Origin of the sequence: Pseudomonas sp. C 49-2, assembly GCF_003970195.1 — a bacterium.
Lineage (GTDB): Bacteria > Pseudomonadota > Gammaproteobacteria > Pseudomonadales > Pseudomonadaceae > Aquipseudomonas > Aquipseudomonas canadensis.
Map to the genome: position 1 here is coordinate 57,672 of NZ_RXYG01000009.1, position 57,671 is coordinate 115,342.

Below are 57,671 nucleotides of genomic sequence, written 5' to 3' on the forward strand. Positions count from 1 at the left end.
CTGGCGGCATCGGCCCGAATGATGAGGGCGGTGTGTATGCCGGTGCGGCCAAGCTGACCACCGACGAAGAAGCGCAGAAACACAAGATCGTGACCCAGGCCGTGCACGAAGCAGGCGGCAAGATCTGCATGCAGATCCTCCACGCCGGCCGGTATGCCTACAGCCCCAAGCAGGTAGCACCGAGTGCGATCCAGGCGCCGATCAACCCGTTCAAACCCAAGGAACTGGACGAAGAGGGCATCGAAAAGCAGATCCAGGATTTCGTCACCTGCTCGTTGCTGGCCCAGGTCGCCGAGTACGACGGCGTGGAAATCATGGGCTCCGAAGGTTATTTCATTAACCAATTCCTCGCCGCTCACACCAACCACCGTACCGACCGCTGGGGCGGCAGCTACGAAAACCGTATGCGCCTGGCCGTGGAAATCGTGCGCCGTGTGCGCGAGGCCGTGGGCCCGAACTTCATTATCATCTTCCGCCTGTCGATGCTGGACCTGGTGGAAGGCGGCAGCACCTGGGAAGAAATCGTGCAGTTGGCCAAGGCCATCGAAGGTGCTGGCGCGACGATCATCAACACCGGGATCGGCTGGCACGAAGCGCGCATCCCGACCATCGCCACCAAGGTGCCCCGTGGGGCGTTCAGCAAAGTCACCGCCAAGCTGCGCGGTGCGGTGCAGATTCCACTGATCACCACCAACCGTATCAACACCCCGGAAATCGCCGAGCAGATCCTCGCCGAAGGCGATGCCGACATGGTCTCCATGGCGCGGCCATTCCTGGCCGACCCGGACTTCGTCAACAAGGCTGCCGCCGGGCGTGCCGATGAGATCAACACCTGCATCGGCTGTAACCAGGCGTGCCTGGACCACACCTTCGGCGGCAAGTTGACCACCTGCCTGGTCAACCCGCGGGCGTGCTACGAGACTGAACTCAATTACCTGCCGGTCAAACAGATCAAGAAGATCGCCGTGGTGGGCGCCGGTCCTGCGGGCCTGGCGGCTGCCACGGTGGCGGCAGAGCGCGGGCATCAAGTGACCCTGTTCGATTCCGCCAGCGAAATCGGCGGCCAGTTCAACATCGCCAAGCGTGTGCCGGGCAAGGAAGAGTTTTTCGAAACCCTGCGCTACTTCAAGCGCAAATTGCAGACCACCCATGTCGAGCTGTGCCTCAACACCCGCGTCGATGTGGCGCAACTGACGGCAGGCGGTTACGACGAGATCATCCTCGCCACCGGCATTGCGCCGCGTACCCCGGCGATTCCAGGCGTCGACAACGCCAAGGTGCTGAGCTACCTGGACGTGATCCTCGAACGCAAGCCCGTGGGCAAGCGCGTTGCGGTGATCGGCGCGGGCGGTATCGGTTTTGACGTGTCGGAATTCCTCGTGCACCAGGGCGTGTCCACCAGCCTTGACCGCGAAGCGTTCTGGAAGGAGTGGGGCATCGACACCCAACTGCAAGCCCGTGGCGGTGTGGCTGGGATCAAGGCCCAGGTGCATGCCCCGGCGCGCGACGTGTTCCTGCTGCAGCGCAAGACCTCCAAGGTCGGCGATGGCCTGGGCAAGACCACCGGCTGGATCCACCGTACCGGCTTGAAGAACAAGCAGGTGCAGATGCTCAACAGCGTCGAATACCTGAAGATCGACGATGAAGGTCTGCATATCCGCATAGGTGCCGAGGGCGAACCGCAGGTGCTGGCGGTGGACAACATCGTCATTTGCGCCGGCCAGGACCCGCTGCGCGAATTGCAGGATGGCTTGGTCGCGGCCGGCCAGAACGTGCACCTGATCGGCGGTGCCGATGTGGCGGCCGAGCTGGACGCCAAGCGCGCCATCAACCAAGGCTCGCGCCTCGCCGCCGAGCTGTAAGACCCGGAACGGGGCGGTGTTAGACTACCGCCCCGTTTTTCACGCAGACTCCCTCCGATGGGCCCCTTCGATTGGCTTCCCCATGCACCGCTTGAACCTGTGCGCCTGGATTGGCTGAAAGGCGTCGAGCTGGCCGTGTTGCGCCTGGACCGCATCGACCCGCTGATCAGCGGCAACAAGTGGTTCAAGCTCACCGGGCACTTGGCGCAGACGCCAGATGCGTGCGGCATCATCAGCCTGGGCGGTGCCTACTCCAACCATCTGCATGCGCTGGCGGCGGCGGGGAAGCGTTTCGGTTTTCCCACGGTGGGCCTGCTGCGGGGGCATCCTCAAGACAACCCCACAATCCAAGACCTGAAAGCCTTCGGCATGCAGCTGCATTGGCTGGGCTATGGCGGCTATCGTGCGCGGCATGAGTCGGGTTTTTGGCAACCTTGGCGCGAGCGATACCCGCATCTTCATCCCGTGCCCGAAGGCGGTGGTGGACTCGCCGGTGCGATTGGCTGTGGTGTGCTGGTCAATCAGGCTCGCGCGCAGTTGCCCGCACTGGGCTGGGCGGATTACGACGCGTGGTGGTTGGCGGCGGGTACGGGGACCACCTTGGCGGGGTTGGTGTTGGCAGAGGCGGGCGCGCACCGGGTGTATGGCGCCATGGCGGTGCCGGACGACCACGGCGTGGCACAGAACGTCGATGCCCTCGTGCAGGGCGGCTATGAGCTGGTGAACGCCAGCCGAGGTGGCTTCGGCAAAGTCGACCCGGTGCTGCTCGACTTCATCGACGCCACGCAACAGGCTTGTGGCTTACCCCTGGAGCCGCTCTACACCGGTAAGGCGTTACTGGCCTTGAAGGCGCAGATCGAGGCCGGGCGCTTCACCCCCGGCACTCGCCTGATCTTCGTTCACACCGGCGGCCTTCAGGGCAACCGGGGCTTCACGGGTTAGCGCGCTTGCCCGGCATCATGCGCAACGCCGTGTTGTCCCGCAGGATGTAATGGTGGGCAATCCCCGCCAGCGCATGCAGCCCGATCAGCCAATAACCGACCTTGCCGAACCACACATGCCAGCCTTCGATCTCCTTGGCCAGTGCCTTGTTCTCACCGATCAACGGCGGCAATTCCATCCCGTAGAACATCACCGAATGCCCCTCGGCACTGACGATCAGCCAACCGGCAATCGGCATGCCGATCATCAACGCGTAGAGTGCGAAGTGCATCAGGGTCGCCAACAGGCTTTGCCATTGCGGCGGCGCCGGTACGATCTTCGGCGCCACTCCCAGGCTGCGTGCGAACAACCGCAGCCACACCAGCACAAACACGGTGAGGCCGAACATAAAGTGCATCTCGACGATCAACGTTCGTGCACCGCTGCCTTTGGGAAATTGGCCGCGTAACTCAATGCAGGCGTAGACCACCGCCAGCAGCACCACCATCAACCAGTGCAACGCGATTGACATGGTGCTGTAACGTGTATCGGAGTTTTTCCACGGCATCGCTGGGTTCCTCACTCATCAGGGCAAACCTCCATTCTTTGGTGATGGAGTCCTTTAACTGTATGCCGGTTTTGCGCGGTTTGCCTGGCGTAAGTGCCCTGGTTTTGACCTCGGTCAGTGGCTCTGCGGCATTTCCCCACGGGCCAGCCGTGCGTTGATGTCGGTGATGACCGCAGGCAGGTCATTGATCGTGTCGATCAGGTAGTGCGGGCGCGAGCCTTCGAACATCGCCTCGATCCGTTTGCGCTCGCTGGCCAGGGTCGCGGCATCCAAGCTGCGAAACTGCTCGTAGGTCAGGCCCAGCGCATTGCCGGAGCAGGTCAGGGCCACGGTCCACATGCCGGCGCGCCGTCCTTCGAGGATGCCCGGCACGGTGTCGTCGACCTTCACGCACGCCGCCACATCGTCAATGCCCAGGGCGATGACGTTGGCCAGAGCCTGGGCCGGCCATGGGCGACCGTTGGGCACTTCGTCGGTGGCGACCACATGGTCGGCGATATAGCCGTTGGTGGCGGCCAGGGCGACGACTTTATCCATGACTTGCTTGGGGTAGCCGGAGCAGGAACCGATCTTGATGCCTTGCACACGCAACCGGGCGATGGTGTCGAGGGCGCCAGGGATCAGCGCCGAGTGTTCGGCGATCTTCTCGATCTGCAAGGGCATGAAGCGCTGGTAGATAGCTGTCACGTCGTCATCGGTCGGCGTACGGCCAAAAGCCTTGCGGTAGCGCTCGGCGACCTGCGGCTGGTCGCAAAGGGTGCGGATGTGGTCCCACTTGCCCATGCCCATTGGGCCACGGGCTTCTTCGATGGAGACTTGCACGTCGAATTCGGCGAAGGCTTCGACAAAGATCTGCGTGGGGGCGAAGGAGCCGAAGTCGACCACGGTGCCGGCCCAGTCGAGGATCACCGCCTGAAGGGTGTTGGGGTTCTGATAGTTCATACACAAATCCTGTAGGAGCTGGCGTGCCAGCGATGAACGAAAATGAGGTTTTACAGAATGACCGCGTCGCCGGTGATTGCCGGCAAGCCGGCTCCCACAGGTTGGAGCACATTCATGTCCTGCAGTACTTGCCCGATCACGGCGACGGCTGCTTGCATGTCCGTCGCATCCACATGCCCGATGCAGCCCACACGGAAGGTTTCCACCTGGGTCAACTTGCCCGGATAAAGGATGAAACCCTTGGCCTTGACCCGTTCGTAGAAGTCCTTGAACTGGTAGCGCGGGTCCTGGGGGGCGTGGAAAGTGACGATGATCGGCGCCTGGATTTCAGTCGGTAGGAAGCTGCGCAGGCCCAGTTCGGCCATACCGTCGAGCAGTGCCTGGCAGTTGCGTGCATAGCGTTGATGGCGGGCGGGCAAGCCGCCTTCCTCGGCGTATTGCAGCAGCGCTTCGTGCAGGGCTGCGACTACATGGGTCGGCGGCGTGAAACGCCATTGGCCGGTCTTGGCCATGTAGGCGTTCTGGTCGAACAGGTCCAACGCCAGGGAGTGGCAATTGCCTTGGGCTGCGGCCAGTGCCTGTTTATCGGTGAAGACAAAACCCATTCCCGGCACGCCTTCCAGGCACTTGCCTGACGCGGCGATCAGCGCATCGAAGGGTACTTCGCGGGCATCGATCGGCAGCGCTCCAAACGAACTCATGGCGTCGATGATCAGGCGCTTGCCGTGGGTTTTCACGACCTGGGCGATCTCGGCCAGGGGGTTGAGAATGCCGGTGCTGGTTTCGCAGTGGATCAGTGCGACGTGGGTGATGGCCGGGTCGGCTTGCAGCAGACCGTCCACATCGGCGGCGGTGGTGGGGGCGTCCTCGGCGGTTTCAAAGGTGCTGAAGTCGCGGCCGAGCACTTCACAGATTTTTGCCAGGCGCTTGCCGTAGGCGCCGTTGATCAGCACCAGCACCTTGCCGTTACGCGGCACCAAGGTGCCGATGGCGGCTTCGACGGCGAAGGTGCCGCTGCCTTGCAACGGCACGCAAAGGTGGCTGGCCGCGCCGTCGATGATTGCCAGTAGTTGCTCGCAGACGCTGACGGTGAGGCGGTTGAAGCGGTCGTCCCATGAACCCCAGTCCACCATCATGGCCTGGCGGGTGCGGGCGGAGGTGGTCAGCGGGCCGGGCGTGAGCAGGATGGGCGTCGTCATTACAAGTCCTTGCGAAGCATCGGATGAATCTACGGCGCCTAAATTGCAGTTTGGCTTGTCATCAATCAAATTGTTTGTTGTTATGCGAGCTATCAGTGAGGCCGATAGCTATGAACCTGTTTCAACTGCGTGCATTTGATGCCGTGGCCCGCGAGGGCAGTTTTACCCGTGCGGCGGCGCGGTTGTTTATCAGCCAGCCGGCGGTGACCGGGCATATCAAGGCGCTGGAAGAGCACTATCAGATCCCGTTGTTGCGCCGCACCGCCAGACGCGTGGAATTGACGGAGGAGGGCGCGCGGTTGGCGGCTATCACCCGGGCCATCTTCGGCCTGGTGGACGAAGCGCAGACGATGCTCGAGGCCAACCGCCAATTGCTCATTGGGCACCTGGAAGTCGCGGCCGACGGCCCGCACCTGGTGATGCCGATGATCGCCAGTCTGCGTGCGCGCTACCCCGGCATCACCGTCAACCTGCGTTTGGGCAATGCCCAGGAAACCCTGGCTGCGTTGCTGTCTGAGCATGCGGATGTGGCGGTGCTGACGGAGGTGGAACCGCGCAACGGCCTGCATCTGCAGCCTTTGAGCGAATCACGGATTTGCGCGCTGGTGCCGGCCAGTCACCCGTGGGCCGCGCTGCCCAAGGGGATCCGCCTGGAGCAACTCAATGAGGTGATCATGGTGCTGCGCGAGCCGAGTTCCATCACCCGGCGTACGTTCGATGACGCTTGCCTGGCTGTCGGTGTACAGCCCAAGGTGCTGCTGGAACTGGACAGCCGCGAGGCGGTGACCGAAGCCGTTGCCGCTGAATTGGGCGTAGGCGTGGTGTCGTCGATGGAGGTCAGCCCGGACCCGCGCGTGCGCGCCGTGCCGATCCAGGGCAACGGGCTGGTTAACCGGCACATGCTCGGTTGCATGGAGCGGCGTCGGTCGTTGCGCTTGATTCAGGCGTTTTTCGAGTTGGCGCCCTGACGGTTTTTTGGTGGAACGTTGCGTTTTTGCGCTATAAACTCTGCCCCCAAAGCGCCGGCCAGTAGACGTTTGGGCGCGATGGACAGAAGAGAGTGAGTCATGGGCGCACAGTGGAAAGTCAAACATAAAGAAGCGGCAGCCAATGCCAAGGGCAAGATCTTCGGCAAGCTGGTGAAAGAAATCACCATCGCCGCCCGCAACGGCGCCGACACCTCCACCAACGCCCACCTGCGTCTGGTGGTGGAACAGGCCAAAAAGGCCTCGATGCCCAAGGAAACCCTGGACCGCGCCATCAAGAAAGGCGCCGGTCTGCTCGGCGAAACCGTGCAATACCACCGCGTCACCTACGAAGGCTTTGCGCCGCACCAGGTGCCGCTGATCGTCGAGTGCGTGACCGACAACATCAACCGCACGGTGGCGGAAATCCGCGTGGCCTTCCGCAAAGGCCAACTGGGCGCTTCCGGTTCCGTGGCCTGGGACTTCAACCACGTCGGCCTGATCGAAGCCTCGCCGGACAGCCCGGACGCCGATCCGGAAATGGCCGCCATTGAAGCTGGCGCCCAGGATTTCGAAGACGGCGAAGAAGAGGGCACCACCTTGTTCATCACCGAGACCACTGACCTCGACGCCGTACAGAAAGCCTTGCCCGAGCAGGGTTTCACCGTGCTGTCAGCCAAGCTGGGCTACCTCTCGAAGAACCCGGTGAGCGGTTTGAGCGATGAGCAGATGGCTGAGGTTGAAGCCTTCCTCGAGGGCTTGGACAACCATGATGACGTGCAGGATATGTTTGTCGGGTTGGCGGGCTGACGCTTACCTGCTGACTGACAATGCCTTGTAGGCGTCCGGCTTGCCGGCGATGGTGGTTTCAAGGACGCCATCGCCGGCAAGCCGGGCTCCTACAGGATTTGTGTTATTTCGTTGAAGCTCGGCCGTGCCAGCACATCGCGCTGACAGCATCTTTTCTGCAGCTCGACTAATTCGCTGCTCACCTGTCCTTCAACCCGCTCCAGCAGTTCCCCCAGCAAAATTCCGAACGCCCGCACTTCAATCCGCTGCAATGCCCTGGTTTCCACGCTATCCGCCGTGGCATGGAACGATGCCGCGCCAAAATCCCCCAGCAAGCAGTCGCCGGCTGCATTCCACAGAATATTGTGGCCATACAGGTCACCGTGGGTGATGCCGTGCCGGTGCAGGTGCGCGGCGACCGAAGCGATGCCCCGCGCCATGCGCAGCGCCACTTCCAGGCTGAAGCGAGTTCCCGATTCATAAATGTCGCGAGTGCACGACGCCAGGCTCGGCAGGGCCGCGAGGTTGCGGTAGCTCGGGTCGATCAGGTCCATGACCAGTGCGGCTTGGTCATCCGGGTGGCCGACCACGCGGCCCTCTACCTTGATCAGGTTGGGGTGCAGCCCGGCAGCGATGCAGGCCTGCATTTCGTGCAGCGGCGAGCCATCGCTGGTGATGGTGCCTTTGTAGAGTTTGACCGCGACGGGCTGGCCTGACGGTTTCCACAGGGCCTTGCGGATAATGCCGGAAGCGCCTTCGCCAAGGACTTCGGCCAGTTCCAGCTCTGGCCAGGGAATATTCGGCGTAGCGTCATCACCCGTTACGTCCACGGCCATTTCCACAGGGTTGCCGGCATAGGCCAGCCAAGTCAGGCTTGGCAGTGTCAGTAGCCATTCCGGCAGTTGGGTGAAGCGGTTGGAGGCGATGCGCAGCAATTCGAGGTTATGGCAGTTGGCCAGGCTTTCTGGCAAGTGCGCCAGTTGGTTGCCGGCCAGCATCAGCTTTTGCAGGAGCGGTCGCTTGCCCAGTTCATCGGGCAACTGGCTGATCCGGTTATCGGTCAGGATCAACCAGCGCAACAACGGCGGCAGCGCGGCGGCAGGCACGTGGCTGATCTGGTTGGCCTTGAAGCCGATCATGCTCAGTTTGGCGCATTGGCCCAAGCAAGCCGGCAGCTCGGTGAACAGGTTGTCCGAGCAGAACAGCACGCGCAGGTGGGGCAGCCGGTGCAGGTCGTCGGGCAGGCTGCTCAGGGCGTTATCGCTGAGGTTGAGGATCTCCAGGGAGTCGGCCAGTTCGAAGATTTCCCGGGGGAATTCGGTCAGCCCGCAGGACAGGTCCAGGCGGGTGATACCGGCCAGTTGGCCGGCCTTGAGTTGGGCGAGGGTATGCATGAACGGGGTGGTCACTCGGCAAAGGGGCATCAATGGCGCTCATGATACCGGGTCGGGTGCCGGTTGCGGGTCAGCCTGTTGCAATTGTCCCAAACGGCTGGCGGTGCGGGCGAGGTCGATGGCCTGGCCGCTCAGGGCGAGGTCTAGGGGCTGCGCGCCGATCAGGATCAGGTGCTTGTCCCGGTCATAGAGCACGTCCACCAGGTTGATAAAACGTTGCTGCACGGCGATTGGGCAGTCTGCCAGTTGAGGCAGGCCGTCGATGATCCAGTGATCGTAGTCCTGGCACAGCAGCAGGTAGTCCATTACTGCGGTCAACTGCTCGCAAAGATCGCTGAAGGTGAAGGCGATGGAGCGGCCTGCGCGGTGACGGCAGATCAACGTCCGATTGCCGACGGCCAGGGGCTGTGGTGGGCAGTCGGCAGCGGGAAGACCCAAGGCTTCGCGCTGGCGCGCAGTCCCCGGCCAAACGTACTGACCGCTGGTAAAGCGTTGTGTGCTTTGGGCCTGGGGCAGGCTGCGAAAATCCTGGGGCGAACTGACTTCCAATACCTCCATGCGCGCATCGATCAGGTCGATCACCGGCTTGAAACGCTCGTGGTACAGCGGGTTGGGCAGCAGCCCCTGTGGCGCATAATTGGACGTCACCAGCACCAGCACACCGCGTTGGAACAAGGCTTTGAACAGCCGCGTGATCAGCATCGCGTCGCCGATGTCGTGGACGTGAAACTCGTCGAAACACAACACCCGGCAGTCCGTCAGCAGTTCGTCGAGGGTCACGGCTAGCGCATCGTCTTGCTCACGATGCGTGAACATACCGCGATGCAGGCGCGCGAAAAAGTCATGGAAATGCACGCGCTGCTTCTCGGTAATCGGCAACGCTTGGAAAAAACCGTCCAGCAACCAGCTTTTGCCGCGCCCCACCGGCCCGTGCAGGTACAGGCTACGGGTGGGCCGGCCGGCGAGCAGATGCTGGGTTTCTCGGGCCAGGGCAGCAATGGCTCGGGTTTGTCCGGCACTGAGGGTATAACCCTGTTGCTCGGCTTTTTGCTGGAAGAACGCGGGGATAGGTGAGGCGTCGAGGGCGTCGGTTTTCTTGCCGAGCAGGCGACGGATCAGGGAAAGCGCGGCCAATGCGAGTCACTCTGTATTTCAGTGGTCGCTCACTTTAGGGCGACTGCTGCATTTTGACCAATAGAGAAGGGCGTTGCGTGCTATCTCGAAAAGGCATGTCACGCTTGCAAGCCTGCCCAGACTGGCAGTTTCTCGTTGAGTGACTAACCTTCTACACAGCAGTCACCCCTGTACAAGGATTTGGGGCAGTGAAGGGACGAGCAGTATTGGCAGTCATGGGCGCGATGCTCTGCAGCACGGCTTTCGGGGCGCAACTCCAGGTGGAGGTGCGTATCGACGTGCAGCGGGGCTGCCAGTTGGTGGGCACCACCCGCAGTGCTGGCATCGAGCAGCTTGGCGTATTGGATTTCGGCAGCGCCGCGCGTCTGGATGACCCGGCCGGGCCCCTGAGTGCGGCACTGATCAGTCAGCGCCAGCCACGGCTGGAATGTAACCCGGACACACCGTATCAGGTGCGTGTGGATGGTGGCCTGCATGGCGGCACCGGTGAAGTGCGTTACCTCAGCGCTGCCCCTTTGATCAAACCTATTCCCTATCGAATTTATGCCGACGCCGCGCGGCGCGTGCCGTTGCCGGTGGATGTGCCGATCAGTGGGCGCGTGCCGGACGCAGGCTTCGTCGACCTGCCGCTGTATGGGCGCATCGAGCCGCTCAAGGACATCCCCGCCGTCGGCCGCTACACCGACCTGCTCAAGGTCACTGTCACATGGTAAGCCGCTATCTGGCCGTGATGGCCATGGGAGGCCTGCTGGTGCTGGCGGATGACGCGCAGGCGGCTGTCGCCACCGGGTTTATCCAGGCGCGACTGGTGATCACCGCCAGTTGTGAAGTGAGCAAAGGCGTCGAACGCGCGCCGGTCAACCCCACGGGCGGTACGGCGATGCTCGACTTCGGCAGCCAGGGACCGACTTGGAACAACACGCTGGGCGCAGCGGTCTCCGACGGCGACAAGGCGCCGCTGGCGGTGTCGTGCAACCCCTCGGTCTCAAGCTTCACCGTGACTATCGACGGCGGCACCAACGGCGATGGCACTACGCGGCGCCTGAGCAATGGGCGTCAGATGATTCCGTATCGGCTGTCCGCCGATCCACAGGGCCGCAGCACCTACAGCATCGGCCAGCAACGCAATTTTGTCGTGGCCAAGGGCACCCAGATACCGATCCCGGTGTTTGGCTCCGTGGTGGCAAATACCAGTGCCTTACCGGCAGGGATCTACACCGACACGTTGACGGTGACACTGGACTGGTAACTCAAGAGGATGAACACCATGCATGTACTTGTTTCGCGATTAGGCGCTTGTGCGCTGGGGCTGGCAATGGCCTCCAACCTCAATGCGGCAACCACGGTCACCGGCCAGATCACATCGAGCCTGATATTGATCGCCAGTTGCCAGGTCAACGGTTCCGGTGCCGCGACCGGGCTGAACTTCGGTAGCTTGAACTTTGGCACTACCAACAGTCTGTTCACCAACGCCGATGCCCAGTTGCTTGGCGGCACTGGCACCGGCGGGGCGCTGTCGATCCTGTGTTCCAGCGGCACCACGCCAGCGGTCAAGGTGCGTGCCGGTGCCCATGACGGTGCGTCCCCGGGTGGCAGTCGTGCGTTGGCCGACGGTGCAGGCAACTTCGTGCCCTACGACTTCTACACCGACAGCGGCCACTCCGCGCTGTTGGCGATTGACGGCGTGATCACGCTCGCCACCAGTACCGGCGTGGCGCAAACCGTCAACCTCTACGGTCGGGCGGTGGGCAAGGCGGGGCTGCCAGCCGGCACCTACACCGACACCGTGGCCGTGGAACTGACGTTCTAGCGATGTGGCTCAGAGTGTTGCTGGCCTGTGGGCTGGCGGTGCCGCTGCCGTTGTCGGCGGTGACCAGCCAGAGCTTCCAGGTGAGCGCGACTATCACGCCGGGTTGTCTGATTGTGGGCGGGGGCTCCAATTACGGCGCGTTGACCTACGGCAGTTACTCGGCGCTGGCCACCAGTACGGTCACGGCGGCGCTGACCGGGGGTGTCACCTTGCAATGCACGCCGGGGGTGACATTGAGCATGAGCGTCGACGGCGGCCTGCACAGCAGCACCGGGCGCAATCTGCAGCTCAACAGCGGCAGCGCGCGGGTGGCTTACCAGTTGTTTCGGGATGCGGCGTTCAGCCAGAGCCTGGGGATCGGCCAGAGCGTCAATGTGGCGTACAGCGATGCGAACAACATCAGCCTGCCGATCTACGGGCGGGTGCAATTGCCGGGCAATCAGCCTGGGGGGACATACAGCGACACGCTGCAGGTGCAGCTGACGTGGTAAGGCAATCGGTATAAGGAGTGGGGTTATGCGTTCACCTTCCCGGCGGCTGTGGGCCGCGGGTATTGCCTTGAGTGCGGTGTGCACGGCGGGGTTCGTACAGGCGGCCAGCTCGGTGCTGATCTGGCCCATCGACCCGGTGCTGGAGGCCGATCAACAGGCCAGCGCACTGTGGTTGGAAAACCGTGGAAGCGAAACCGCGAGCCTGCAGATTCGTGTGTTCGCTTGGAGCCAGAGCGGCTTTGACGAGCAATACCAGAACCAGCGCGATGTGATCGGCAGCCCGCCGGTTGCGCGAATCGAGCCTGGGCAGAAACAACTGGTACGCCTGACCCGCACCCGCGAAGTCCCGCCGGGGCAAGAGTTGGCCTACCGCATCATCATCGATGAAATCCCTTCGCCCTTGCAGGTGCCGACACCGCCGGAGGGCAAGAACACTGCGGCGGCGATTCGCTTCCAGATGCGTTACTCGGTGCCGCTGTTTGCCTATGGCGCCGGCCTGTGGAGCAAGGAAGACAGCACACGCCAGCGCGACCCCAAGGGAGCAGGCAAGCCAGACTTGAGCTGGCACAAGGTTACGGTGGCGGGGCGCAACTACATCGAGGTGCGTAACCAGGGCGCCGTGCATGCGCGCCTCACCGATGCCTCATTCAAACAGGGCGGCCAGACCAAACCCCTGGTGGATGGCCTGTTGGGCTACGTGCTACCGGGCGCGACCATGCGTTGGCCAGTGCCGGATGCGCTGTCGGCTGATCAGCCCCTGCAAGTCAGGGTCAACGGTGCGCAACAGTTGGAGAACCTGGCGCCGAAGCGGTAACCGATTGTAGCGGGGCGGGACGCTCCGGGATTTAAACGGATGGAGATGTCCATTGAAGGACACAACGCCATGTGTGAGTCGTGGTCGGGCTCGTCGTCTATGGCCGTCGGTGGCAGTGGTAAGCGGGCTATGGGCCGCAATGGTTGCGCCCCAGGGCGTGGCTGGCGACCTGCCACCGCCGCCGAGCAGTATGGAGGCTGTCGCCGATGCACAGTTGTTTCTGGAGCTGGTGGTCAACCAGATGGACACCGGTCGCGTCATCGCGGTCGATCAACGTGCCGGGCAACTCTATGTCCCCGCCAGTGCGTTGCAGGATGTAGGCATGAAGCTACCCGGTGACCTGAGTGGCAGCGTGGCGTTGGACACCATCCCAGGCCTGCACAGTGACTACGACAGCAATGGTCAACGCCTGCTGCTGGATGTGCCGCCTGCCTGGCTGAAGGAACAGTTCATCGGCAACCGCAACACCTACCCGCGCACCCAGGCGATGAGCAGTTTCGGCGCCTTGCTCAACTATGACCTGTACTTCAACGATACCGACGAAGGCGGCAGCTACCTCGCCGCCTGGAACGAAGTGCGGCTGTTCGACAACTGGGGCACCTTGTCCAATACCGGGCAATACCGCCAGACCTTGGCCGATGGCGTCAGCAGCAGTACCTTCAACAACGGCTACCGGCGCTATGACACCACCTGGCGTTTCTCCGATGACGAACGACTGCTGACCTACGAGGCCGGTGACGTGATCAGCGGCGCCTTGCCCTGGAGCAGCTCGGTGCGTCTGGGTGGGGTGCAATTTTCACGGGACTTCGCCGTGCGCCCGGACCTGGTGACCTACCCCTTGCCGCAATTTGCCGGTGAGGCCGCGGTGCCGTCGTCGGTGGACCTGTTTATCAACGGCTACAAATCCGACAGCGCGTTGCTGCAACCAGGGCCTTACACCCTGACCAACGTGCCATTTATCAATGGTGCCGGTGAGGCGGTGGTGGTGACCACCGACGCGCTGGGTCGCCAGGTGTCGACCACGGTGCCGTTTTATGTGACGAGTTCGCTGCTGCAAAAAGGCCTGACGGATTTCTCGGTGGCCGCCGGTTCCTTGCGCCGGGAATACACCTTGAAGGATTTCGCCTACGGGCCTGGCGTTGCCAGCGGCACCTTTCGTTATGGTTATTCCGACAACCTGACTCTGGAAAGCCACGCCGAAGCCTCCAGTGACCTGACCCTCGGCGGCCTGGGTGGCAACCTGCGGCTGGGCAACTTCGGCGTGCTCAACACTGCCGTCAGCCAAAGCCAGTTCGAAGGGCGCAGCGGCCAGCAACTGAGCCTGGGGTATTCATACAACAGCACGCGCTACAGCCTGTCGTACCAGCGGGTCGAACGGCGCGACGAGTACGCCGACCTGACTCTGGTCGACACTCCCTATGCCAGCCTCAGCAAACGCAGCGAGCAAGTGACCTTGAGCCTCAACCTTGAGCGCTTCGGCAGCCTGGGCGTAGGTTACTTCGACGTGCAGGCAGCGGACGATTCGCGCACGCGCTTGCTCAACCTGAGCTGGAGCAAACCCCTGTGGCACAACACCAGTTTCTACCTGTCGGCCAACCGTGAGATCGGCGACAGTAACTGGGCGATGCAGGCGCAGTTGGTTATCCCGTTCGACCTCAACGGCAGCCTGGCCGTGAGTACCGAGCGCAGCAAGGATGGCGCCAGTCGCCAGCGCCTCAACTACAGCCACGCGGTGCCGAGCGAAGGCGGTGTGGGTTACAACCTCGGTTATGCCCAGGGCGACGGACCGGCGTACCGCCAGGCCGACCTGACCTGGCGCTTGCAGTCGGTGCAGTTGCAGGCCGGCGTGTACGGCAGCAGTGACGCCGAGACGCGTTGGGCGGATGCCAGTGGCTCGCTGGTGTGGATGGGCGGCGATATGTTTGCCGCCAACCGTATCAATGATGCGTTTGTGGTGGTGAGTACTCAGGGCTTCGCCGGGATCCCGGTGCGCTATGAAAACCAGCTGGTGGGTGAAACCGACCGTAATGGCCACTTGCTGGTGCCGTGGAGCAGCGCGTACTACCGCGGCAAGTACGAAATCGATCCGCTGAACCTCCCGCTCAACGTGCAAAGCCCGAATGTGGAGCAGCGTGTGTCGGTGCGCCGTGGCAGCGGCTACCTGCTGGAGTTTCCATTGCGTCGGGTGCTCGCAGCCAGTGTCACGCTGGTGGACACCCAACATCAGGAATTGCCCCTCGGCAGCCTGGTGGTGCATGAGCAAAGCAGCCAGCAGGCGGTGGTGGGCTGGGATGGCCTGGTGTACCTGGAAAACCTCTCGGCCCATAACACGTTGCAGGTCACGTTGGGTGAAGGGCGTACTTGCCAGGCGCGGTTCGAGATGGACGAGCAGCAACAGGGCGTGCCGTTGATTGGGCCGTTGGTGTGCCAATGAGAGGGCGCGGCATTGCGTTGATAGGCAGTTTGCTGCTCTGCGGTAGTGCGTCGGCCGCTTGCTCGGTGGTGGCGACCGCGCCGGTCAGTTTTGGCTCCGTCAGCTCAATGACGGTGAACACGACGGCGCAAGGCAGTTCCACTGCCAATGCTGGGCTGCGCTGCACGCCGACCCTGATCGCGCTGGTGCCGGGCAGCGATCACTTCATTGCCACAATTACCTCTGCCACGTCAGGTATGGTGGGACCGACCGGAGACGTGATCGGTTACACGATCTATGGCAATAACAGCGCCAGTTTCCCTATCAATCGCGGGGTGGCTTTCGATTTTGGTACCAATGGCATTGCCTCGTCCTTTGGCTTGGTCGCCGGGCCCGGTGCCAAAACCCTGCCGTTGTATGTCGGGAGCATTACCGGCAGCAACGTGGCAGCGGGGGTCTATACCGAGACCTTGAACATTGTCTGGAGTTGGGACTATTGCTCACTGCTGAGCCTGGGCAATGTGTGCCTCGCACGCGACAAGAGTTCCAACCCGCCGGTGGCGACCCTGACAGTGAGCATGACGGTCACCAACGACTGCCAGATCACCGCGCCCAATATCAGCTTTGGCAGCGCCCCGGTCATCAGCGGATTTACCGCCGTGACCGGGCAGACCATCAATATCGCCTGCACCAAGGGCAGTGCCTACAGCGTAGGGTTGAGCGACGGCCAGAACGCCGTCAGCGTGGGCGGTCGGCGGCGGATGATTTCGGGCAGTAACTACCTGGCCTATGACATCTTCAAAAGCGCTGGCACTACGCGCTGGGGTAGCGTCGGCGCTGCACGGCGCGCCAGCTCCACCGCCGAGATCAACCCCGGCAATGGCTTGGGCACCGGCAGCCAGGTGTTCAACTACAACGCCAGGATCTACACCGATCAGACCACGCCACCCGCCGGCACCTACCTGGACAATGTGGTGCTCGACGTCGGTTTCTAGAACTTCAGCAGCGGCGGGCCGGGCTGATCCACCGGGCTGACCACCGCATAGTTGTAGCCGGCACCCGACCAGTACTGCGCCTGCAAACCATCGGCACTGCGGCTGCCCCTTGGCAGGAAACCGTTTTCCGGTCCCGGTGGGCGGATATAGAAACTGATGCGCCGGCCTTGCGGGTCCTCATACAGCACCATGGCCGCGGCGCCTTGCTCGGTGGTCAGCAGGCGCCCGCTGACCGGTGTGAACCCGGAAGCACTCAGGTCCGGCAGGCGGTGTGCCTGGTTGAAGTAGCGGTCGAGCCAGGCCTGCATCGTGCCACTGCCCTGCACTTTGTAGTCGGCGGGCATGATGCCGTCCTGGGCGAATAAGCGGAACGCCTGCATCGCGTCGGCCATGGGCAGTTGGGCGGGTTGGGTGGCTTCACGGGCGTGCCAGCCACCGATACCGCCGAGGCTGATAGCGATCAGCAGCACGGCAGCCGTAGCAAAATGGCGCTGTGATTGACGCTTGATGCGCTGGCGGATCAGCGCCGGGTCCAGGTCCGGGTTGGCCGGCAGTTGCAGGGCACCGCCCAGCGCGGCACGCAGCAACTGCGCGTCGTGTTGCCAGGCGTGGACCTGGGCGGCGACATCCGGGTGGGCGGCCAAGTAGGTTTCAAGCACGCGGCGATCACTCTCCAGCAGTTGGTGATCGACGTAGGCATGCAAATCGCGTTCGCTGGGGGGCAGGCTGATCATTTGAGTATCCGCAGGGAAGGGCTGGCAATTTCGCCATCACTGAGTTGACGCAAGGCTTGGCGCGCCCGGGACAGGCGCGACATCACGGTGCCGATGGGCACCTCAAGAATCTCGGCGATTTCCTTGTAGCTCAGGCCTTCGACCGACACCCACAGCAGCAGCGCGCGCTGCTCGGTGTTGAGTTGATCGAAGGCTTGCAGGGTCGCTTGGGCGATCACCGTACGTTCCACCGACGGCTGCGCATCGTCGCGTCCGGTGAAGAATTCCAGCATGCGCGCGTAGCGCCGGGTGCGACGGTGGGCATCGAGGAACTGCCGGTAGAGGATCGAAAACAGCCAGGCGCGCAAGTCGCCTTCAACGCGTTTGTCGGCCCAGCTGATGATCGCCCGCTCCAGGGTCGACTGCACCAGGTCGTCGGCGCTGCTGGCGTTACGGGTCAGCGACACGGCAAAACGCCGCAGCCTGGGGATGAGTTCACGTAACTGTTCGTCGAGTTCATGCATGGGAATCTGGCTGGTCACTACGCTGGGACTAGAGAGACGTGCGGCGTGAACGGTTATTCCCGATCCTGGGAAATAAATCAAAGGCCAGGGAATAGAGCCGATCGGCGTTCGTCTTAATGCTCCGACCTTATGTTCACCTCTCCTTATGTTCACCCCTAAGGCCTTCGGCCCTGGAGTTCCTTCATGGTAGATCACTCATCACCGCCCCGTCCTCCGCTGAGCACTGCGAGCCTGATCGCGCGCCTGGCAGGTATCGGTGCCGTGGTTGCGGTTGTGGCGGGGGCTTTCGCCTACGTCAATGGCACCCTCGACCCACAGCGCCTGCGTCCTAAAACCCTGGTCAATGCCCTGGAAACCAACAACGGCGTGCACCCTGGCTTCCGGCGTAACCACGCCAAGGGTGTGTGCGTGGCCGGGTATTTCGAGAGCAGTGCCGAAGGCCGTGCCTATTCCAGCGCCCAGGTATTCAGCGAGGCCAGGACGCCGTTGATCGGTCGGTTCGCCTTGCCGAGCGGTAACCCCTACGCGCCGGACAGCAGTGTGCCGATCCGCAGTTTTGCCGTGCAATTCAGCCAGGCCAACGGCCAGCAGTGGCGCACCGGCATGAACAGCATGCCAGTGTTTCCGGTGGGCACGCCCGAGGCGTTCTACCAAATGCTCAAGGCCGGTGCGCCGCAGCCTGCCACCGGCAAGCCGGACCCGGCGAGCATGCCGGCATTTTTTGCCGCCCATCCCGAGACTGCGCCGTTCCTGGCGTGGGTCAAGACCGCCAAGCCTTCGGCCAGTTATGCGACCGAAACCTACAATGGGATCAACGCGTTCTTCCTGGTAGGGGCCGATGGCAAGCGCCAGGCCGTGCGTTGGGGCGTGGTGCCGCAGCGTCAGGATGCGGCGGGCGATCTCGCCGCCGCCGGCAGTGATTTCCTGGAAAAGGACTTGGTCCAGCGCCTGGCAATCGGGCCGTTGCGCTGGCAGTTGAACATGACCCTGGCCAACCCCGGCGACCCCGTGGACGATGCAAGCAAGGCCTGGACTGGCGAGCATAAAGTCATCAACGCCGGCACCTTGGTGCTGCAAAGCAGCCAGCCGCAGGCTGATGGCGATTGCCGTGATATCAATTTTGATCCACTGATTCTGCCCAGCGGCATCGAAGCCTCCAATGACCCGTTGCTGGCCGCTCGTTCGGCGGCGTACGCCAGTTCGTACCTGCGTCGTGCCGGTGAAGTCAGCCCGTTGCACAGCGCCCCTCAGGAGTCGAAACCATGAATGCTCAACCGCGGTTTTTCGCACCCCTGGCGCGCCTGCTGCACTGGCTGATGGCGCTGATGGTCATCGCCATGCTGTTTATCGGTGCGGGCCTGGCGGCTTCTGTTTCGGAGCGCCATGAATGGTTGATCCACCTGCACAAGCCGTTGGGGATCGCGATCCTGGCCTTGGTGATCGTGCGCTTGGTCGTGCGCTTCGCCACACGCCAACCGCCGTTGCCTGCCGACTTGCCGCTGTGGCAAGTACTGGCGGCCAAGGCGTCCCATCTGGTGTTGTATGCCCTGATGCTGGTGTTGCCGCTGCTGGGCTGGGCGATGATTTCGGCGGCCGGCGACCCGGTGATGCTCAGCAGTTCGGTGCAGTTGCCGGCGCTGGTGGGGGCGAATGCGCCGTTGTTCGCGGTGCTGCGCAGGGCCCATGGATTTCTGGCGTACCTGCTGTTCCTGACCGTGCTGTTGCACTTGGCGGCGGCGCTGTTCCATGGGTTCATCCGCCGCGATGGTGTGTTGCAAAGCATGACTGGGAGTAAACGCTGAGTGTGTAGGAGCCGGCATGCCGGCTCCTTGGGGTTAGCGTAGGGCTGTCACGATATCGGCGACCGTGCTCAATACGTCCTTGCCCAGTTGCTTGGAGCGTTCACCGGACCAACCGGTTGTAACGTTGGGGGCGTCGTCGTTGTCCTTGAAGGGCATCTCCAGGGTCAGTGACAGGCAGTCGTATTGCTGGCCTACCGCGTTGCACGCCAGGGTCATATTGGCCTCGCCGGGCAGGTCGCGGGTGTAGCCGTAGGTGGTCTGGAAGTCGCGGGTCAGGCCGCTCAAGTGGCTGCGGAAGTGTTTTTCCAGCGTCTCGATGCGTGGGGTGTAGCCGGGATTGCCTTCGCAGCCGGCGGTGAAGACGTAGGGGATTTCTTCGTCGCCATGGATATCGAGGAACAGGTCGACGCCGTATTTTTCCATCTGTTGTTGCACGAACAACACTTCCGGGCTGATCGCTTGGCTGGCGCTCTGCCATGCGCGGTTGAGGTCCTGGCCCATGGCGTTGGTGCGCAGATGGCCGTGGAACGCGCCGTCCGGGTTCATGTTGGGCACCAGGTACAGGTCGGCGACTTTCAGCAGGTTTTTCAACTCATCATCACCGTCCTGTTGCAGGCGTTCGATGATGCCTTCCATAAACCATTCGGCCATGTGTTCGCCAGGATGCTGTTGTGCGATGATCCAGACCTTGCGTCGACCGGCGCCGCCTTTGCCGCGACGCAGCAGTTGGATATCACGGCCTTCAACACTTTTACCGGTTGCCAGCAGTTGGGTACCGGCGCGGTTCAAGGCTTGCTCGATCAGCCAGTCGTGACGCTCACGGCTGTAGGGTTCGAAATAGGCGATCCAAGCGTGCTTCTCACGGGTCTCAAGGCTGATATGCAGGATTTCCCCATCAAAGCGCGAGGGCACCCGAAACCAGTTGATATGGTCGTATGACGCCACGGCGTTGTAGCCGCTCCACGCGTGTGGGTAGGAAGACTTACCCGCGTTACTCAGGCGAAAAGTGTGGGTGTGACCCACGTGCATGCCTTCGGCCTTGAAGTGGAACCATTGGAAATGTTGGCTACGGGTGTCGGGTTTGATCGCCAGCAACAACTGGTGGGAATCGTGGGCATCCAGTACCTGGATATTGCCACTGTCGAAGTCGGTGCTGATCTTAATGGAGGTCAAGGCCACGGTCATAGTCTGGTTGCCTGAATATGAGTGTTGTGGCGGCTATATTACACAGGAGTCAGGTAAAGACTGGACGCAAAATTATTGCACGGGGGAGGGGGGCGTCATCCTTGACGCCGCAGCAGCTTAGAATCTATGAGATTGATTCTCAAGCGCTATTTCGCAAAGGTTTGGACTAGAGCGTTCGACTGGCTTTCTTTTGACGATGGTCTTTTGCTACCATGCGCGCCATCGAGCAACACACAGTCTTCATTAGCCTGAAGCCATGCCAGGGAAACTGGCAAAAAAAAGACCCGGCCAAAGAGCCGGGTCAAAAACCGTGATTAGCCTGATGAGGAGATATTCCAAGAGTCCGACCTAAGGTCCCTTGGTCTATCGACTGATCTCGCGATCAGCTAGGCCCAATAATAATCATTATCATTTGCAAGTCAAATGTTTTTATCCGTGAGATAGAAATATTTTTCTTCTGCGCCTGTTATCCGTTCGCTCGAGCCGCTGGCGCCTGCAACGACCGCTCCACCATCGCCTTCGCCATATCAATCAAGTACACCACCGAAAACGCCAGGTCGCGATGGTTGCCCTGGTGGCTGCTCGCAGATTCATAGGCCGTAGCTGCGGCACTGCGCAACAGGTCCGAGGCGTGCACCAGGGCTTCCTCCTGGCTGATGCCTGGTTTGATGGCGAACAGGGTGTCGTCAGGGGCTGTCGTCGACATATCTTCTTTCAAGTAAAAGTCCAATGCGCGCCGGATGGCACCGCTGCTACGCAGGTCGTGGTCTTCAGGGGTTTCGGGTAGGGGATACGGGCTGGTCGTCATAAGGGGCGGTACTCTGTCGTGGGTGGCAAAAACCTTATGTCCGATGATAGTACGTATCGTATTCATGTCATTTTATGGATTACTACAAACTGTTTATTGCCCTGAAAACTGCGTGACGTATTGTCAGCGCCCATGGATAACTGGATAGCGTTGGTCAAGGCCAACATGGAAGACCGCAAGGTCACGCAGGGTGAATTGGCTGAGCGCTTGGGCATGTCTCAAGGCGGCGTGGGGCATTGGCTCAATAAACGCCGTGCGCCTAGCGTAGTGGATATGAATCGGGTGTTGGCGGCGTTGGGGTTGGGGTATCTGGAAGTCGCGCTGGACATTCGCGAGCGGGCCGAGGAAGTGCCTGTGCAGAAGCACTACACCCCGTATTTCCGCTACCCGGTCAGCGATTGGAGCGGGCTGTGCGAGGTCCGTGAAGAGCGTGCGGCCTATGGCGCTGCCCGCTTTGAACTTACCGATTACCATGCCCAGGGCGAAGCGTTCTGGCTGCCGGTCAGCGGCGACGCTATGACCGCGCCCAGCGGGCTGAGCGTCAGCGCGGGCATGCTGATCCTGGTCGACCCGGCCATTCAGGCCGAGCCTGGCAAGCTGGTGGTCGCCCAATGGGCCGCGAGCCCCCAGGCGACCTTCCGCCAGTTGCTGGAAGAAAGCGGCCAGCTCTACCTGGTGCCGCTCAATCCCACCTACCCAAAGCAGCCATTCACTGATGACTGCCACATCCTGGGCGTCGTTGTGCAAGCCACGGCAAAGTTCTAGCCGGCCGGTTCGAGTTCCACCAACGCGCAACCTTCTGCAACCATTTCACCTTCCTTGCAGAACAGCGCCTTGATCACCCCGGCTTGAGGCGCGCGGATGCTGTGTTCCATCTTCATGGCCTCCAGCACCACCAGTTGCGTGCCGGCCTCAACGTTTTGGCCGACTTCCACCAGCACCCGCACGATACTGCCGTTCATCGGCGCCGTCAGGCCGCCTTGATGGGACTGGTTGGCCTCAACCGCCGCAATCGGGTCGAACACTGTCACGCCCTGCATCTCGCCGTCCCAGCGCAAAAACACGCGGGTGCCGCTGCGAACTGCCAGATGGCTGCGACGCACGCCTTGTTGCTCGATCAGCAACTGTTCGCCTCGCAAGTTCGGCGCATCCGAGGCCAGCGTGACTAACCGATCCTGGCCATTGCAGCTCAAATGCAGCGAAACTTCGGCAGGCAACCCGGCACGAAACCCTCGCGTCTCCCCCCAAGGTCCATCACCCTTCGGCAAGCTCTGAATGAAGGCCGCGCCCGCCGCTTGCCAGAATTCATCACTCAATTCCCCAGGCGCCGGCAGCAACTGCTCCTGATAGCGCGGAATGAACCCGGTATCCAACTCGGCTGCCGCAAATGCCGAGTGTCCGATAATCCGCCGTAAGAAGCCCAGGTTGGTCTTGAGCCCGCCGATGGCAAACTCCTCCAGCATGGCCAACAATCGCAACCGCGCCTGTTCACGGTCTTCACCCCAGGCAATCAGCTTGCCGAGCATGGGATCGTAGAACGGCGACACGCTGTCGCCTTGCTCCACACCGCTGTCCACCCGGCGCCCAGGGCCCGGTGCGGATTCGCGGTACAGCGCCAGGTGACCGGTGGCGGGCAGGAAGTCATTGGCCGGGTCTTCGGCATACAGCCGCACTTCGATCGCATGGCCGACCAGCGGCACCTGCTCCTGGGTGATCGGCAACGCCTCTCCCTGGGCGACACGGATTTGCCAGGCCACCAAGTCCAGGCCGGTGATCGCCTCGGTCACCGGGTGCTCCACTTGCAGCCGAGTGTTCATCTCCATGAAGAAGAACTCACCGCGTGCGTCCAGCAAGAACTCCACGGTGCCTGCGCCGACATAGCCGATGGCCTGGGCGGCGCGCACGGCGGCTTCGCCCATGGCCTTGCGCTGTTCAACACTCAGTCCCGGTGCTGGCGCCTCTTCGACAACCTTCTGGTGACGACGCTGGATCGAGCAGTCACGTTCATTGAGGTACAGGCAATGTCCATGCTGATCGGCAAACACCTGGATCTCCACATGGCGTGGCTTGAGCAGGTACTTTTCCACCAACATCTGCCCATTGCCGAAGGACGACAGTGCCTCGCGCTGTGCCGAGGCCAGGGCTTCGGCCAACTGGCTGACATCCTCGACCACCTTCATGCCCTTGCCGCCGCCACCCGCCGTAGCCTTGAGCAGCACGGGATAGCCGATACGCTCGCAGGCTGCGCGGAAGGTCTCCAGGTCCTGGGCTTCGCCGTGGTAACCCGGTACCAAGGGGACCCCGGCGGTTTCCATCAAGGCCTTGGCGGCCGACTTGCTGCCCATGGCATCGATGGCCGAGGCGGGCGGGCCGAGAAAGATCAATCCGGCCGCTTCAATCGCGCGGGCAAAACCTGCGTTCTCCGACAAAAAACCGTAACCCGGATGGATCGCCTGGGCACCGCTGGCCTGGGCTGCAGCGATCAGTTTGTCGATTTGCAGGTAGCTGTCAGTGGCCTTGCTGCCGCCCAGGTCGACGCGGATATCCGCCTCACGGCTGTGGCGCGCATCGCGGTCAGTGGCGCTGTGCACCGCCACGGTGGTCAGGCCCATGGCCTTGGCGGTGCGCATCACTCGGCAAGCAATCTCGCCCCGGTTGGCCACCAGTAGGGTCGTCAACGTGCTCATGAACGCGGCTCCTGCGATTGCCAGCTGGGTGGACGTTTTTGCAGGAAGGCGCGCAGGCCTTCCTGGCCTTCGGCGCTGACACGAATGCGCGCAATGGCGTTTTCGCAATAGCGGCGCAGGGCCGGGGTGAGGGCGCCGTGGCCCACTTCGCGCAGCAAGTCCTTGCTGGCGCGCATGGCCGCCGGGCTGTTTTGCAGGAGGTTGGCAATCCACTGTTCGACCTGTTGATCCAACTCGCTGATCGGATAGCTTTCCGCCAACAAACCGATCTCCCGAGCCCGCTGGCCACCAAAGCGCTCAGCGGTCAACGCATAGCGCCGTGCTGCACGCTCGCCGATGGCTTGCACCACGAACGGACTGATCACCGCCGGCGCCAGGCCAATGCGCACTTCCGACAGACAGAACTGCGCATCGTCCGCACCAATCGCCATGTCACAGCAACTGATCAAGCCCAGCGCACCGCCGTAGGCCGCGCCTTGCACCACCGCCAGGGTCGGGATTTTCAACTTGGCCAGGTTGTACATCAACTCGGCCAACTCACGGGCATCGTCCAGATTGGTGTGGTAATCCAGCTCGGCCGATTGCTGCATCCAGGCCAGGTCGGCCCCGGCGCTGAAATGCTTGCCGCGCCCACGCAGCACCAGAAAACGCAGGGAAGGATCGCCCTGTACGTGGTCGAGGGCAATGATCAGTTCGCGGATCATTTCGGCGTTGAACGCGTTGTTCTTGGCTTCACGACTGAGCCACAGCGTGGCAAAGCCACGGCGGTCGGTGATCAGTTCGAGGGTGTTGAAGTCGCTCATGGGATACAGCTCCATTTACATGCGGAACACGCCGAAGCGGCTCGGCTCGATGGGGGCATTCAGCGAAGCGGACAAGGCCAGGGCCAGCACGTCACGGGTCTGCAACGGATCAATCACACCGTCGTCCCACAGGCGCGCGCTGGAGTAGTAGGGGTGGCCCTGGGTTTCGTACTGGTCGAGGATCGGCTGCTTGATGGCGGCCTCTTCTTCGGCGCTGAACCCCACGCCGGCGCGTTCGGCCTGCTCGCGCTTGACCTGCACCAGCACGCCGGCCGCCTGTTCGGCGCCCATCACGCCGATGCGTGCATTCGGCCACATCCACAGGAAGCGCGGGTCATAGGCGCGGCCACACATGCCATAGTTACCGGCGCCAAAGCTGCCGCCGATGATCACCGTGAACTTCGGTACCTTGGCGCAGGCCACGGCGGTGACCAGCTTGGCGCCGTGCTTGGCGATGCCACCGGCTTCGTATTTCTGGCCGACCATGAACCCGGTGATGTTCTGCAGGAACAGCAGCGGAATGCCACGCTGGCAGGCCAGTTCGATAAAGTGCGCGCCTTTTTGCGCGGCTTCTGCAAACAGGATGCCGTTGTTGGCCAGGATCGCAATCGGGTAGCCATGCAGGTGTGCAAAGCCGCATACCAGCGTGGTCCCGAACAGCGCCTTGAACTCATCGAACACTGAACCGTCCACCAGCCGTGCAATCACTTCGCGCACATCAAAGGGCTGCTTGGCATCGGCCGGGATCACGCCATACAACTCTTCGCTGCTGTACAACGGCGCCACGGGCGGGCGTTGCAGCAACTCGCCCTGTTTGCGCCAATTGAGGTTGGCCACACTGCGCCGGGCCAGGGCCAGGGCGTGTTCATCGCTGTCGGCATAGTGGTCGGCGACGCCAGAGATCTTGCAGTGCACATCGGCACCGCCGAGGTCTTCGGCGCTCACCACTTCACCCGTCGCGGCTTTCACCAGCGGCGGGCCGGCAAGGAAGATGGTGGCCTGGTTGCGCACCATGATCGCTTCGTCGGCCATGGCCGGCACATAGGCGCCACCGGCGGTGCACGAGCCCATTACCACCGCGATCTGCGGGATGCCTTGGGCGCTCATGTTGGCCTGGTTGAAGAAGATCCGCCCGAAGTGTTCGCGGTCGGGGAACACTTCATCCTGACGCGGCAGGTTGGCGCCGCCGGAGTCCACCAGGTAGATGCACGGCAGGCGGTTTTGCTCGGCGATCGTCTGGGCGCGCAGGTGCTTTTTCACGGTGAGCGGGTAGTAAGAGCCGCCTTTCACCGTCGCGTCGTTGGCGACGATCATGCATTCGACGCCTTCCACCCGGCCGATCCCGGCAATCACCCCGGCGGCAGGCACGTCTTCGCCATACACCTGATGGGCGGCCAGTTGGCTGAGTTCAAGGAACGGCGAGCCGGGGTCGAGCAAACGGTTGATGCGCTCGCGGGGCAACAGTTTGCCGCGTGAGGTGTGCCGCTCCTGGGCCTTGGCGCCGCCGCCTTGCTGCACGTGAGCGAGCAGGCTGTGCAGCGCGTCGACCTGTTGGCGCATCGCCGCGCTGTTGGCGGCAAACTCCGCCGAACGTGGGTTGAGTTGGGTATGCAAGGTGGCCATGGTGCGCTCCTTCAGCGGGTTTCGTTGAAGAGTTCGCGACCGATCAGCATGCGGCGGATCTCACTGGTGCCGGCGCCGATTTCATACAGCTTGGCGTCCCGCAGCAGCCGACCGGCAGGGAATTCATTGATATAGCCGTTACCGCCCAGGATCTGGATCGCGTCGAGTGCCATCTGCGTGGCGCGTTCGGCGCTGTAAAGGATCACCCCGGCCGCATCCTTGCGCGTGGTCTCGCCACGCTCGCAAGCCTGGGCCACCGCGTACAGATAGGCGCGACTGGCGTTGAGCTGGGTGTACATGTCGGCGACCTTGCCCTGGATCAGCTGGAATTCGCCAATGCTCTGGCCGAACTGCTTGCGGTCGTGGATATAGGGCACGATCAGGTCCATGCAGGCTTGCATGATCCCGGTGGGGCCGCCGGACAGCACCACGCGTTCGTAGTCCAGGCCGCTCATCAGCACTTTCACGCCGCCGTTGAGCACGCCGAGGATGTTTTCTTCGGGTACTTCAACGTCATCGAAAAACAGCTCGCAGGTGTTGGAGCCGCGCATGCCCAGCTTGTCGAATTTGTTGCTGCGGCTGAAGCCTTTCCAGTCACGCTCGACGATGAAGGCGGTGATGCCGTGAGGGCCTTTCTCCAGGTCGGTCTTGGCGTAGATCACGTAGGTGCTGGCGTCGGGGCCATTGGTGATCCAGGTCTTGCTGCCGTTGAGCACATAATGATCGCCGCGTTTGTCGGCGCGCAGTTTCATCGAGACCACATCGGAACCGGCATTCGGCTCGCTCATGGCCAGGGCGCCGACGTGTTCGCCGCTGATGAGTTTGGGAAGGTACTTGAGTTTCTGTGCGTGGTTACCGTTGCGGTTGATCTGGTTCACACATAGGTTGGAGTGTGCGCCGTAGGACAACGCCACCGAGGCCGAGCCACGGCTGATCTCTTCCATCGCCACCACGTGGGCCAGGTAACCCAGGCCGGCGCCGCCGTATTCTTCCGGAACGGTGATGCCCAACAGGCCCATGTCGCCGAATTTCTGCCACAGGTCGGCGGGGAACAGGTTGTCACTGTCGATCTGTGCTGCGCGCGGCGCGATTTCCTTGCTCACGAAGGACTGCACCTGGTCGCGCAGCATGTCGATGGTTTCACCGAGGGCGAAGTTCAGGGACGGGTAACTCATGGACAGGCACCTTAATGTGAGCGTTGTTTTTGTGTGGAGGGCGCGCCAGGGGAGGGCGCTCACCTTTACGTTAACGTAAGCTTGCGTTGCGATGCTGTCAATCGTAGTTTACGTTTACGTCAACCTACAAAAAAGACAACAGGGGTCGTTATGGATCAACCAAACCAGAGCTACAGCCGTGGCTCCCAGGACAAGACCTTGCTGGCCATGACCATTGGCCAAGCCTTTGACCGAACCGTCGCGCAATTCCCCGAGGGTGAGGCCTTGGTGGTGCGTCATCAGCAGCGCCGCTACACCTGGCGGCAATTGGCCGAAGCGGTCGATGTGCACGCCCGTGCGTTTCTCGCCCTGGGCATGCAGACCGGCGATCGTCTGGGCATCTGGGCACCCAATTGCGCCGAGTGGTGCATCAGCCAGATCGCCAGTGCCAAGCTCGGCGTGATCCTGGTGAATATCAACCCGGCCTACCGCAGCAGTGAATTGGACTACGTGCTCAAGCAATCCGGCTGTCAGTGGCTGGTGTGCGCCGGGTCGTTCAAGACGTCCGATTACCATGCGATGTTGCAGGAATTGAAACCCGACCTGCGCGGCATGATCAGCCTCGACCCCAGTCCTCCCCCAGGATTCATGCCTTGGTCGCAGCTATCGGCCCTCGGTGCAGGCGTCTCACCCGAAGAGTTACACAGCCGCCAGGCCAGCCTGCATTTCGACCAACCCGTGAATATCCAGTACACCTCCGGCACCACCGGCTTCCCCAAGGGCGCCACCCTCAGCCACCACAACATCCTCAATAACGGCTACATGGTCGGCGAAAGCCTGGGCTTGACCGCGCAGGACCGTCTGGTGATCCCGGTGCCGCTGTACCACTGCTTCGGCATGGTCATGGGCAACCTGGGTTGCATCACCCACGGCACCACCATGATCTATCCCAATGACGGTTTTGATCCGCTGTTGACCCTCAGCGCCGTCGCCGAAGAACGCGCCACCGGCCTGTACGGCGTGCCCACCATGTTCATCGCCATGCTCGATCACCCGCGCCTTGGCGAGTTCGACCTGTCTACCCTGCGCACCGGCATCATGGCCGGCGCCACATGCCCCATCGAAGTCATGCGCCGCGTGATCAGCGAAATGCATATGAGCGAAGTGCAAATTGCCTATGGCATGACGGAAACCAGCCCGGTGTCCTTGCAGACCGGCGCGGATGACGATCTGGAGCGCCGCGTGACCACGGTTGGCCGCACTCAGCCGCAACTTGAAAACAAGATCATCGACGCCGACGGCAACACCGTTGTGCGCGGCGAAATCGGCGAACTCTGCACCCGTGGCTACAGTGTGATGCTCGGCTACTGGAACAACCCCGACGCCACCCGCGAGGCCATCGACGCCGCCGGCTGGATGCACACCGGCGACCTGGCGAGCATGGACGCCCATGGCTACGTGTGCATCGCCGGGCGCAACAAGGACATGATCATTCGTGGCGGCGAGAACGTGTACCCGCGTGAGCTGGAAGAGTTTTTCTTCACCCATCCGGCGGTGGCGGATGTGCAGGTCATTGGCATTCCGGATGAGCGCTACGGTGAAGCGATCGTTGCGTGGATCAAGTTCCATCCGGGCCATCTGGCCAGTGAGCTGGAGCTCCAGACGTGGTGCAAGGGACGTATCGCGCACTTCAAGACGCCCAAGTACTTCAAGTTCGTGGATGAGTTTCCGATGACGGTGACGGGCAAGGTCCAGAAATTCCGCATGCGCGAGATCAGTATTGGCGATTATGGGCTTCATCGTTAATGATGGATTGCCAGTCCTGCCAGCTTATAAGGGGCAGGGCTGAAGGTGCTTATATACCTCTCTGTTGGCACTCGAATATCACATATTGACCGTTCATTCGGCCAATTAGAGTTCGCCACATGGCAGACCTTGAACAAAGTGGAAAAAATCCGGTAAACGATACGCGCAGTGTTCATGGCGTCGTTGTGCAGGCGCGCCTGTCATCGTGGTACAGCGCTGCAACAGTCAAGCGCAAACAAGCGTTACATGAGTGGGAGTTGAATATTCCGCACTGGTATAAAACGCTGTCCCCGGACAGACGGAAAGTCTTGGAGGCGGCCCATCAGAGAAGTATGGGTGCGCTTAATATGCTGGATGGGATTTTAAAGGATTTAAAAGGTGCTATCGAATTCGCCGAACCCTTGCTGCAGGCAGCGATACAACAGAAAACCGGGCGATTCATTGATGTAAAACGTGTTTTTTTTGCGCGTAAGGAATTCATGGCGGCTGATCGCTCAAAGGTCTTCGGCGTTGAAGCAACAGGATATTGCTACTACACAGGTCTCAGCTTGATAGAGGCGGCCCTGCAGAACTTTTCCGCGAATGAGGCCGTTGAATCAAATGACGACGATTCCAGCCTTATCACGCATTACGACTTTCATCGGCGGCCCGCACCAACGACGTTCAACGCAGGGGCAGTGCTGGCGCGTAGTGACCCTCTCAAGCCTCATGTGTTTGCCGGCTTATGTCGAGACCTGGATTTGGGCAAGCTGTATTTGGCGCATGTAACGTCAATTGTCAAACCGCCGGACAAGCCTGAGGGAGTTTCAGACAACGATGCCGCAAGGGTGCGTAGTCGAATCACGGCTTCAACGAGGCAACAGATATTATTCGCCGCTGAAGTAGCGCTGGAGCTCGGCAATATAAAACAAGACGCCTACACGCTATTAAAAGAGCTGGCTTTTTGGAAGGCTGATGTGACGTGGAGAGGCAAGAGTGTACATTTTTCAAACTTGAATATGCTGCATGTTGAGCTAAAGCAGATCATTGTTATCGGGCCCCTGACATTCGGGTATGTGCGGGGCGTCAAAGTGTTTTACAGGGAACCTTGTATTGTCTTTATTCCTGGAGATCCTATTTGTGAGTTGAAAGAGTACGCCGGTCTTGGCGGTCTACAGACTGATCTCGTCGAAAGATTGTGCTCGGGCGAGTATCGACGGTTTTTCAGCCAGTGTGTGCCATACGAGCAACAAACGAAATTTTTTAGTACCGTGAAACTTCACCTTGATCAACTCAATATGTATGCCGAAGACGAAGATTTCGACCCTGAAAAAACAAGCACCGGTACTTGGTCAACAGGTTATGGCATCAGCATGCCCAGGACGTGGGGTGATCATTCTCTGCAAAAAGTCGATTTAATATTGAGCAATGCACGGGCGATGGTGGTATCCACCGCCAGTGCCGATGACAACGCCCGTAACGCATGGTTGATGTCGTTGGCCAGTGTTGCGTTGACCGTGGTGAATGTTGCCTCATTCGTCGTCCCGCAACTGGCGCCGTTGATGCTGCTGATTGGCGCGGTGCAAATGCTCTATGAGATTGCTACGGGCGCAGAGGCTTGGGAAGAGGGCGACATGAAAGAGGCGTGGGCGCATGTTTCGGCCGTAGCCTTTAATGTGACGACGGCAGTTGTAGGCGCCAAGCTGTTGCCGATGATCAAGACCCCGTTTGTCCAGGCACTGGCACACGTCCGGTGTCCTGACGCCAATGTGCGTTTGTATGCGCCTGGGCTGAAACCTTACCTGCGACAGGTATCACTGCCCGAATCCTTGAAGGCCAATGCAAACGGGTTGTTTGAACACGACGATAATTTATACCTGGCGGAAAACGACGGGCATTACTTGGTGGAGCCGTCGGGCACCGGTAACACCTACCGGATTGTGCATCCGCAAAACCCTTCAGCCTACTCGCCGCAGGTTCGCCTTACGGAGGCTGGGGCTTGGATACATGAACATGAAAATCCGCTGACATGGACCACGCCGCAATTGATGCAGCGCCTGGGGCCAGTGGCGCAGAGACTTGGACAGCAACCCTTAAAGCTTGAGCGCATCTGCCAAATGGCTGCGGTGGATAGCAGCATGTTGCGCAAGATGCATGTAGACCAGGGGCGCGTCCCAGGTCTATTGGCAGACATTCTCAAGCGTTTTGACATCGACGAGACAATCGCGAGTGAAAAAAAACCGGGTGTCAGGGCGTCATTATTGGCGAAACACCAGGCCGATCTTTTTGCGCAACGTTATGCGGCAACCGAGAGCGAAAGCGGTGCAGCGGTCGGATTGCTCAAACGGTTGCTCGGATCGCTGCCCGATAGTGTGGCGCAAGAGCTGTTGAGCCACGCCAGCAAGGCTGAAGTGCAGATGATCGAGCAGCACCAACGCGTACCGTTGCGTTTGGCAGAGGAGGCCCGCTGCTATCAACAAGAAGTACGCTTGGCGCGGGCTTACGAAGGGCTCTATCGCAAGACCCTGGGCAATGACGATACGCAACGTATGGTTCTGCATAGCGTGAAGACGCTGCCTGGCTGGCCATCTGACCTGCGCATCGAGGTGCTGGAAAAGACCAGCGAAGGAGGTGAGCGCGTTGTCGACTCCATAGGGCCGGAGGGTGTGGCGGCGAAGCGACTTTTGATCAAGTTTGGCCCACAAAATCTTTATGAAGTACGGGATGACAAGTTCGGAGTATTGAACCAGCAGGCCGATATCTATGGAGCTATACAGGCGGCGGTTTCGCCAGAGGATTTGACGGTGATGAAGTTGACGGCCGGTGACCGTGGCGCGAGCCTGAAACAAGCGCTGCAGCAGAAGCCGCTGATGCCGCGTGATCAATTGCGCAAGTTACTGAAAATGCAGCCTGTGAAACCAGGGTATAAACCGCCAATGCGCCTCGCTGACGGACGTTTTGGTTATCCACTAAGCCCGTTGAGAGGCGCTGGCCGCCGGCCTTTTGTGTGTGAAATGAAAGCGGCAAAGCTCTATCCGTCAAAGTCCATCGAAGCGGTAGAAGAGATGCTGGGCCTCAGCGAGCTTGACGATGCTGGGATGTTGGCAAGACTGGAGCAGCTTGAGCAGGAGTTCAATCAACTTAATGCCGATTTGAATGACTGGGAGCAGAAGGCGGGCGCGGTTGGTTCTGCCAGGGACCGGCGCAGAGTCGCCAATACCCTGAAAGGAGTCTGGCGGCGGACCTCCCCGCAAGCGTTCGCCTCGGATCAAACGCCCATCGGTCACATTCTCGATTTGTCCGACGAGGTTGTCGGAGAGTTACCCCCGATCACCGCCAATATGGACCATGTGGGCAGTTTGGTTTTACCTCGAATGGCGCTGACAGACGCTTCCTTGCCCTTTCTGAGTTCATTCAGGCGCTTGCGCTGGCTGAATATGAGCGATAACCACCTCACCCGGCTGCCGGAGTTTGCTGACGGCGCGGTGACCAAGCTCGACTTGAGTAATAACGCTATCCGACTGACCGAACAGAGCCGTATGCGCCTGGAACGCATGCAGAGTTTGAAGATTCTCAGGCTCTCCGGTAACCGCCAATTGGGGTGGGTGGCCAATCTGCACGGGCTGCGCAATCTTATCCAGATTTACCTGGCGAACACTGGAACCACAACGTTTCCCGCTGGCGCTGAGCAGTTGACCAACCTGGCCATGATCGACCTGCATTCAAATCGAATCACCACTTTACCTGAGTACGCTTACCAGCATCTGGATCGAATCAACTTGCATGACAATCCGTTTTCGGCAGCGACCCGTGCACGTCTTCGACTTGACCCGTTGGATCCGGCTCAATGGGGCGATCACGTTACGCACGACGAAGCGCGAGAGCTTTGGCTGCACGACTCTCCCGTAACTGAGCGGGTCCGCCGGGGCATGACTTGGGATGAGGTCAAGCTCAACCCTCAGTCGGATGCGTTTTTCACCGTGCTGGCAGACACCACCCGTTGCGCCGAATACGCCTCTGGCGTGACCCGTCCTGCAATGGCGGAGCGGGTCTGGGAGATGCTTGAAGCCGCGAAGGAAAGCCAGGCCATTCGTGAGTCGTTATTCAAGGCCGCTGATGATCGAATCACTTGTGGTGACGGCAGTTCGGTTGAGTTCATGAACCTGGAAAGTGAGCTGTTGGCGGCCAAGGCGCTTGAGATGGCAGGAGAGGGAGATGCGGAAGGCAAGCTTATTGCCACTGCCGAACAGCTATTTCGCCTGAAGCTGGTAGACGTCATCGCTCAGCGGGATGTCGAAGCGCGAGGGCGTGGTTTTGCTGAGCAGGTCGAAGTCATTCTTGCCTATCGAACCAGGCTGGCGGACAGGCTTGGGTTACCGGTCAAGTCCCGCGGCATGCTGTTTCCTCGGCAAGCTAATGTGAGCCAGACGGCTATCGATGATGCCTATGCACAAGTGCTCGTGGATGAGCGTGTTATCAGCAACAAGGTTGATTTTTTTTTGGAGAGGGCGTTTTGGGAGAAACATCTTCGCAGCCACTACTCACGAGAATTCGCGTCGTTGATGGAGCTGGTTATTGAGGAAATAGACGAAAAAAGCGCGGCGTTGGATGAACTTTCAGCATTACAAGACGCTCAGGATAACGCTGCAGATCAAGCGACAAAAGATGCCTGGCAGGCAAAACATGATGAGGTGGTCGACCGACTGGCGAGCCTGTTGGGCAAGACCCGGGATGAGATACTGGTGGATGGCTCGATGCAAAGTGTTTTTTACAATGACGAAATGAAGCTGCTCGGTGCCGAGCGGGCGCGAGAGGAAAGGCTTAATCTACAAACCTTGACACGAAGCGTGCTTGAAAAAGTCGGCGCGACGCACGGCGCTCAGGTCTGAATTTGATGCGCCCACGAGGGGCGGGTCAACAAGCTTGAACGCATCGCCTGATAAGCATTCCGACAGACAGCACAAAGGGGACCCGAAGGTCCCCTTTAATTTGTCGTTGCGTGCTCTTTTTTTATTATTGAGGGGCGGTCTATTGTTGTTTTTGGCAACCGTTACCCTTTACCGCTGTTTTTGGCGACCCCCATCCGGGGTCAAGAGCAAACGTATTTTTTTGAGCGCTGATCTGCTTCTTCGTTAACGATCCAACCAGTGGGTAGCTACCTGAGGTAGTTTTATTTTTCTCTAACCGGTTGCGGGTTTCGGCACGCCGTACCCTGCGAAGCACATCTTCTCCAAAAAAATCTGTTAGCTGCGTCTCTGCCGTGTTGTTTTTGTTATGTCAGAGTCGTTTCGTCTTATTTTTATTAGGTTTGGCGCTTTTTATTCTTGTTATGCCATAGAGATAGCAGAAGCCGTGCCAACTTTTAAAAACCCTTTAAAATCAATGGTTTGATTTTTGTATAAGATTTCGCTTGCAGAAAATACGACAAAAAATGTTCCCGTGTTACTCGATGTGTAGGCGTGCGGTAACACATTGTCACGGCTAAGCTACTCAACCGGCGTTACGCGCCTTGGCCACGCGTGACCCTGTCGGCCGGCCCAGCACGTTGCTGATTTGCTGACCGGCGCCAATCAATGCCTGCAGGTCGATACCCGTCTCGATACCCAGGCCGTCAAGCAGGTACAGCACATCTTCGGTAGCGACGTTACCGCTGGCGCCCTTGGCGTACGGGCAGCCGCCGAGGCCCGCGATAGAGCTGTCGAACACCGTGATCCCTTCCAGCAAACTGGCGTAGATGTTTGCGATGGCCTGGCCATAGGTGTCATGGAAGTGGCCGGCCAATTTCTGCCGAGGCACCTGGGCCCCGACCACGTCGAACAGTCGCCGCGTGGCTCCCGCCGTGCCGGTGCCGATGGTGTCGCCCAGGGACACCTCATAGCAGCCCATGGCGTATAACTCGTGCGCCACCGCCGCGACCTGTTCCGGCGCGATCTGGCCTTCGTACGGGCAGCCCAGCACGCACGACACATAACCCCGCACGCTGACCCCATTCTGCTTGGCCGCCGCCATGATCGGCGCAAAGCGCTCCAGGCTTTCGCTGATGGAGCAGTTGATATTGCGCTGGGAAAACGCCTCGGATGCGGCCGCAAACACCGCCACTTCCTTCACGCCGGCGGCCAGCGCATCCTCGAAACCGCGCAGGTTCGGCGTCAGCGCGCCATAGGTCACGCCGGGTTTGCGCTGGATCTGCGCGAACACCTCGGCGGAACCGGCCATCTGCGGCACCCACTTGGGCGATACAAAACTGCCGACTTCGATATAGCTCAAGCCAGCAGTGCTGAGAGCGTCCACCAACCGAACCTTGTCCGCTACGCTGATGGGCTGGGCTTCATTCTGCAGGCCGTCGCGCGGGCCGACTTCCACCAGGCGCACATGTGAGGGGAGAGACATGGCAATTACCTTCTGATCAATGGCCGGCCTGGCGCAGGGTGTGGGCCAGGGCCTGGGTGCAGCGCTCTTCAGCGGTGTCCAGTTCCAGCTTCATTTGTTCGATATCCAGCAACTGCTGCTCAAGCTGCTCACGGCGCTCGGCGATTTTCGCCAGCATGCTGTTGAGTTGCACGTGGTTACCGCTGGTGGGGTCGTAGAGCTCGATGAGTTCGCGGCACTCGGCCAGGGAAAAACCGATACGCTTGCCCCGCAGGATCAGCTTGAGGCTGACCTTGTCCCGGGCCGAGTAGATGCGCTCCTGACCCCGACGTTCCGGGGCCAGCAGGCCTTGTTCTTCGTAGAAGCGAATGGCGCGGGTGGTGATGTCGAGCTCGCGGGCGAGGTCGGAGATGCTGTAGGTGGTACTCATGGGGGCGCTCAAGAAAGTCTTGGCATTAAGCTAATGGCAGGTTGACGTAAACGTCAAGCGAATCCCTGTAGGAGCCGGCTTGCCGGCGATGGTCGTCAACCATGACGCAGCAAGCCCGGACAAGTGCGGTGACTGTGCGTTTTTCGCCGGCAAGCCGGCTCCTACAGAGGGTGTGACAATCTCAGGATTGTTGTTTGTCGAGCTTCTTCTCGTGCGCCGTGACTTGCTGGCACAACTCGATCATCTGCTCGCGCATCCAGCGGTTCGCCGGGTCCTGGTCGGTGCTTTCGTGCCAGTACAGGTGGGTTTCCACCGGCGGCACGTCGTTGACCGGCAGGTTGAACCAATGCAATTCATGGCGGCGCGCGAAGCGCTCGGGCACGGTCATGACCATATCGGTCTGCTGCAACACCTGCGAGGCCATCAAGTAGTGCTGGGAGCGCAGGGCGATCTTGCGTTGCAGCCCCATCTTGCCCAGCGCCAGGTCCACATGGCCCAGGCCGTTGCGCCGGCTGGAGATATGGATGTGGGTCAGCCCCAGGTAATCATCCAGGCTCAGCTTGTCCTTGCCCGCCAGCGGATGGCCCTTGCGCATGGCGCACACGTAGCGGTCTTCCATCAGCTTGACGTGGCGTACCTGCGGGTCGGTGTTGAGCGGCGCGTCCACGGCAAAGTCCAGGCGCCCAGCGGCCAGTTCCTTGGTGGTTTCGCGGCGCTTGGACAGGAAACTCTCGATCACCACCGTGGGCGCCAGGCGGCGCAGGCGCTGGAACAACAGTGGCAGGATCACCGCCTCGGTGAGGTCGGTCATGCTGATGCGATAAGTCTTGGCCGCCTGTTGCGGGTTGAAGATGCGGCTCTCTTGCACCGACACCCGCAGCAATGACAGCGCATTGCGCACCGGCCCGATGATGTTTTGCGCCATCGGCGTGGGCACCATGCCCTGGGCGGTGCGCACGAACAACGGGTCGTTGAAGGTTTCCCGAAGACGTGCCAGAGCGTTGGACACCGCCGGTTGGGTGATGCCGACAATCTGTCCGGCGCGGGTCAGGTTGGCTTCGGTGTAGATAGCGTCAAAGACGATGAAGAGGTTGAGGTCGACCTTGCTCAGATTCATTTCGTTGCGCTCTTATTGTTAGGTGGCCATCGGTCAATCATATATCGGTGATGAATGTTAATACACGCCGAGAATAGGTTAGGTAAATTTTCGTAGCTCATCTAGCATCGACTTCATGACCTAAACAACCTCTCAGAGAAGGGAGCTGCTCATGGATTTCGCCTATTCGCCCAAGGTTCAGGAACTGCGTGAACGCGTCACTGCGTTCATGGACGCTTACGTTTACCCGGCCGAGCCGGTGTTCGAACGCCAGGTCAGCGAGGGCGACCGCTGGCAGCCCACCGCAATCATGGAAGAGCTGAAGGCCAAGGCTAAAGCCGAAGGTTTGTGGAACCTGTTCCTGCCGGAATCCGAGCTGGGCGCCGGCCTCACCAACCTTGAGTACGCGCCATTGGCCGAAATCATGGGCCGCTCGCTGTTGGGCCCCGAGCCGTTCAACTGTTCCGCCCCCGATACCGGCAACATGGAAGTGCTGGTGCGCTACGCCAACGAAGAACAGAAACAACGCTGGTTGCAGCCGCTGCTGCGCGGCGAGATTCGCTCCGCATTTGCCATGACCGAACCGGATGTGGCGTCTTCGGACGCTACCAACATGGCTGCCCGCGCCGAACGCCAGGGCGATGAGTGGGTAATCAACGGCAAGAAATGGTGGACCTCCGGCGCCTGCGACCCGCGCTGCAAGATCCTGATCTTCATGGGCCTGAGCAACCCGGACGCGCCGCGTCACCAGCAACACTCGATGATCCTGGTGCCGGTGGACACCCCCGGCGTGAAGATCGTGCGCCCGCTGCCGGTGTTCGGCTACGACGACGCACCCCACGGCCATGCCGAAGTGCTGTTCGACAATGTGCGCGTACCCTACGAAAACGTGTTGCTGGGTGAGGGCCGTGGCTTTGAAATCGCCCAGGGCCGCCTTGGCCCAGGCCGTATCCACCACTGCATGCGTTCCATCGGTATGGCCGAGCGCGCGCTGGAATTGATGTGCAAGCGTTCCGTCAGCCGAACTGCATTCGGTAAGCCATTGGCGCGCTTGGGCGGCAATATCGACAAGATCGCCGACTCGCGCATGGAAATCGACATGGCGCGCCTGCTGACCTTGAAAGCAGCCTACATGATGGACACCGTGGGTAACAAAGTCGCGAAAAGCGAAATCGCCCAGATCAAGGTGGTTGCACCGAATGTGGCCTTGAAGGTGATCGACCGTGCGATCCAGATCCATGGCGGTGCTGGTGTCTCCAACGACTTCCCGCTGGCCTACATGTACGCCATGCAACGTACCTTGCGCCTGGCCGATGGCCCGGATGAAGTGCACCGGGCGGCGATCGGCAAGTTTGAGATTGGCAAGTATGTGCCTAAAGAACTGATGCGCAGCGGGCAATAAACAGCAATAGGCGGGGAGGTTGGGTATTCAATACACCCAAACCTCCACCCGCCGATTTTTGATCCGCCCTTCATCCGCCGTATTCGCCGCCACCGGCATCTGCGCGCCAAACCCGCGGATATCGCGCAATACCACGCCGTTCTTGACCAATTCCCGGCGCACCGCCATTGCCCGCAACTTTGACAGCAACGCTGCCCGCTGCGGATCGTTCTTGGCATCGCCAAAGCCCACCAGCGTCACCTGCTTGTCCAGCTTGTTGTGGCTTTTGAGGTACGCCACCACCCGCTGTAAATCCTGGCGGGCCTTGCTGTCCAGGCTTGCGCTGCCTTCCTCGAAACGAAAATTCACCGTCAGGCGCTGGGCATCCCGCGCAATCGCTTGATAGTCAGCAGGCATCGAAGTACGCGGCTCCACGGCCATCGCCTGTACCTGCTGCGCGATAAAACCATTGGCTGCCACGATCGCCTGGCCCTTGCTGCTTTGGCTGAAGTCCACCAACGCCTTGGCCCATGGATTGCGACTCAACGGCGGCAAGTAAAAGAGCAGCCGACGTGACAGCGGATAATCCTCGGTCGCAATCAGGCTGTTCAACGGCAACATGGGTTGCGAGTCGCCATCCACTATCGCCACCGCTTTGGCCTGGCGGATGTAGGGCAGGCCGATAAAGCCAATGCCCTGGGGATCCTGGCTGACCGCGTCGGAGAGTTGCTCGCTGGATTCGAAACGCTTGGCGCCCGGCGCGAGCGGCTTGCCACGCAGACGCAGTACCAGGTCCTTGAACGTATCGTAGGTGCCGGATTGATCATCCCGCGCGTACAGATGAATCGGCCCTCCGATGCCACCGAGCGCCGCCCAGGTACTGACTTCGCCATTGAAGATCTGCGCCAGTTGCTCGGTATTCAGGGTGTTCAACGGGTTTTGCGGGTGGAGGATGATGGCCAGGCCATCGATGGCGATCACCTGTTCGGCTTCGGGGCTTTTCAGGTCGCCGAGGGGTTCGAGGTCTACCAGTTCGCTGTCTTTTATCGGGCGCGATGAAGCTGCCAGGTCGGCTGTGGCTTTCTTTAGCGCCGTGAAACCGGTACTTGAGCCGTGAGCGGCGACTTCGATGATCACCGTCTTGCCCTGGCGTGTCTTGCCGATCACGCGTTGTTCATTGGCACCTTCGGCCGGTTCACTGCGCACCGCCTGCAAGCCCTGCTGTTCCATCAAGCCCTTGACCAGTGCAGGACCCAGTGCCGCGCCAATAGTATTGGAACCCTGGATACGCAAAGCAGGGCCCTGATCAGGAACGGGAAGGGGAGCGGAAACAGCGAAGAGGGGGAAAAGCACCAGCAGGAACAGAACGCGCAGCCTCATGCCGGCACCTTCTCAAGCCAAAGGGAGTGCCGCGAGAATAAGTCAGGCAGGTTGCATAAATATGACGGGGCCGAGGGGGCGGCCCCGTCAGGGCGATCAGCTCAACTCAAGCCAGATCGGCGCATGGTCGGACGGCTTTTCCAATCCACGCAGCTCGTAGTCCACCCCGGCATCCTTGACCCGCGGCAGCAGGCCATTGGAGGCCAGGATCACGTCGATGCGCAGGCCGCGCTTGGGTTCGTCCTCAAAGCCACGGCTGCGGTAGTCGAACCAGCTGAAGCGGTCTGCAACCTCTGGGTTGAGGTGACGGAAGCTGTCCACCAGGCCCCAATTTTTCAGACGGGCCATCCACTCGCGTTCTTCCGGCAGGAAGCTGCACTTGCCAGTCTTGAGCCAGCGCTTGGCGTTGTCGGCGCCAATGCCGATGTCGATGTCTTCCGGGGAAATGTTGATGTCGCCCATCACCACCAGCGCCTGGTCATTGCTGAACTGGCTCTCCAGCAACTGTTGCAGGTCTTCATAGAAGCGCTGCTTGGCCGGGAACTTGGTAGGGTGGTCGCGGCTTTCGCCCTGGGGGAAGTAGCCGTTCATGATGGTGACCGGGTGGCCGTTCTCATCGGCAAAGGTGCCCCAGATAAACCGGCGTTGGGCGTCTTCTTCGTCGCTGGCGAAACCTTTGTGCAGGCTCAACGCCGGCTGGCGCGAGAGCAGGGCTACACCGTAGTGACCTTTTTGGCCGTGGTAGTACACGTGATAGCCAAGGGCCTGTACTTCGGCCAGTGGGAATTGGTCATCGTGGACCTTGGTTTCCTGCAGGCCAATCACGTCGGGCTGGTGCTTTTCAATCAGCGCCGCCAGCTGATGGGGGCGGGCGCGCAGCCCGTTGATATTGAAGGAGACGATTTTCATGGTCGGCAGTCCAGTCCTGGCAAAAGGGCGATGCTAGCGGACAAGTCGGACGGGGGCCAGCGTGGCGGTAGGGCACTTGCACTGCTAATGTCTGGGAACGACTGGTGCTGTGTAGGTTCGTACCCATAAGAACGCTGCCTTTTGAGCCGCGCCCAGGGAGATTGACGGTATGCCGGACACTTCAACTGCAACTGCTGAAATTCGCCTGCTCAACAGCGGCTATTCCCGCGAAGCCCGTTCCTTGCTGTACCAGGCTTATCGGCATGAGCCGACGTTCGCCTACATTTTCGAAGCCGAGCGCCCGGGTTATGAACAGCGGGTGCGCGCTACCGTGCGGGAGCTGGTCAAGCAGCACTTTTTTCAGAAACTGCCGGCCATTGGTCTGTTCGTCAACGATCGGCTGATCGGCATTGCCCTGATAGCACCACCGCAGCGGCGCCTGGGGATTACCGAAAGCTGGGCCTGGCAGTTGCGCATGTGGCTGAGCACGGGCGTGCGCGGGACGCGACGTTACCTCGACTACCATCACGCCGTGCTGGCGTGCCTGCCCAGTGAGTCGGTGCACGTGCTGCCGTTGTTGGGCATTCATCCGCAATTCCAGGGCAAACATTTCGGCGAGCAGTTGCTGGAGGCCGTGCACAACTGGTGCGCCGAAGACCCGCATTCGTCCGGTGTGGTACTGGACACGGGCAACTCACGCTATCTGGAGTTCTATAAGCGTCAGGGTTATGAGGAAATCGGCGAAGTCGCTGTAGGACCTGTCCTGGAGCACGTGTTTTTTCACCCCAATCCTCAGTCGTTACATGCTGCAACGGCTTAGTACAGAATTATTCAGACATTTCCGAGTTCAAAGAGGCTCCCCAGGTCGTGTAGCATCCGCGCCTATGAAGTTTCCAGGAAGATTTACCAGCGGCTTGATTCTGCTGTTCACAAGCTGCGGCGCCTTGGCGCAAAGCGAATTGGACGTGCGGATCAAACCCTCAAACGACGCGTTGAAAGCCAACATCGAAGGCTATATCGGCGGGGTGGGCGATCGTGATGAAGAAGCCTTGCTGCGGTTCAGCCGTGGCGCCGAGGAGCAGGCGCGTAAAGCTGCCCAGGCCCTGGGCTTCTATCAGCCACGGATAGAGAGTGACGTGAAGGGCGGCAAGAACCCGCGCCTGATCCTCACCATTGACCCCGGCGAACCGGTGCATCTGCGTAACGTGACCATTCGGGTCGACGGCCCTGCCGCCGACCTCAAGACGTTTCGCGTGCCCGTCAGCGACGACCTCAAATCCGGCGCCGTGCTCAACCACGGCCATTACGAAGACGCCAAGCGTCTGATCCAGAACCAGGCCTCGCGCTACGGCTTTTTCAGCGGGCGCTTCACAAGCCAGAAACTTGCGGTAGACCCCCAGGCCGGGGTCGCCGATATCGAACTCATCTACGACAGCGGCCCGCGCTACACCCTTGGCAAAGTCAGCTTTGCTGGCGATACGCCGTTTGACGAAGAATTGCTGCAACGCATGGTGCCGTTCAAAAGCGGCACGCCCTACGACTCCGAACTGATCGCCGAACTCAACCAGAACCTGCAAGGCAGTGGCTTCTTTGAAGGCGTGCGTGTGGACGCCGCACCGGCCGCCTCAACCAATGACATCATCCCGGTGGCCGTGCGCCTGGAAACCCGCAAGCCGCGCACCATGGGCCTGGGCTTGGGTTTTTCTACCGACGTCGGCCCGCGCGGCAAAGCCAACTGGACCCGCCACTGGGTCAACCCACAGGGCCACAGTTATGGCTGGGAGGCCGAGCTGTCGGCGCCCCGGCAAAACGTTGGCCTGTGGTACGACATCCCGCTCGATCCGCCACTGACCGACAAGCTGCGTTTTGCGGGCGGCTACCAGAACGAAGAAATCGCCAACACTGATACGGTCAGTAAATTGCTGACCCTCGGCCCTGAATGGCACAGCAAGTTGCCCAGCGGCTGGACCCGTGTGATTTCGCTCAAATACCAGCGTGAGGAGTATCGGCTGGGCAACGACTCCGGCCTGAGTAACCTGGTGATGCCGGGCGTCAGCTATTCCTACCTGCGCAGCGATAACCGCATCGACCCGCACAATGGCTACCGCCTGCAGTTCGACACCAAGGTCGCCAAAGAAGGGTTGGGTTCCGACACCAACCTGCTTTATGGCACGGCCATGGTCAAAGGCCTCACCACGTTGTGGGACAACCACCGCTTCCTCGCCCGCGCCCAAGTGGGCGGCAGTGCCACCAACGGCTACAAATCGGTGCCGCCGTCGCTGCGCTTCTTTGCCGGTGGTGACCAAAGCGTGCGCGGTTACGAGTACCAGACGTTATCACCCGAGAACGACCGGGGCGATCGCATCGGTGGTCGCTACATGGTGGCCCTGAGCGCTGAGTATCAATATTCCATTGCCGAGAAGTGGCGGATTGCAACCTTCATCGACCAGGGCAACTCCTTCAACAACCTGGACCTGCCCAGCCTGAAAACCGGTGTCGGCGTCGGTATCCGCTGGGTTTCGCCGGTCGGTCCGATCCGTCTCGACCTGGCCCATGCCCTCGAAGATCCGGGCGGCATTCGATTGCACTTTTCCATGGGGCCTGAGCTGTGATGCGTGGTGTAAAAATAGCGGGGCTGGCCGTGGTGGCCATCCTTGCCGTGCTGGTACTGGCCCTGTGGACGGTGCTTGGCACCCAGGCGGGCAGCCGCTGGGCGTTGGGCCGTGTTCCGGGTTTGACGGTAGAAAATTTCCAGGGGCATCTGGGCGGCCGGTGGAGCGCCGACCATGTGTTGTGGCAGCAGGACAACAGTCGCGTCGAACTCCAGGCGCCCCAGTTTGATTGGTCGCCAGCGTGCCTGTTGCGCATGACCCTGTGCATCAATCAACTGGACGTGGAGCAGGTCAGCCTGCAATTGCCGCCGAGTGCCGAGGAAAGCAGCGGGCCAATTCAACTGCCCGACTTGAAGCTGCCGCTAGCCATCCAATTGGGCGACGTTCGCGTTGGTAGCCTGCTGTTCAATGGCAGTGAAGAACTCAAGGGCCTGCAATTGGCAGCGCACTGGACGGCCGCCGGCCTGCAGATCGACTCGGTGCACCTGCAACGGGACGACCTGGTACTGGACCTCGCCGGCCTGCTGCAACCGACTGGCGACTGGCCGTTGAGTGCCACCGGTAACCTGAGCCTGCCCTACGCACCGGGCGGCGCACCGTGGAAGGTGGCGCTCAAGGTTGACGGCGACCTGCTCAAGACCCTCAAGCTCGACGCCGACAGCAGCGGCTATCTGCCCGCAAAACTGACCGGAGAACTGCAGCCCCTGGCGGAAAACCTTCCGGCCCAGGTGCACATCACCGCCGACGGCTTTAAACCCAGCGCCGATCTGCCAGATACCCTGCAACTCAATCAACTGGACCTCACCGCCAAAGGTGACTTGAGCCGCGGCTACCAACTGCTGGGCAAGGCCGTGTTGCCAGCAGAGAAAGGCCCGGTTGACTTGCTGCTGCAAGGCCGGGTCGACGCCAAGGGCGCGCAGATCGCAGGCCTGGACCTGAATGCTGGTGACCAACAAAGCCTCAAGTTGACGGCCCAACTGGATTGGCAGCAGGGTTTCAGCGCCGACGCCAAGATCGACTGGCTGGACTTCCCCTGGCATCGCCTCTACCCGGTGACCGACGAGCCGCAAGTCGCGCTGCGTACCTTCAATGGTGAGATTTCCTACAAGGACGGCAACTACCTGGGTAACCTCAAGGCCGACCTCGACGGCCCGGCGGGCAAGTTCAATGTGGTCACGCCGTTCAGTGGCGACCTCAAGCAGATCTTCCTGCCTGAGCTGAAACTCACCGCCGGCCAGGGCAAGGCCGAAGGCCACCTGAACCTTCAGTTTGCGGACGGCATTGCCTGGGATACCGCGCTGGACCTGTCCGCGTTGAACCCGGCGTACTGGGTCGCAGAACTGCCGGGCACCCTGGCCGGACCGCTGCGCAGCAAGGGTGAGTTCAAGAACGAGCAACTCAAGCTGAACGCCGACCTCGACCTCAAGGGCCGCCTGCGTGGGCAAACCGCCGTATTGGCGGCCAAGGCCGAAGGCGCGGGCGAGCAGTGGACCTTGGCCAACCTGGATATCCGCCTGGGTGACAACCGCATCAACGGCAGCGGCAGCCTGCAACAGCGGTTGGCTGGGCAGATCGATATCAAGCTGGCGCGTCTGGCCCAGCTCTGGCCGCAACTGCGTGGGCAGGTCAACGGTCGACTCGACGTGGCCGGCAGCCTCAACGCCCCCCAGGGCAAGCTCGCTCTCAAGGGCCAGCAACTGGCATTTGCCGACAACCGCCTGCAAAACCTCACCCTCGACGCCAACCTGGACAGTGCCCAGCGCGCCAAGATCGACCTGAAAGGCAGCGGCATTCAATCCGGCGACACCCAGGTCGGCACCCTGACCGCCAGCGCCCAGGGCGATATCAAGAACCAGAAAGTCCAGCTGGACCTGGCTGGTCCGCTGGTCAAGCTCGCCCTGGCGTTGGATGGCAACCTCGACAAAGGCAACTGGCGCGGGCGCCTGGCCAGCGGCGATGTCCAAGCCGGCGGCCAGGACTGGAAGCTGCAAGCCCCCGCGAAGATCGAACGCATGGCAGATGGCAAGCTGACATTTGCTGCGCACTGCTGGGTATCCGGTCCTGCCAGTTTATGCGGTGAAGACCAGCGGCTGATGCCTGAGCCGAAGCTGCGTTACCACCTCAAGCAATTCCCCATCGACAGTCTGGCGGCGTTCCTGCCCAAGGACTTTGCCTGGCTGGGCAAGCTCAACGCCGACCTGCAACTGGACCTGCCCGACAGCGGCCCCAAAGGCGTGATTGCGGTGGACGCCAGCGGCGGCACCCTGCGCGTCAAGGACAAGGACCAGTGGCTGGATTTCCCCTACGACACGCTCAAGCTGGAAACCACTCTCAACCCCAAGCGTATCGACACGCAGCTGAATTTCCATGGCGGCAAGCTTGGCGAATTGATGTTGCAGGCGCAGATCAACCCGCTGCCGAAGAACAAGCCGATTACCGGCAACTTCAGCCTGGTCGGTCTGGATCTTGCGGTGGCGCGGCCGTTTGTACCGATGGTGGAAACCCTCAGCGGCAAGCTCAATGGCAACGGGCGCATCTCCGGTGGTCTCTTGGCACCCCAGGTCAACGGCAACGTGAATCTGGTGGGCGGCGAGATTTCCGGTCCGGAACTGCCCATCAGCCTGGAAGGTTTGAATGTGCAGGCGCTGATCGCCGGTGAAAGCGTGCAGCTCAACGGTGGCTGGCGCAGTGGCAAGTCCGGGCAGGGCAGCCTCAAGGGCCAGATCGACTGGGGTCAGGCCCTGGCGGTGGATCTCAGCCTGCAAGGCTCGCAACTGCCGGTCACGGTGGAGCCCTACGCGGTGCTGGAAGTGGCGCCCGACCTGAAAATCAGCCTGAAGAACGACAAGCTGGCCATCGCTGGCAAAGTGCATATCCCGCGTGGCGATATCACCGTACGCGAACTGCCGCCGTCCACCGTCAAGGTCTCGGACGACACCGTGATCGTCGGCAGCCAGACCGAAGAGGGCAAGCCGCCGATGGCGATGGCCATGGACATTGACGTGGTGGTGGGCGAAGACAAGCTCAACTTCTCGGGCTTCGGCCTCACCGCCAAGGTGCAGGGCCAGGTGCATATCGGCGACAACATGGACACCCGTGGCGAGCTGTGGCTCAACGATGGCCGTTATCGCGCCTACGGGCAGAAGCTGGATGTGCGCCGTGCGCGGTTGCTGTTTGCCGGGCCGTTGGACCAGCCGTATCTGGACATTGAAGCGATCCGCAAAACCGATGATGTGATCGCCGGCATTCGCTTGAGCGGCAGCGCCGAACAGCCCACCACGCAAATCTTCTCGGAGCCGGCCATGAGCCAGGAACAGGCGCTGTCCTACCTGGTGCTCGGGCGGCCGCTGAGCACCACCGGTGAAGACAACAATATGCTAGCCCAGGCCGCGTTGGGCCTGGGGTTGATGGGCAGCGCCGGGGTGACGTCGGATCTGGCGAAGAATCTGGGTATCCAGGACTTTGAACTGGATACGCAAGGTAGCGGGAATAACACTGCCGTGGTGGCGAGTGGCAAGATTACCGAGAAACTCAGTCTGCGGTATGGGGTTGGGGTGTTTGAGCCGGCCAGCACTATTGCCTTGCGGTATTTGTTGAGCAAGAAGGTGTATCTGGAAGTGGCCAGTGGTGTGGCCAGTTCGTTGGATATCTTCTACAAGCGGGATTTTTGAGTTCGTCCGTTATTGGGGAACGGCTGGTATGGGTTCCGCCCTTACGGTACAGGCCCACCAAAAGGCTCTTGCCCCAACACTCGGCACCTCGCTTAGGCTCGGTGTGCCCTCACTCCGGCTTGAATCCGTGGGCCGCCGCGATGGGCCATCCTTGGCCCAGCGCGGCTAACCCGGCGTCCTGCCGGGTTACCCACGGATTCAAGCCTGCGTTCGGCCAGCGTGTTTGACGGGGCGCCTGAGATCAAAAGCCAGATCAAGAGCAAGATCAAGAGCGACTCGCTTCGCATCGTGGTTGGCGCTAGGGCGCGCAGGTCAATGCCACTCGCTCATAGTTCAGCGCCTTGTTGGGTTCGCCCAGCGCATAGGGCGCCTGGCAGTGCTGGTCGCCCCATTTGATCACCAGCGTCCCGGTCTCTTCTTCCACCAAGGCCAACGCCTTGCCACTCGGGTCGGCGATTGCAATCTGCTTGCCCGCCATGTTTTCCAGCGATGCGCCAAACGGGATCGGTCGGTGCTGGGCGTCGAACAAGGCGAACTGTACGCGGCGTCCGGTCTTGCTGGCGTAGCGGGCCAGGACCACGGCGCCGCGTCGAGGCACGACTTGCTGGGTGGCGTTATCGATTTCGATCTCTGCGCCCAGGTCGCGGGTGTCCAGGCTGATCCAGTTGACCCGGTAAGGCTGGGCATTGGGGATCACGGCATAGCCGTTGCTGCCGGTTTTTGCGCCGGAGAAACTGCCGATCTTCACGCCGGGAATGCCTTCGACTTGCGCCAGCGCAAAGGTCTCGCCCACGGTCTGTCCCAGGTTGATACCACCCGCGTGGGCCACCACTGACCCGGCCACGTTGAGGTTCTGCGCGCTGTAGCCACGGCCCTGGCTGTAACCGCCGCTGATGTCCATCAGCGAGGTGCGGGTGCTGAGGTTGGCCGAGCCGGTGCTGCCGCCCGTGCTGCTGTTGCCGGCTTGCAGTGAGTAATAGGTGTCGCTGTCGTCCGTCAGGTAACCGTTAACACCCATTTGCGTGGTATCGCTGTCTTTTTGCGTGCTGGCGGAGACAAATGCTCTCGGCGCGCGTGGCTTAGAGCCCAGTGGAAACGACAGGGACAGGTTGATCAGCGTGTCATTGTTCGACGGCCCGTAGTTGCCCACATCCTTGGTATGGGTGGCACTGACGTTGTAGCTCACGTCGCCCCAGTAATTGCTGTAGCCCGCTGACAGGCTTTGCGCGCCGCCGCGTCCCCAGTAGCGCTGATCGCTGGCGTTTACGTACACACTGCCGAACTGCTGGTTGCGCCCCAGGCTCTGGTTGACGGTCAGATCGGTGCGGGTTTTAGAGCTGCCCAGGCGTGTGCGGCCGTCGCTGCTCAGTTCCTCGACATGCTCGGTGAGGGTGCGATAACCCTCGGTGGAATACCGGTAGGCAGCCAGTGTGAAGTTGGTGTCGGTGCCGGTAAAAGTCTTGGCATACAGCGCGCGCAGGCTGTTGCCCGTGACCTGCCGGCCAAAGGTGCGGCTGGCGGAGTGGGTCATGTCCAGCGACACCGCACCGATCGACGTATTGCGCCCGGCCCCGATGGATAGCGCCTGGAAGTCCTGCGTGGCCTGCACCCCGACGATTCCCGACAGGTTGCTGCTGATGCCATACGCCAGGGTGCTGCTGACAAACTGCGGGGTCTTCTGCGCGTCACTGTTGCTGTTGTACTTGCCCGCCGAGACGCTGTATTTCAGTTGGCCTTCACGCACCATGATCGGCAGGCTGGAAAACGCCTGCACCGTGACCCGGCGACGGCCGTCCGCTTCGATCACCGTCACCTCAAGGGCGCCGTTGGAGCCGCTGGGATAAATGTCGCTGATCTCGAACGGACCCGGCGGCACGTTGGCGGTATAGAGGATGTAGTTGTTCTGGCGGATCTCCACGGTGGCGCTGGACTGCGCAATGCCGCGGATGATCGGTGCGTAGCCGCGCTCGCTGTCAGCGCGCATGCCGTCGTCGGAGGCCAGTTTCAAGCCTCGATAGCGCACGCTGTCGAACAGGTCGGCATCCGAGAAAATGTCCCCGGCACTGAACTGGCCCTTCAAGGCGGTCACGTCATGTTGCAGGTAGCTGCGGTTGCTCTTGAACGTGCTGGGGCGGCCGGTGTTGCTGCTGAAGTTCGACTCGTTGCGCAAGCGCCACGCACCCAGGTTGATACCGTTGCGCAGGCCCAGGTTATTCGAGAGTGTGGTGTCGGCGTCGGTGCTGCTGCGGTTGCTGCTCAACTGGTAGTTGATGAACGCGGCGGGTACGCCGTCGTCCCACAAGGCCGGATCGACATAACCGCGGCGTCCGCGCTCCATGGCGCGTTGCGGCACACTGACCAGCAGGCGCAGGCGCGGGACGTCGTAGCGCACTTTGGCGTGTTCGATCAGCGCAGGCAGGTCGAGGCAGGCATTGGGATCGGTGTCGACGAGTTTGCCGCTGGACTGCAAGGCGCCGATATCGACGCCCACTTGTTGCAGCATCTCCAGGGTCAGGCAGGCTTCGACTCGGCCGTTGACAGGGTTGCGGCGAAAGTCGATATCGCGTCGGCCCACCAGGGTGTCGTTGCCATACAGGTCAACCCGGTAATTGCCGGGGAGCACGCTGCTGCTGGCGAGCAATGACTGAAGGTCGACCGACGCTGCGGCGCCTTGCAAAAACGACGTGTTGAACTGTTCATCGCCGTCGGCCTGGCAGACCGAACTGAAGCCCACGGCAATCAAAAATGGCGCCAGACTATCGCGCTTGAATAAAAACATGCAGGAACCCTATATCACCTCCGATACGAACTAACGGAGCGAAGAGAAATACAGTGAAAGTGCGGCTGCGCGAACGGCAGGCGCGTTATGGTGACTCTTTGTTCAAACTGGCGCTGGTTTGAGCACGGTCAGAAAGTTGCGCGCTATAAGGGTCTTGTGCGCCATAGTCGTTGATGCTGCTGAACTTCAAGAGCGCGGAGTTAATGGAGGAAAGTTGCTTGAGTTGGAACTCTTTTTGTTCGCCTGGCGCAATCATCATCGAATCAAATGGATGTTCGCTGACGGCACCGGATTGCAGGGTGATGTCGGCAATCGACACGTGATAAACCCCGGGGTTGCTCACCCGCAGCACGCGTTTACCGGCGTGTTCGGCCAACTGCCAGAGCAGCTCGGTCGGCGCCAGGTAGGCGTTGTTTTTCAACGCGGGCGGGCGGAAGAACACCTTGATGCGCTGGCGCACGGCAAGCTGCAAGGTGTTCTCGGTTTTTGAGGCCTTGGGGATTTCCTGCACGTTGAGCCATACGACCGACTCGCGGTCGCTGGGCATGCCCGTGCCTTCATAGATCACGCGCAACAGTTGTTGCTCATTGCCGGTGACCCGCGCCAGCGGCGGGGTGACGGCAAACGGCACCGAAGTCGCGTCGTCGGCGTCCGTGTCGACCCAGGACTGGATCAACACGTCCTCACCGCTGTTGCGTACGGTGATTCCGGCTTCTTTGTGTTGGCCGTCGAACACCAAACGCGTGCTGCTCAACGAAATCCCGGCTGTGGCTTGCCCGACTGCCAGCAGGCCGAGCAGGCCCGCGCACAGGGACAGTGAATGGCGAAAAAACATAATGGCTACCGCTACGTTCGAGAGGTGTGCGAGGCCCGCAGGCCCCGCATCGGGTTGGGGTTATTCGTACTGCAGGGTGAACGGCAGGGTGGCATCGCCGCGACCGGCCACGGCAGACGCAGCGTCGATGGTGGTGACGTAGGCGGCCGAGAATTTCAGCGTGGTGTTGCTGTCCTGCAAGGTGTTCTCGATCTTCGCGGTGGTCGGCGAGCTCAGGTCGATCAGTGCGCCATTGGCATCCAGCAGGGCGATACCGATGTTCTTGGCGGCGCCCAGGCCGTCGATCAGCTTCAACACTTTGGTGCCGGTCACGATGCCTGAGCCGGCGCCTTTGGTCGGTTCGAAGATCATCGCCACCTTGGTGCCGGCGTTGCAGCTGATCTTCATGTCAAAGTTCTCGGCGCTCAGGGTGCCGTTGCCTTTGGGGGCGGTGGCGGTGCCCATGTCCTTGATCGACACTTCGCCCATGTTGATCGAGATGGTTTTGTTTAAGCCGATGCCTTCAACGGAGCAGGCGTCATTGTTGATACTGCCGGTGAAGTTGATGGTGCCGCTGCCGGCCTTGGTCGGTGTTACCGGTGGGTCGACGGCAAAGGCATTGCCCGCGGCGAAGATCGATAATGCCAGAAGTGTGCGAGACAGTTGTTTCATGTTGTTTTTCCTTGGTGGGGTTAAAACAACACGATAGAGCGGCGGTGGTTAGTGGAACATCAGACGATCCCTAGAAACGGGTGTTAGTTGAACAAGTTGCGCTCTATGCAATAAGCCAGCAAGTCTTGGTCGCTGTTGACTTCCAACTTGCGCATGGCCGCAACTTTTTGTGTGCTGATGGTTTTGGCACTGCGGTTCAACCCTCGTGCAATTTCATTGACGCTTTGTCCTGATACAAACAAACGCAGGATCTCATGCTCCTTGGGCGACAGCCGGGTGAAGCGCTCATCGAGGTCGGAAGATTCCAGTACCGAGGTCGGTTGTGGGCCCTTGCTGCGAACCGGGTTGCCACGGGCGATAGCCTTGAGCGCGGCCTGGATCTCATTGTGCAGTTGGTTTTTCTGGATCACGGCCAGCACGCCCAATTCCTGCAAGCGCGTCAGGATCAGTGGATTGGAGATCATCGTCAGCACCAGCACGCGCACCTTGGGAAAGTGCCGCACCAGGTACTCCACCAACTTCAGGCCATCGCCGTAGGGCGAGTCCGCCGGCATGTTGAAGTCGGTGATTACCAGGTCCACGGCGTTGTTTTCCAGCAGCGTCACCAATTCGTTGGAGCACACGGCTTCGCCCACCACGCGAAAACGCTCATCGCGCTCGACCAGTTCCCGTACTCCGACCAGCACGATGGGGTGATCGTCTGCAATGACTACGTTGAGGGTTTCCATGGGGTGATTATCCAGAGTGAGGTTATTCAAAGGTGTCGAGCAATGCCGTGAGGCCAGCCAGGTTGCGCCGCACTTCCAGGGCAAGGGCGGGCGTGACGGCCATGCCGGTCAGGCGCAGTTCCAGCTCGACGAAGGCGCTGGCCATGTCACCGAGCTGTACCGCGCCGAGGGCGCCGGCCATGCTGTGCAATTGCTGCGCCGCGCCATTGGCGTCCTGGTTGTCCAGCGCGGCCAGGGTGGCCTGTACATCCTGACGCAGGGTGGTGACAAACAGTTCGCGCATTTTGGGCGACAACGGCGGCATCTCGACGACGGCGGGCACGTCGATCTTGCAGTACTTTTCCAACTTAGTACGCAAGGTGGCGAGGTTCAGCGGCTTGACCATCCACGCATTCATGCCGACGGCGGTGCAGTGTTCGCCTTCTTCACGCATGGCATTGGCGGTCACCCCGATAATGGGCAGCGCGGCATCTTGCTGGCGCAACGCCTTGGCCAGCTGGTAACCGTTCATCACCGGCATGTTCACGTCGGTCAGCACCAGGTCGAAGCGCCCCGGTAGCCATTGCATGAGCGCCTGTTCGCCGTTGGCGGCCAGCACCACCGAGCAGCCCAGGGCTTGCAGTTGTTCCTGGATGATGGCGGCGTTGATCACATTGTCTTCGGCTACCAGCACTTGCAGGTTGAGCGGGCGCGCGTTGACGGTGGGCGCGGGGCGGTTGCCGGCCTCGGCACCCTGCTGTGCCAGGGAGATGGCCCAGGCAATGGCGCGTACGTCGTCGGCGTCGACGGCCCAATCGCTAGCACACCGCTGCGCCGGGTTCGGCCCACCGGCTGTGGCGATGATCCGCGTGCCGGGCCAAGCCGGTTCTCGGGTGAAGTCCACTAGCAGTGCAGAGGACGGCGCATCGGGTGAAACCGTGCGGCTGTCGAGCCCTAGGCGCTTGAGCCAGTCGATCATGTGTTGCGCCCGTTCAAGTTCCTGCGCGCGCACATAGACCGTCGGCATGCCGGGGCTGAAGGCGGGGCATTCACTCAGGGCGCCGGGGACTGACTCCAGCGCGAGGTGCAGGGTAAAGCTGCTGCCCAGGCCGGGTTCGCTGACGACGTTCAGTTGGCCGTGCATCAACTCGCACAACCATTTGCAAATCGCCAGGCCCAGTCCTGCGCCGGCCTGGCTAGTGGCATCTTCGGCCTGGTAGAACGGGTCGAACAATTGTTGCTGTTGCGCTTGGGAAATGCCCACACCGGAGTCGCTGACTTGCCATTGCAGGTCTACCTCGCCGTCGGTGTTCTCCGACGCGCGCAGGCGCAGCACCACACGCCCGTTGTCGGTGAACTTGATCGCATTGCTCAGCAGGTTATTGAGGATCTGGCGGATGCGCAGGGGGTCGCCGCGCAACTGATCCGGTAGGTCCGCGTCGATGCAGGCATACAGCTGCAGGCCCTTGGAGCGGGCGAACGCGCTGTAGGTGCGCACGCAGTCTTCGGTCAGTTCCAGTGGGCAGAAATCCTGGAGTTCGAGGGTCATTTGCCCCGCTTCGATTTTGGAGACATCCAGCACGTCGCTGATCAGTTGGAACAGCGTGGTTGAGGAACGCTGGATGGTCTGCAGGTAATCCTGCTGGCGCGGCGCGAGCGACGTGAGGCCGAGCAGCTCCAAGGTACCCAGCACGCCATACAGCGGCGTACGAATTTCGTGGCTCATGGTCGCGAGGAAGCGGCTTTTGGCCTCGCTTGCCGAGTCTGCGGCTTGGCGCGCTTCTTCCAGGGCCGCCGCGTCTTCGATAAGCCGGGTCACATCATGCACCGCGCACAGCCACGCGTCCTGGCCCTGGTAGCGGGTGGGCACGAAGGCCACGTGCAGGTGGCGGCCTTCGCTTTCCAGGTCGGCCTGGCCCGGTTCAGCATGCGTCTGTTGCTTGAGCAAGTCGAACAGCGGGCGAGCGTCGCGCCACTCCAAGGCGCGCTGGTTCTGCAGGAGTACGTGATGGTCGCTGCGCCGGATCACACACAGGCCGGTCGGTGCGGTGTCGATGACCGCTCGGGCGAATGCCGAGCTTTCGGCAATGCTGGCATGGGCTTGGTGGGCAGGCAGTACTACCCGTGTGGTGTACCAGCGATTGAACGCGCGACTGCACCCCAGCATCACCAGCACCACGCCCACCAGGCACAGCAAAGGCCACAGCGCATAGTCGAGGAAGCGTTGCAGGCTGATCACGTAGATCGCCGTCCAGGGCTGCTCGCCCTGGCTTGTCAGCTTGAATACCAGGCCGTCGCGGTTGAGGTTCACACCTTCATTGAGCACCTCGCCGGGCTTGACGGCCCCGGTTAGCACCACGCCACCTGGGGTGATCAAGGTGAAGTCGTCGTAGATCGACCACTGCATCAGCCGCTCGATGTTATTGACCTTGGACAGGTCCAGCAGCGAGGCCACCACCACCCAGGTGTTGGCGCCGGTGACGGTCAGCGAGGTGGAGGCCAGGTTGATATCGACATAACCCAACAATATCGGAGCTTCCTTGCCATCGGGGGCGGTGTCGTAAGGTTCCCAGTGCACGGTGTGATGGGTCTGGGAGGTGTTCTGTAGGTGCAGGCGCTCGTTGAGTTGGGTCATCACGTCCACCAACATGCCTATATGCACGTGGCCGCCATCGCGCAGCCGGCCGGAGGAGGGCACGGCGATGTCGAAATTGTCCGGGCCGTTCACCACGACCACTTGAGGAGCCTGGTAGTGGGAACCCGCCCAAAAGGCGCTGTAGTAAGCCGACAGGTAGGTGCCCAAGGCGAAAACCTTGGGGTATTGGTCGGCGGCTATTTTGTCGGGGTTGATTTTCAAACTGTAGGGCAGGGAGAACGGCAAACCGCGGCCTTCATAGGTGTTCGGTCCTTCCTCGGGCAGCGGCTTTTGCACAAAAGGCGACGGCAGGCCAATGGACCTGTACTTAGCGTTGGTGCTGCCCCGTGAGATATCGATCAAGAACACTTCCTGCTCGTGGATGTTCTCCATCAGCCGGGCGAAATGGAACTGCAAGGTGTCGCGCTGTTCCTGAACCATGCGCTGCACCCCCAGGTAGCTGATCCCCAGCAGCAACAGCACCAAGGCCCCCAGCACCAGCAAGCCTTTGTTCAGGCGCAGCGAACTGCTGGTGAGTTTCTCCAGGAAGGCGTTGGGGTGATGCATGACGCGGTGACCTCGCAAGCTAACGGCGTTCGTTCGCACCCGGCCAGCGGGTCAATAGGCGCTCGCCGGCCCGTCGTGGGTCAGCAATTGCTGGAACTGATCCGAAGACACGGCGTGGGAGATCAGGAAACCTTGGACCTGAGTGCAGTCGATCTTACGCAACAGCGCAAGTTCTTGCGCTGTTTCTACGCCTTCAGCCACCACGATCAAGCCCAACTGACGCCCCAGGCTGACAATGCTGGTGAGCGCCTGGGCCAGTTCCTCGTTGGCGTTGCAGCCTTGCACCAGTGCGCGGTCGATTTTCACCTCGGTAAACGGCGCCGACACCAGGTTCATGTACGAGCTGTAGCCCTTGCCGAAATCATCCTGGGACAAGCCAAAGCCCTTGATGCGCAAACGGCAGGCCCCGGCGTAGAAGTTGCTGATGTCATCCGGCACCGAACACTCCATCAGCTCGAAACAGATGCGCGCTGGCAAACCCTGATGCTCCAGCACGAACGCCAGGATGCGATCGGGCAGGTCGTGGCTGTTAAGCAAGTGGGTGGGCAGGTTGATGGATACCGGGATGTCATAGCCGTGTTGGCGCCACGCGGCTTGGGCGGTCATCGCTTGTTTCAGCACGCACCACAACAAGCGTTCTTCGAGGTTGCAACTGATCAATGCCGGCAGGAACATGCCGGGTAACAACAGGCCATGCTCGGGGTGAACCCAGCGCACCAAGGCTTCGGCCGCGACGATGCGACCATTGCTCAGGGCTTTCTTGGGTTGGAACCAGGCTTGCAGCTCGCCATTGACCAGGGCATTCATCAGGCTTTGGCAATCAATGCCGGGCTGAGTCTCGGCCGGTTCGGCCTGGCGCAGCGCCAGCAATTGATCGGTCAGACAGCGCAAGGCCGCGGCATTCACCGGCTTGGAAATCAGCCCGATCACCTTCACTTGCAGGTTGCTCGCCACCAGGCTCGCGCCCATCAACATGCGCCGTGAGGCGGCGCTCATGATCGCCAATGCTGGGCGCGACGGTTGCGCGGCCAGGCCTTGGATAAATTGCACGCCGTCCATGCCTGGCATCAACAGGTCAGTGAGCACCAGGTCGAAGTCTCGTTGCTTCAGGCAGGCCAGCGCCTCCTCGCCGTCGCGGGCGCACACCAGATCGAAATCACCCAACTCGCTGAACAGGTTCTGCAAATACAGGTGCTGAAAGGGATGGTCTTCGACAATCAGAATGCTACAGGGCTTCATGGATGGCTCGTTCGTAGGGAGCCAGGACAGAGGACAAGGCTCGCAGCGTAAAGGGTTTGACCAGGCAGTGATTCATGCCGGCCGCCAGGCACAAGGCTTCTTCACCGCGCAGGGCGTTGGCGGTTGCGCCGATGATCGGGGTGGTGCAGCCCAGGCGTCGAAGCGCTTCGGTCAGTTCGTAGCCGTTGAGCCTGGGCATGTTGACGTCGGTGAGCACAATGTCGAAGGTGCCCTCGTGCCAGCGCGCCAAGGCCTCTTCGCCATCGCTGGCCAGTTCCACGCTGCACCCGAGTTCTTCAAGCTGGTCGCGCAGGATCAACTGGTTGATGACGTTGTCTTCGGCCACCAGGATGTTCAGGTGCAAGGGGCGCAGGTCGCGCACTTCGCAGCGCGCCTGGGGTGGGACCACCTGGCCGTTCTGGGCGTGGCGGACGGCTTGTTGGATCGCGTCCAGGTCGTTGAGGTTGACCTGCCAGCCATCGCCGCTGAACTGCGGTTCGTGCGCGCCGTCATTGCTGGCCAGTACCCGTGGCCCGTGCCAGGGCAAGTCGAGGCGGCGTTCAATAAGTTCAAGCAATACACCGGGCCCCGCCAGCTCTGTGCTGGTCGGCAGGCCAACCTGCGCGCGCGCCCCCCAGCGGCGCAGCCAGCCGCAGAGGCTGTCGGCCAGTTCGCGGATTGGCGACAGCACATACACGATTTCCGCTGCCAGTGGCTGCAAGGCCGGCGTCGCGTTGCCGGACGGTTGCTCCAGCGGTACGGTCAGGGAAAAGCTGCTGCCCAGTCCCGGCTCGCTGACCAAGCGCAGGGTGCCGTTCATCAAGTGGGTCAGGCGCAGGCAGATCGCCAGGCCAAGGCCGGTGCCGGCGATCACATGGGAGTTGCCTTCGCTCTGGTAGAACGGCTCGAAGATAAACGCCTGGTCGGCAGGGGCGATGCCTTTGCCGGTGTCGGAGATTTGCCATTGCAGGCACACCCGTTCGCCTTCGCGACTGAGCTTTTTGACCCGCAGCACCACGCGGCCGGAGT

45 protein-coding genes (2 of these 45 cut by a window edge) are annotated in these 57,671 nt (G+C 61.0%); 20 read left to right on the top strand and 25 right to left on the bottom strand.

Annotated features, from left to right (window positions below; genetic code table 11):
* A protein-coding gene (locus EJ576_RS18540) for an NADPH-dependent 2,4-dienoyl-CoA reductase (protein ID WP_122729181.1) crosses the window boundary here: on the top strand, positions 1–1,862 show its 3' portion. It extends 178 nt beyond the left edge of the window; only the last 1,862 of its 2,040 coding nucleotides appear in the window; its start codon lies beyond the left edge, outside the window; it ends in the stop codon at positions 1,860–1,862.
* Positions 1,863–1,919: 57 nt separating this feature from the next.
* Positions 1,920–2,804, top strand: a complete 885-nt coding sequence (locus EJ576_RS18545; RefSeq protein WP_126570838.1) for a 1-aminocyclopropane-1-carboxylate deaminase/D-cysteine desulfhydrase — start codon at positions 1,920–1,922, stop codon at positions 2,802–2,804.
* On the opposite strand, the gene EJ576_RS18550 is transcribed toward EJ576_RS18545, so the two are convergent.
* The 3 genes from EJ576_RS18550 to EJ576_RS18560 all read right to left on the bottom strand — a co-directional run bounded on the left by EJ576_RS18550 (position 2,794) and on the right by EJ576_RS18560 (position 5,492).
* A complete protein-coding gene (locus EJ576_RS18550) occupies positions 2,794–3,351 on the bottom strand; it encodes a cytochrome b (protein WP_028616919.1) in 558 nt (185 codons plus the stop codon). The genes EJ576_RS18545 and EJ576_RS18550 overlap by 11 nt on opposite strands.
* Before the next feature lie 114 nt (positions 3,352–3,465).
* Complete coding sequence (phnX, locus tag EJ576_RS18555) at positions 3,466–4,293, bottom strand: phosphonoacetaldehyde hydrolase (protein ID WP_095016794.1); 828 nt, start codon at positions 4,291–4,293, stop codon at positions 3,466–3,468.
* A gap of 50 nt (positions 4,294–4,343) precedes the next feature.
* Complete coding sequence (locus EJ576_RS18560; protein WP_126570839.1) at positions 4,344–5,492, bottom strand: 2-aminoethylphosphonate--pyruvate transaminase; 1,149 nt, start codon at positions 5,490–5,492, stop codon at positions 4,344–4,346.
* Positions 5,493–5,602: 110 nt separating this feature from the next.
* Here EJ576_RS18560 and EJ576_RS18565 point away from each other — a divergent pair, with 110 nt between their 5' ends.
* Both EJ576_RS18565 and EJ576_RS18570 read left to right on the top strand, forming a co-directional pair.
* Positions 5,603–6,460: a LysR substrate-binding domain-containing protein gene (locus EJ576_RS18565; RefSeq protein WP_126570840.1), complete on the top strand. Its 858-nt coding sequence runs from the start codon at positions 5,603–5,605 to the stop codon at positions 6,458–6,460.
* 99 nt (positions 6,461–6,559) lie between these two features.
* Complete coding sequence (locus EJ576_RS18570) at positions 6,560–7,267, top strand: YebC/PmpR family DNA-binding transcriptional regulator (RefSeq protein WP_028616915.1); 708 nt, start codon at positions 6,560–6,562, stop codon at positions 7,265–7,267.
* Between the two features lie 89 nt (positions 7,268–7,356).
* On the opposite strand, the gene EJ576_RS18575 is transcribed toward EJ576_RS18570, so the two are convergent.
* A complete protein-coding gene (locus EJ576_RS18575) occupies positions 7,357–8,640 on the bottom strand; it encodes a protein kinase (RefSeq protein WP_126570924.1) in 1,284 nt (427 codons plus the stop codon).
* 39 nt (positions 8,641–8,679) lie between these two features.
* Positions 8,680–9,774, bottom strand: a complete 1,095-nt coding sequence (gene zapE / locus EJ576_RS18580) for a cell division protein ZapE (RefSeq protein WP_122729172.1) — start codon at positions 9,772–9,774, stop codon at positions 8,680–8,682.
* Positions 9,775–9,998: 224 nt separating this feature from the next.
* Between zapE and EJ576_RS18585 the strand changes: the two genes are divergently transcribed.
* The 7 genes from EJ576_RS18585 to EJ576_RS18615 all read left to right on the top strand — a co-directional run bounded on the left by EJ576_RS18585 (position 9,999) and on the right by EJ576_RS18615 (position 16,297).
* A complete protein-coding gene (locus EJ576_RS18585; RefSeq protein ID WP_178083556.1) occupies positions 9,999–10,487 on the top strand; it encodes a spore coat U domain-containing protein in 489 nt (162 codons plus the stop codon).
* Complete coding sequence (locus EJ576_RS18590; RefSeq protein WP_126570841.1) at positions 10,481–11,023, top strand: spore coat protein U domain-containing protein; 543 nt, start codon at positions 10,481–10,483, stop codon at positions 11,021–11,023. The genes EJ576_RS18585 and EJ576_RS18590 overlap by 7 nt, the downstream gene beginning before the upstream one ends.
* Before the next feature lie 18 nt (positions 11,024–11,041).
* Positions 11,042–11,584 carry a spore coat protein U domain-containing protein gene (locus EJ576_RS18595; protein ID WP_025999725.1) on the top strand — a complete coding sequence of 181 codons (543 nt, stop codon included), beginning with the start codon at positions 11,042–11,044 and terminating at the stop codon, positions 11,582–11,584.
* A 2-nt stretch (positions 11,585–11,586) separates the two neighbouring features.
* Positions 11,587–12,075, top strand: coding sequence for a spore coat U domain-containing protein (locus tag EJ576_RS18600; protein ID WP_028616910.1), 489 nt, complete (start codon positions 11,587–11,589; stop codon positions 12,073–12,075).
* Between the two features lie 25 nt (positions 12,076–12,100).
* Entirely contained in the window at positions 12,101–12,889 is a 789-nt protein-coding gene (locus EJ576_RS18605; protein WP_122729167.1) for a molecular chaperone, read from the top strand.
* Positions 12,890–13,028: 139 nt separating this feature from the next.
* Positions 13,029–15,323, top strand: coding sequence for a fimbria/pilus outer membrane usher protein (locus EJ576_RS18610; RefSeq protein WP_123475541.1), 2,295 nt, complete (start codon positions 13,029–13,031; stop codon positions 15,321–15,323).
* Positions 15,320–16,297 (top strand): spore coat U domain-containing protein, encoded by a 978-nt coding sequence (locus tag EJ576_RS18615; RefSeq protein WP_122729163.1) that lies wholly within the window; start codon positions 15,320–15,322, stop codon positions 16,295–16,297. The genes EJ576_RS18610 and EJ576_RS18615 overlap by 4 nt, the downstream gene beginning before the upstream one ends.
* Here the strand turns inward: EJ576_RS18615 and EJ576_RS18620 are convergent.
* Together EJ576_RS18620 and EJ576_RS18625 are read right to left on the bottom strand one after the other, a co-directional pair.
* Positions 16,294–17,031, bottom strand: a complete 738-nt coding sequence (locus EJ576_RS18620; protein ID WP_126570842.1) for an anti-sigma factor — start codon at positions 17,029–17,031, stop codon at positions 16,294–16,296. The two genes, EJ576_RS18615 and EJ576_RS18620, sit on opposite strands and share 4 nt — an antisense overlap.
* Entirely contained in the window at positions 17,028–17,534 is a 507-nt protein-coding gene (locus tag EJ576_RS18625) for an RNA polymerase sigma factor (RefSeq protein ID WP_122729159.1), read from the bottom strand. Before EJ576_RS18625 ends, EJ576_RS18620 begins: the two co-directional genes overlap by 4 nt.
* A 183-nt stretch (positions 17,535–17,717) precedes the next feature.
* Between EJ576_RS18625 and EJ576_RS18630 the strand changes: the two genes are divergently transcribed.
* Both EJ576_RS18630 and EJ576_RS18635 read left to right on the top strand, forming a co-directional pair.
* Positions 17,718–18,800 carry a catalase family peroxidase gene (locus EJ576_RS18630; protein WP_122729157.1) on the top strand — a complete coding sequence of 361 codons (1,083 nt, stop codon included), beginning with the start codon at positions 17,718–17,720 and terminating at the stop codon, positions 18,798–18,800.
* On the top strand, positions 18,797–19,336 hold the full coding sequence (locus tag EJ576_RS18635; RefSeq protein ID WP_028616903.1) for a cytochrome b: 540 nt from the start codon (positions 18,797–18,799) through the stop codon (positions 19,334–19,336). The genes EJ576_RS18630 and EJ576_RS18635 overlap by 4 nt, the downstream gene beginning before the upstream one ends.
* A gap of 33 nt (positions 19,337–19,369) precedes the next feature.
* On the opposite strand, the gene EJ576_RS18640 is transcribed toward EJ576_RS18635, so the two are convergent.
* Together EJ576_RS18640 and EJ576_RS18645 are read right to left on the bottom strand one after the other, a co-directional pair.
* Positions 19,370–20,521 carry a M14-type cytosolic carboxypeptidase gene (locus EJ576_RS18640; RefSeq protein ID WP_122729155.1) on the bottom strand — a complete coding sequence of 384 codons (1,152 nt, stop codon included), beginning with the start codon at positions 20,519–20,521 and terminating at the stop codon, positions 19,370–19,372.
* A 466-nt stretch (positions 20,522–20,987) separates the two neighbouring features.
* Positions 20,988–21,329 (bottom strand): DUF6124 family protein, encoded by a 342-nt coding sequence (locus EJ576_RS18645; protein WP_126570843.1) that lies wholly within the window; start codon positions 21,327–21,329, stop codon positions 20,988–20,990.
* Positions 21,330–21,461: 132 nt separating this feature from the next.
* Here EJ576_RS18645 and EJ576_RS18650 point away from each other — a divergent pair, with 132 nt between their 5' ends.
* A complete protein-coding gene (locus tag EJ576_RS18650) occupies positions 21,462–22,094 on the top strand; it encodes a LexA family transcriptional regulator (RefSeq protein ID WP_068935107.1) in 633 nt (210 codons plus the stop codon).
* Here the strand turns inward: EJ576_RS18650 and EJ576_RS18655 are convergent.
* The 4 genes from EJ576_RS18655 to EJ576_RS18670 are packed head-to-tail and all read right to left on the bottom strand — an operon-like array spanning position 22,091 to position 27,617.
* Positions 22,091–24,016, bottom strand: a complete 1,926-nt coding sequence (locus tag EJ576_RS18655; RefSeq protein ID WP_126570844.1) for an acetyl/propionyl/methylcrotonyl-CoA carboxylase subunit alpha — start codon at positions 24,014–24,016, stop codon at positions 22,091–22,093. The two genes, EJ576_RS18650 and EJ576_RS18655, sit on opposite strands and share 4 nt — an antisense overlap.
* Complete coding sequence (locus tag EJ576_RS18660) at positions 24,013–24,819, bottom strand: gamma-carboxygeranoyl-CoA hydratase (protein ID WP_028616898.1); 807 nt, start codon at positions 24,817–24,819, stop codon at positions 24,013–24,015. The genes EJ576_RS18655 and EJ576_RS18660 overlap by 4 nt, the downstream gene beginning before the upstream one ends.
* Before the next feature lie 15 nt (positions 24,820–24,834).
* Entirely contained in the window at positions 24,835–26,442 is a 1,608-nt protein-coding gene (locus EJ576_RS18665; RefSeq protein ID WP_122729147.1) for a carboxyl transferase domain-containing protein, read from the bottom strand.
* A gap of 11 nt (positions 26,443–26,453) precedes the next feature.
* Entirely contained in the window at positions 26,454–27,617 is a 1,164-nt protein-coding gene (locus tag EJ576_RS18670; protein ID WP_028616896.1) for an isovaleryl-CoA dehydrogenase, read from the bottom strand.
* Positions 27,618–27,767: 150 nt separating this feature from the next.
* On the opposite strand from EJ576_RS18670, the gene EJ576_RS18675 reads away from it, so the two are divergent.
* Positions 27,768–29,402 carry an AMP-binding protein gene (locus EJ576_RS18675; protein WP_126570845.1) on the top strand — a complete coding sequence of 545 codons (1,635 nt, stop codon included), beginning with the start codon at positions 27,768–27,770 and terminating at the stop codon, positions 29,400–29,402.
* 119 nt (positions 29,403–29,521) lie between these two features.
* Positions 29,522–34,270, top strand: a complete 4,749-nt coding sequence (locus tag EJ576_RS18680) for an NEL-type E3 ubiquitin ligase domain-containing protein (RefSeq protein WP_126570846.1) — start codon at positions 29,522–29,524, stop codon at positions 34,268–34,270.
* A 601-nt stretch (positions 34,271–34,871) separates the two neighbouring features.
* On the opposite strand, the gene EJ576_RS18690 is transcribed toward EJ576_RS18680, so the two are convergent.
* From EJ576_RS18690 to EJ576_RS18700, 3 genes are all read right to left on the bottom strand, one after another.
* On the bottom strand, positions 34,872–35,771 hold the full coding sequence (locus tag EJ576_RS18690; RefSeq protein ID WP_126570847.1) for a hydroxymethylglutaryl-CoA lyase: 900 nt from the start codon (positions 35,769–35,771) through the stop codon (positions 34,872–34,874).
* 16 nt (positions 35,772–35,787) lie between these two features.
* Entirely contained in the window at positions 35,788–36,180 is a 393-nt protein-coding gene (locus tag EJ576_RS18695; protein WP_038844104.1) for a MerR family DNA-binding transcriptional regulator, read from the bottom strand.
* A 181-nt stretch (positions 36,181–36,361) separates the two neighbouring features.
* Positions 36,362–37,297 carry a LysR family transcriptional regulator gene (locus EJ576_RS18700; protein WP_028616891.1) on the bottom strand — a complete coding sequence of 312 codons (936 nt, stop codon included), beginning with the start codon at positions 37,295–37,297 and terminating at the stop codon, positions 36,362–36,364.
* A 151-nt stretch (positions 37,298–37,448) separates the two neighbouring features.
* Here EJ576_RS18700 and EJ576_RS18705 point away from each other — a divergent pair, with 151 nt between their 5' ends.
* The gene (locus EJ576_RS18705) at positions 37,449–38,678 is read left to right on the top strand and encodes an acyl-CoA dehydrogenase (protein ID WP_016977420.1); all 1,230 of its coding nucleotides are present in this window, start codon (positions 37,449–37,451) and stop codon (positions 38,676–38,678) included.
* Positions 38,679–38,705: 27 nt separating this feature from the next.
* Here the strand turns inward: EJ576_RS18705 and EJ576_RS18710 are convergent, their stop codons facing one another.
* Both EJ576_RS18710 and xthA read right to left on the bottom strand, forming a co-directional pair.
* Entirely contained in the window at positions 38,706–40,037 is a 1,332-nt protein-coding gene (locus EJ576_RS18710) for a substrate-binding domain-containing protein (protein WP_126570848.1), read from the bottom strand.
* 96 nt (positions 40,038–40,133) lie between these two features.
* On the bottom strand, positions 40,134–40,946 hold the full coding sequence (gene xthA / locus EJ576_RS18715) for an exodeoxyribonuclease III (protein WP_028616888.1): 813 nt from the start codon (positions 40,944–40,946) through the stop codon (positions 40,134–40,136).
* 169 nt (positions 40,947–41,115) lie between these two features.
* Between xthA and EJ576_RS18720 the strand changes: the two genes are divergently transcribed.
* The 3 genes from EJ576_RS18720 (at position 41,116) to EJ576_RS18730 (ending at position 47,229) form a co-directional block, all read left to right on the top strand.
* On the top strand, positions 41,116–41,766 hold the full coding sequence (locus EJ576_RS18720; RefSeq protein WP_068935124.1) for an N-acetyltransferase: 651 nt from the start codon (positions 41,116–41,118) through the stop codon (positions 41,764–41,766).
* A gap of 64 nt (positions 41,767–41,830) precedes the next feature.
* The gene (locus EJ576_RS18725; protein WP_028616886.1) at positions 41,831–43,558 is read left to right on the top strand and encodes an autotransporter assembly complex family protein; all 1,728 of its coding nucleotides are present in this window, start codon (positions 41,831–41,833) and stop codon (positions 43,556–43,558) included.
* Positions 43,558–47,229: a translocation/assembly module TamB domain-containing protein gene (locus EJ576_RS18730; RefSeq protein ID WP_126570849.1), complete on the top strand. Its 3,672-nt coding sequence runs from the start codon at positions 43,558–43,560 to the stop codon at positions 47,227–47,229. The genes EJ576_RS18725 and EJ576_RS18730 overlap by 1 nt, the downstream gene beginning before the upstream one ends.
* 298 nt (positions 47,230–47,527) lie before the next feature.
* On the opposite strand, the gene EJ576_RS18740 is transcribed toward EJ576_RS18730, so the two are convergent.
* The 7 genes from EJ576_RS18740 to EJ576_RS18770 form a co-directional block, all read right to left on the bottom strand.
* On the bottom strand, positions 47,528–50,008 hold the full coding sequence (locus EJ576_RS18740; protein ID WP_126570850.1) for a fimbria/pilus outer membrane usher protein: 2,481 nt from the start codon (positions 50,006–50,008) through the stop codon (positions 47,528–47,530).
* Positions 50,009–50,093: 85 nt separating this feature from the next.
* Positions 50,094–50,843, bottom strand: coding sequence for a molecular chaperone (locus EJ576_RS18745; RefSeq protein WP_126570851.1), 750 nt, complete (start codon positions 50,841–50,843; stop codon positions 50,094–50,096).
* 60 nt (positions 50,844–50,903) lie between these two features.
* Complete coding sequence (locus EJ576_RS18750; protein WP_068935134.1) at positions 50,904–51,494, bottom strand: fimbrial protein; 591 nt, start codon at positions 51,492–51,494, stop codon at positions 50,904–50,906.
* 83 nt (positions 51,495–51,577) lie between these two features.
* Positions 51,578–52,222: a response regulator gene (locus EJ576_RS18755; protein ID WP_126570852.1), complete on the bottom strand. Its 645-nt coding sequence runs from the start codon at positions 52,220–52,222 to the stop codon at positions 51,578–51,580.
* A gap of 22 nt (positions 52,223–52,244) precedes the next feature.
* Positions 52,245–55,403, bottom strand: coding sequence for a hybrid sensor histidine kinase/response regulator (locus EJ576_RS18760; RefSeq protein WP_126570853.1), 3,159 nt, complete (start codon positions 55,401–55,403; stop codon positions 52,245–52,247).
* A gap of 51 nt (positions 55,404–55,454) precedes the next feature.
* Positions 55,455–56,642, bottom strand: coding sequence for an EAL domain-containing response regulator (locus EJ576_RS18765; RefSeq protein ID WP_126570854.1), 1,188 nt, complete (start codon positions 56,640–56,642; stop codon positions 55,455–55,457).
* Positions 56,629–57,671, bottom strand: the 3' end of a protein-coding gene (locus tag EJ576_RS18770) for an ATP-binding protein (RefSeq protein WP_126570855.1). Its footprint extends 1,744 nt past the window's final position; 1,043 of the gene's 2,787 nt are visible here — the last part of the coding sequence; the start codon falls outside the window, past its right edge; it ends in the stop codon at positions 56,629–56,631. The genes EJ576_RS18765 and EJ576_RS18770 overlap by 14 nt, the downstream gene beginning before the upstream one ends.

Excerpts from the sequence above, each read along its gene's own strand:
- EJ576_RS18730 (WP_126570849.1), top strand. The coding sequence starts at position 43,558 with ATGCGTGGTGTAAAAATAGCGGGGCTGGCCGTGGTGGCCATCCTTGCC.
- EJ576_RS18590 (WP_126570841.1), top strand. The coding sequence starts at position 10,481 with ATGGTAAGCCGCTATCTGGCCGTGATGGCCATGGGAGGCCTGCTGGTG.
- EJ576_RS18645 (WP_126570843.1), bottom strand. The coding sequence starts at position 21,329 with ATGACGACCAGCCCGTATCCCCTACCCGAAACCCCTGAAGACCACGAC.
- EJ576_RS18640 (WP_122729155.1), bottom strand. The coding sequence starts at position 20,521 with ATGACCGTGGCCTTGACCTCCATTAAGATCAGCACCGACTTCGACAGT.
- EJ576_RS18705 (WP_016977420.1), top strand. The coding sequence starts at position 37,449 with ATGGATTTCGCCTATTCGCCCAAGGTTCAGGAACTGCGTGAACGCGTC.
- EJ576_RS18620 (WP_126570842.1), bottom strand. The coding sequence starts at position 17,031 with ATGATCAGCCTGCCCCCCAGCGAACGCGATTTGCATGCCTACGTCGAT.
- EJ576_RS18595 (WP_025999725.1), top strand. The coding sequence starts at position 11,042 with ATGCATGTACTTGTTTCGCGATTAGGCGCTTGTGCGCTGGGGCTGGCA.
- EJ576_RS18670 (WP_028616896.1), bottom strand. The coding sequence starts at position 27,617 with ATGAGTTACCCGTCCCTGAACTTCGCCCTCGGTGAAACCATCGACATG.
- EJ576_RS18585 (WP_178083556.1), top strand. The coding sequence starts at position 9,999 with ATGCTCTGCAGCACGGCTTTCGGGGCGCAACTCCAGGTGGAGGTGCGT.
- EJ576_RS18650 (WP_068935107.1), top strand. The coding sequence starts at position 21,462 with ATGGATAACTGGATAGCGTTGGTCAAGGCCAACATGGAAGACCGCAAG.
- EJ576_RS18680 (WP_126570846.1), top strand. The coding sequence starts at position 29,522 with ATGGCAGACCTTGAACAAAGTGGAAAAAATCCGGTAAACGATACGCGC.
- EJ576_RS18690 (WP_126570847.1), bottom strand. The coding sequence starts at position 35,771 with ATGTCTCTCCCCTCACATGTGCGCCTGGTGGAAGTCGGCCCGCGCGAC.
- EJ576_RS18575 (WP_126570924.1), bottom strand. The coding sequence starts at position 8,640 with ATGCATACCCTCGCCCAACTCAAGGCCGGCCAACTGGCCGGTATCACC.
- EJ576_RS18560 (WP_126570839.1), bottom strand. The coding sequence starts at position 5,492 with ATGACGACGCCCATCCTGCTCACGCCCGGCCCGCTGACCACCTCCGCC.
- EJ576_RS18545 (WP_126570838.1), top strand. The coding sequence starts at position 1,920 with ATGGGCCCCTTCGATTGGCTTCCCCATGCACCGCTTGAACCTGTGCGC.
- EJ576_RS18765 (WP_126570854.1), bottom strand. The coding sequence starts at position 56,642 with ATGAAGCCCTGTAGCATTCTGATTGTCGAAGACCATCCCTTTCAGCAC.
- EJ576_RS18630 (WP_122729157.1), top strand. The coding sequence starts at position 17,718 with ATGGTAGATCACTCATCACCGCCCCGTCCTCCGCTGAGCACTGCGAGC.
- EJ576_RS18755 (WP_126570852.1), bottom strand. The coding sequence starts at position 52,222 with ATGGAAACCCTCAACGTAGTCATTGCAGACGATCACCCCATCGTGCTG.
- EJ576_RS18615 (WP_122729163.1), top strand. The coding sequence starts at position 15,320 with ATGAGAGGGCGCGGCATTGCGTTGATAGGCAGTTTGCTGCTCTGCGGT.
- EJ576_RS18760 (WP_126570853.1), bottom strand. The coding sequence starts at position 55,403 with ATGCATCACCCCAACGCCTTCCTGGAGAAACTCACCAGCAGTTCGCTG.
- EJ576_RS18745 (WP_126570851.1), bottom strand. The coding sequence starts at position 50,843 with ATGTTTTTTCGCCATTCACTGTCCCTGTGCGCGGGCCTGCTCGGCCTG.
- EJ576_RS18660 (WP_028616898.1), bottom strand. The coding sequence starts at position 24,819 with ATGAGCGACTTCAACACCCTCGAACTGATCACCGACCGCCGTGGCTTT.
- EJ576_RS18550 (WP_028616919.1), bottom strand. The coding sequence starts at position 3,351 with ATGCCGTGGAAAAACTCCGATACACGTTACAGCACCATGTCAATCGCG.
- EJ576_RS18565 (WP_126570840.1), top strand. The coding sequence starts at position 5,603 with ATGAACCTGTTTCAACTGCGTGCATTTGATGCCGTGGCCCGCGAGGGC.
- EJ576_RS18710 (WP_126570848.1), bottom strand. The coding sequence starts at position 40,037 with ATGAGGCTGCGCGTTCTGTTCCTGCTGGTGCTTTTCCCCCTCTTCGCT.
- phnX (WP_095016794.1), bottom strand. The coding sequence starts at position 4,293 with ATGAACTATCAGAACCCCAACACCCTTCAGGCGGTGATCCTCGACTGG.
- EJ576_RS18720 (WP_068935124.1), top strand. The coding sequence starts at position 41,116 with ATGCCGGACACTTCAACTGCAACTGCTGAAATTCGCCTGCTCAACAGC.
- EJ576_RS18570 (WP_028616915.1), top strand. The coding sequence starts at position 6,560 with ATGGGCGCACAGTGGAAAGTCAAACATAAAGAAGCGGCAGCCAATGCC.
- EJ576_RS18635 (WP_028616903.1), top strand. The coding sequence starts at position 18,797 with ATGAATGCTCAACCGCGGTTTTTCGCACCCCTGGCGCGCCTGCTGCAC.
- EJ576_RS18610 (WP_123475541.1), top strand. The coding sequence starts at position 13,029 with ATGGTTGCGCCCCAGGGCGTGGCTGGCGACCTGCCACCGCCGCCGAGC.
- EJ576_RS18605 (WP_122729167.1), top strand. The coding sequence starts at position 12,101 with ATGCGTTCACCTTCCCGGCGGCTGTGGGCCGCGGGTATTGCCTTGAGT.
- EJ576_RS18740 (WP_126570850.1), bottom strand. The coding sequence starts at position 50,008 with ATGTTTTTATTCAAGCGCGATAGTCTGGCGCCATTTTTGATTGCCGTG.
- EJ576_RS18750 (WP_068935134.1), bottom strand. The coding sequence starts at position 51,494 with ATGAAACAACTGTCTCGCACACTTCTGGCATTATCGATCTTCGCCGCG.
- EJ576_RS18600 (WP_028616910.1), top strand. The coding sequence starts at position 11,587 with ATGTGGCTCAGAGTGTTGCTGGCCTGTGGGCTGGCGGTGCCGCTGCCG.
- EJ576_RS18725 (WP_028616886.1), top strand. The coding sequence starts at position 41,831 with ATGAAGTTTCCAGGAAGATTTACCAGCGGCTTGATTCTGCTGTTCACA.
- xthA (WP_028616888.1), bottom strand. The coding sequence starts at position 40,946 with ATGAAAATCGTCTCCTTCAATATCAACGGGCTGCGCGCCCGCCCCCAT.
- EJ576_RS18675 (WP_126570845.1), top strand. The coding sequence starts at position 27,768 with ATGGATCAACCAAACCAGAGCTACAGCCGTGGCTCCCAGGACAAGACC.
- EJ576_RS18655 (WP_126570844.1), bottom strand. The coding sequence starts at position 24,016 with ATGAGCACGTTGACGACCCTACTGGTGGCCAACCGGGGCGAGATTGCT.
- EJ576_RS18625 (WP_122729159.1), bottom strand. The coding sequence starts at position 17,534 with ATGCATGAACTCGACGAACAGTTACGTGAACTCATCCCCAGGCTGCGG.
- EJ576_RS18695 (WP_038844104.1), bottom strand. The coding sequence starts at position 36,180 with ATGAGTACCACCTACAGCATCTCCGACCTCGCCCGCGAGCTCGACATC.
- EJ576_RS18700 (WP_028616891.1), bottom strand. The coding sequence starts at position 37,297 with ATGAATCTGAGCAAGGTCGACCTCAACCTCTTCATCGTCTTTGACGCT.
- EJ576_RS18665 (WP_122729147.1), bottom strand. The coding sequence starts at position 26,442 with ATGGCCACCTTGCATACCCAACTCAACCCACGTTCGGCGGAGTTTGCC.